Below are 57,671 nucleotides of genomic sequence, written 5' to 3' on the forward strand. Positions count from 1 at the left end.
CGACTCTATTCCTTATGGAGTTCCCTCTTCACGATAAAGAAGGAACTTAAATTAAAGTTGTTAACCGATAAAAATCGATTATTTAGCGTTACGAGCTTCGATTACAGCTTGTGCAACGTTGTTTGGTGCTTCATTGTACTTCAGGAACTCCATAGAGTATGAAGCACGACCTTGTGTCTGAGAACGCAGGTCAGTAGCATAACCGAACATTTCTGACAATGGTACTTGTGCACGAACGACTTTACCAGTAGGCAGGTCATCCATACCTTCAATCATACCACGACGACGGTTCAGGTCACCAATAACATCACCCATGTAGTCTTCTGGTGTTTCCACTTCAACTTTCATGATTGGCTCAAGCAGAACTGGTTTAGCTTTTTTGAAGCCATCTTTAAACGCGATTGAAGCCGCAAGTTTAAACGCCAATTCAGAGGAGTCAACATCATGGTAAGAACCGAAATGTAAACGAACACCCATGTTAACAACCGGGTAACCAGCTAATGGACCAGATTTCAACTGTTCTTGGATACCTTTGTCAACCGCAGGGATGTATTCAGTAGGAATTACACCACCTTTGATGTCGTTGGCAAATTCGTAATCCATTTGAACGCCGTCTTTATCGTTTTTGTTCAGTGGGAACATATCGATAACGACATGACCATACTGACCACGACCACCAGACTGTTTCGCGTGTTTACCTTCGATATCAGTCACTTTCATAGTGATTGCTTCACGGTAAGCAACTTGAGGTTTACCAACGTTCGCTTCAACTTTAAATTCGCGACGCATACGGTCAACCAGAACGTCCAAGTGCAATTCACCCATACCAGCGATGATAGTCTGATTAGTCTCTTCATCACTTGATACGCGGAATGATGGGTCTTCTTGAGCCAGACGGCCTAATGCGATACCCATTTTTTCTTGGTCAGCTTTAGTTTTTGGTTCGATTGCAACAGAGATTACTGGCTCTGGGAATTCCATACGCTCCAGGATGATTGGTGCATCAACCGCACATAAAGTATCACCTGTAGTTACGTCTTTCAGACCGATAGCCGCCGCGATGTCACCAGCGCGAACTTCTTTGATCTCTTCACGTTTGTTAGCGTGCATCTGTACGATACGGCCAAAACGTTCTTTTTTCGATTTCACTGCGTTCAGAACTGTGTCACCTGAGTTAACAACACCAGAGTAAACACGGAAGAACGTTAAGTTACCAACGAATGGGTCGGTTGCAATTTTAAATGCTAATGATGAGAATGGCTCATCATCACTTGCGTGACGCTCTGCAGGAGTGTCTTTACCGTCGTCCAGAATACCATTGATTGCAGGTACATCTGTTGGCGCAGGTAAGTAATCAACAACTGCATCCAGCATCGCCTGAACACCTTTGTTCTTAAATGCAGAACCACAGGTAACCAGAATAATTTCGCTTGCAAGAACACGTTGACGTAATGCAGATTTAATTTCTGCTTCGGTCAGTTCTTCACCGCCCAGATATTTTTCCATCAGTTCTTCTGATGCTTCTGCTGCGGTTTCGATCAGGTTGTTGTGCCACTCTTCAGCAGCTTCTTGCATGTTCGCAGGGATATCTTCGTATTCGAAGGTAACGCCCTGGTCTTCATCGCTCCACTTGATTGCTTTCATTTTCAGCAAGTCAACAACACCAGTGAACGACTCTTCTGCGCCAACTGGTAATTGCAGTGGAACTGCGTTAGCAGCTAAACGTGATTTTAATTGCTCAACAACACGTAAGAAGTTCGCACCCATACGGTCCATTTTGTTAACGAACGCGATACGTGGAACTTTATATTTGTTAGCCTGACGCCATACAGTTTCAGACTGTGGCTGAACACCACCAACCGCACAGTAAACCATTACTGCGCCATCAAGAACACGCATAGAACGTTCTACTTCGATGGTGAAGTCAACGTGTCCTGGGGTGTCGATGATATTGATACGGTGTGGCTCATACTGTTTTGCCATACCAGACCAGAATGCAGTAGTCGCTGCAGATGTGATAGTAATACCACGCTCTTGCTCCTGCTCCATCCAGTCCATTGTTGCAGAACCTTCGTGAGTTTCACCAATTTTATGGTTTACACCAGTATAGAACAGAATACGTTCAGAAGTTGTGGTTTTACCAGCGTCGATGTGTGCACTGATACCGATATTACGATAACGTGCTATGGGCGTTTGACGGGCCATTTTTTCCTCTCTCGTGGGCGTTCAATGCTTCATATAAAGGGTAGCAAATGGCTACCCTGAGATACATCACTAATGTGGGTAAGAAATAATTACCAACGGTAGTGTGCGAACGCCTTGTTAGCTTCTGCCATACGGTGAACGTCTTCACGTTTCTTAACAGCGGAACCTTTGTTCTCAGCAGCGTCTGATAATTCATTTGCCAGGCGAAGCGCCATAGATTTATCACCGCGTTTACGAGCAGCATCAACGATCCAACGCATTGCCAGGGCATTACGACGAACCGGGCGAACTTCAACTGGAACTTGGTAAGTTGAACCACCAACACGGCGGGATTTAACTTCCACAGTCGGACGCACGTTATCTAGTGCTAATTCGAATGCATCAAGTTCAGTTTTACCAGAACGCTGAGCAAGGGTTTCAAGTGCGTTATATACGATTGCTTCAGCAGTAGATTTTTTCCCGTCTACCATCAGGATATTTACAAACTTGGCCAGTAATTCTGATCCGAACTTAGGATCTGGAAGAATTTTACGTTGACCTATTACGCGACGACGTGGCATGGATATGACTCCGTTGTTAATTCAGGTTTGTCCAAAACTCTACGAGAGTATTTTGACATTAAGATTAAAATGTTTGGCCTTACTTAACGGAAATCCATTAAGCCTTAGGTTTTTTCGCGCCGTATTTAGAACGAGCTTGCTTACGGTCTTTAACACCAGAACAGTCCAGTGCGCCGCGAACGGTGTGATAACGCACACCTGGTAAGTCTTTAACACGACCACCACGGATAAGGATAACGGAGTGCTCCTGCAAGTTGTGGCCTTCACCACCGATGTAGGAAGAAACTTCGAAACCATTAGTTAAACGAACACGGCATACTTTACGTAATGCTGAGTTTGGTTTCTTAGGAGTGGTAGTATATACACGAGTACATACGCCACGTTTTTGCGGGCAAGCTTCCAGTGCTGGAACGTTGCTTTTAACAACTTTCGAGCTACGAGATTTGCGTACCAGCTGATTAATAGTTGCCATTATTAAAAAAGCTCCTGGTTTTATTGCTTCGTAAACACGGATTTTGACCTCGTTCGCCAACATGACGATACACGAGGACGCGAAATTTTATTGCTGACTGGCTCAGGTGTCAAGAAATATACAACTTTTAGTGCCTTTATATGGCAAAATGTTGTTTTTGGACTTCTGTTAGCTTCACAAAACCTTGATATGTGATTACAGAAACTGCGGTTGAGAGGGTATTTTGCAACCCGCGAGCATTGATGTCGGCATCCAAAGCGTACAACTGCGCACCTGTTTTTTGTAATGCAATAAGAAAAGGTGACTGTGCGACTGCCGCAACCACGCCATCTTGCATCAGTAAAACTACGTCTTCCGCCGTAATAAAGCCTAGCATCGCAGAAAAATCACATTTAAATGGAGATGTTGCTAATGTATACAGCATAGAAAAGATCCTACTATAGATCAAAACTTAACCCAAGCTCAAAATTCACACAACCGATCAAAAATTAAGCACCACATCACATTCAGCTATTCTCGCTCTGATCTCTTTCTTGTTGAGAATTGTTGGCGTCACGACCCATTTGGTATTTTCCCCTAACCCTCGTTCTTGTAACGAAGAGCTGCAGAGATAAATTTTTTCAATGTCATATAATGGCAATATTTTAAATGTTGCGATGTAATCCCGAGCAAGCACTTCAGCAGGGTGTTGGTTTGCCAGAAGCTGATAGACGCCATCAGAGAGAAAAAACACCTGAATGTCTTCTGTCAGTGCTGAAGTTGCTAATAATGCATCTAGCCCTTCTCGACCACTGGCATTTCCATGGGGCATGGTTGTAAAGACAAAAGCTATTTTTTTCACACGATACCTTGTATTGAGCTGTTCTTAGAATTGAATTGTTCGGTCTGTGGTTATCATCGCTTCCGCAAGGCTTCCTAACCCACTCATTATAAAGCCCTCAGCAAGGTTGGCCGTTGGAAGTGATAAACTTTGCGCTTGTTCTTGGTCAACAACCCCTCGGCGCAAAGCTGCAGAAACACAGATATGCATTTCACACCCTGATTGTTTTGCCAGTTCTTGCCAAGCTGAAACTAAATTGAATTCATCTGTTGCCGGCGAGGTAAGCTGATTCGCATTGAAAACACCTTCACGATAAAAAAATAATGTTTTCAATATATGCCCTTCTTCAAGAAGGGCTTTTGCAAATTGATACGCACTCGCTGCTTGTTGTGTACCGTAAGCGGGACCTGTCACAACTAAGCAGTAGGTTAGCGAATTTGTATTACTCATTCACCGCTCTTGAATTGACGAATATATAAGTAAACCGTGTGCTTAGAAATATTCAGGCGGTCAGCTACTTGGTTGATGGCGTCTTTAATATCAAAAATACCTTTTTCGTATAAGTTAAGAACCACTTGCTTGTTTTTTGCATTATTAGAGACATTACGATCACCACCCACTTCTTCAATCGTATATTCCAATGTTTGCGCGACAAGGTCATCAACTGAAGAGGCAAAGTTCACATCTGAAGTGACTTCTTGTTTAGTTTCTGGAACAAACGATTGAATAATTTCAGAGAACGGTACATCTAAGTTCATATTGATGCATAGTAAGCCAATCACACGTTGCTTACGGTTACGAATCGCAATAGTAACGGATTTCATTAAATCACCGCTTTTCGCTTTCGTAAAATAAGCTTTCGAGACATTCGATTCTTCGTCTGCCATATCGTGCAGCATTCTCAACGCTAGGTCTGTAATCGGTGAGCCGATTTTACGCCCAGTGTGCTGACCATTTGCGATTCTGACTGCAGAGCAGTTTAGGTCTTCTAAGGAGTGAAGAACAATTTCACAGTGCCCACCGATTAGCATTGCCAGACCATCCACAGCAGCTTCATATGATTTTAAAATCTCATGGTCTGTCTCAGAAAAGGGCTGGTTATCCAATATGTTAATATCGCTGAGGTCGTGTGATTGTATAGAATCAGACATTTCAACATCATCCTTCTAATGTAAAAACTCATCCTGTTGACTAAAAAGGCGTTCATTATTCGACTATTTGGCCTTCATTACTTTGTTCGTAGCCAACAATTGTGATGATAAAAAATAAAATAGAGTCTTCTGAAGTTAAAACTCCACGGCGTTGCCGTCAAGCGAATGAATGCAAGACAGTCTGTTTTATCACAAGTTTTAAACAATTTGAGAATTTTTTTTGATGAGAAATACAAAAAAGCCCAACGCATGAATGTGTTGGGCTTCAAAATACACTTAACTAATGCTTAGTGAATCATTATTTAGCAGCAGGTTTGATATCTAATAATTCAACATCAAAGACTAATGTTGAATTTGCAGGGATACCTGGCACGCCATTTTCACCATAAGCTAACTCAGCAGGGATCACTAACTGCATTTTGCCGCCTTTTTTCAGGTTAACTAAACCTTCAGTCCAGCCTTTAATCACTGAATTTAATGGGATAGTCAGTGGCTCGTTACGTGAATATGAGCTATCGAATTCAGTGCCATCAATCAGAGAACCTTTGTAATGAACGACTACAGTTTCGTCTGCTTTAGGTTTTGCACCTGTACCGTCTTTTTCAATTTTGTACAGCAGGCCTGATTTGGTTTTTACAACGCCTTTTTCTTTCGCGTATTTTTCGCGGTACTCAGCACCTTTTTTCTCATTGTTGGCTGATTCTTCTTTCATTTTTTTGTCGGCAGCTTCTTTGACTTGACCTTCAAACTGACGCAATGTTTCCTCAACTTCTGCATCGGTCATTTTGCTTTTGCCGTTAAATGCATCTTGGACACCAGCAAGTAATTGGGCTTTGTCCAAGTTAATACCAATTGTTTTTTGCTCTTCTAAAGAATTCTGCATGTAGCGACCTAAAGACGCACCCAGTGCATACGCATTACGCTCTTCTGCGTTTTTGAATGCGCTGCTTTGTGCTTTGGCTTCCGCTGCCATCACTTGCGGAGCAGCAAAAGTAAATGCTAGCGTAGTTGCTAAAAGGCTTGCCTTAAACAGTGATTTCATCCTAGTCTCCGATAACTTTTATTCGATTATATTCGAATAGCGAACTATTCGTTTTATGGGTAGGGCTCTTTAAGTTTAGACCCCGTTACTCCATTGAGTATTAAAAAAATATAATAACTACTGAGACCACATTAACAAAAAGTCGTTTCGTCGCCTATATCTTTAACTAAAACTTATCTATTGATTTGTAATGTTCAGTTATTATGATGGTTTAATTACGATATAAACGCTTAAGGAGAGTCGGATATGGACTCATCTGATACATTTGAACAACGCTTAGAACTTTTAGAAAGTAAAGTTGCCTTTCAAGAACTGGCGATTGAGCAACTTAACCAGGTTATTACTGACCAGCAAATGCAAATGAGCCGCCTTCAAGAGCATTTACGCATTGTGGCTGAAAGACTGAAATCATCCCAAGATTCTCACTTAGCAAGGCCAGAAGAAGAAACACCACCGCCACACTATTGATTTCAAAGATAAAATTCTTGATTTCAAATACAAAAAAGGAAGCTTTCGCTTCCTTTTTTTACAAACACTAATACAAGGTATTAGTGGCAGCCGCAGCCGCCTTGTTTGTGTCCGTGACCTTCGCCGCCACCGCAGCAACCGCCTTCTGAACCATGGCTATGACCACCACCGCCACAGCAACCACCTTCGTGATCGTGATCATGGTCGTGACCGCCTGCACCATGGACGTGGCCATGTGCAATTTCTTCTTCTGTTGCTTCACGGATAGCCATGACTTCAACATTAAATTTCAGGTTTTGGCCTGCTAACATGTGGTTACCGTCAACGATAACTTCATCACCTTCAATGCCTGTGATTTCGACAGGAACTGGGCCCATGTCAGTGTCAGCTAAGAAACGCATACCCACTTCTAGCTCATCAACACCCATAAATACATCTTTAGGAACACGTTGAACTAAGTTGTCATCGTATTGGCCATATGCATCGTCTGAAGCGACTTCAACATCGAAGTTTTCGCCCACAGAACGACCTTCTAATGCTTTTTCTAAACCTGAAATTAAAGACCCACGACCATGCAAATAGTCCATTGGTGCGCTTGCTGGTGATTCATCAACTAAAACACCGTCTTCTGTTCTTACTTGATAAGCCAAGCTGACCACCAAGTCTTTTGCTACTTTCATGACATCTCCTACTACCCGTAAGGGAAAAATTTTTTGCCAATTGTACCGAAAAACTATGATGATGTATTGAGAATTGACAAATTTCTATTATTCAGGTGTAAAAATTCCAATAACCTGCTCTTTTTGCCTAACATGACCAGTTGCTTCATCCCCTGCTTGGCGTTGTTGATCGCCGCAATTGACACACTCAACGACATCAATTTTATCTTCACGCCACATCATTAATGTGTCTTGTGACTTACACTTAGGGCAAATCGCCCCAGCAATAAAGCGTTTACGTATTGAAGCCATTTCTAACCCTTACTGTTCATTATTCCAACTATGGGGCTGACGATGCTCTCTTTGCATTTCTTTCTCAAAGAGCTCATTAAGTTCACGACGCGCCTCTTTAATGCGTGAAATTTGCCCGCTATCACTATTTTCATTTTCAGGGTAGATATCCCTGAGCATTTTCATGTCTAAACGGCGAAAATGCTGCTTGGCACGATAAGCTTTATGAGGGTGCATCCCCGTACTGACTAAAGCCTTGCTGCCAAGTTCAAGCGCACTCGAGAATGTTTCGCGGCTAAAGTCAGTCACGCCACATTGCAATAGCTCATGAGCCTCAAGACGACCTTTAGCACGAGCAATAATATGCAAGTTAGGGAAGTTTTCTTGGCAAATTTGCACAATTTCCATCACTTCTTCAGGGACATCACTGGTAATCACGATAGATTTGGCTTTATCAGCTCCTGCTGAGCGCAATAATTGCAGTTCACGTGCATCGCCGTAATATACTGTATAGCCGTAGCGGCGCATGGTACTAATCGCCGTAACATCTTGTTCTAGTACTGTAATTTTAACCTTATTGGCCATTAATAATCGGCCAACTACCTGACCCATACGACCAAAACCGACCAAAATAACATGCGGGTCATTATCCTCTACAAACGGTTTTTCACTCGAGGCCGGCTGTTGATTATAACGATAGTTCAAATAAGCATCTATCAATTGCATCACAAGTGGAGTGGTCATCATCGAAAGCGTGACAACCACCAGCAATAAATCCATTTGCCGTTCATTAATCACACTTGCACCAAAGGCGGTTGCATAGATTACAAATGCAAATTCGCCACCTTGGCTAAGCACACCAGAAAATTGCGCTCTCGCACCATTTCGAAGCCTAGCGGCTAAACTCAGTCCGTAAAGTACTAACGCTTTGACAGCGACCAATACTACAACAGCAATCAATACTTGCGGTAAATAGGCCCACAACACATCTAAATTCAATGACATACCTACTGAGATAAAAAATAGCCCCAGTAGCAGACCTTTAAACGGTTCGATATTAATTTCCAATTCATGACGGAATTCTGTTTCCGCTAACATGACCCCTGCCATAAAGGTTCCCAGAGCCATAGAAAACCCAAGGCTTTCCATAATGAGTGCAGAACCTAATACCACCAATAAGGCGGCAGCCGTAAAAATTTCATGAACGCCAGATTTAGCAGCAAGCCTGAACATCGGCCTCAATAAGTAACGGCCAACGACCCATAAGCCTGCGAACGCCACTATCTTCAAACCAATCTTTTGCCAATCACTGGTTGCTGAATCCCCTGCTAACAATGGGATCAGCGCCATAATCGGGATAACGGCCATATCTTGGAATAACAAAACAGAGAAACCGAGTTGCCCACTTTCTTTGTTGGACATCCCTTTTTCGTTCATCAATTGAAGTGCCATTGCCGTTGATGACATCGCCATACCTAATCCACCGACAATAGCCGCTTGCCAAGAGAATTTGGCTAAAAATAGCAGTGACGCCATGATAGCTGCGGTCACGACCACTTGAAGCGTGCCCACACCGAAAATAGAGCGCCTAAGTTCCCATAATTTAGAAGGTTTTAGCTCTAACCCAATAAGAAACATCAGGAACACCACCCCCATTTCGGAGAAGTGTAAAATATCATCAACATTGCGAATAAAGCCGAAAACAAATGGCCCAATCATGATCCCGGCAAGCAAATACCCAAGCACAGCACCTAAGCGGATTTTTTGTGCGATAGGTACCATAACGACCCCTGCACAAAGGAAGATGATAACGGATTCAAATAGCCCCAGTTCTGACATTAGGATAACCCTCCCGCACCTAGCGGTTGCTGCATCCATTGACGGTAGTCATCGATAAGCTGTTCAAAGCGTTCTTTAGGCTGCCGACGTGCTGCATAAATAATGGTTGGTTCTAACCACTGCATATCACACATTAATGCGGTCAATTCAAATGGGCGAAGTATTTCTGTAAGCGGGTAATGATTATACCCATCATGTTGATAAGCGTGGATAGGCTCCCCCGTCGTGATCACCGAGCGCCAATATTTGCCTTTTAATTTCTGGTACCCCACGTCGGTAGCAAAACGGCGAGTTAACACGCGATCAAACCACTCTTTTAATAAAGCAGGGCAACTATAAGTATAGAGAGGATGCTGAAAAACAATGATATCGTGCTGACACAATAATTTTTGCTCCGCGGTAACATCAATAAAATAATCTGGGTAAATTGCGTATAAATCGTGCACAGTCACATGGTCAAAATCACGTACTGCCCCCAATAACGCCTTATTAGCCATCGATTCGTCGGGGTCCGGGTGAGCGTAGACCACCAACACTTTCGGTGTATTTGACATCTTTCCCTCCTCAAAGGCGTGTCAGACGGAACATTTTCCGTTACCATGCAGCCTGCTAAATAGAGTTTACACCCTAAACATTGCAGTCTTTGTATTATTATTCGGGTGTGTAGATTTGGGTAATTTAACATATTTTTAATAGACGGTTGCTATGATTGTTTTCTCTTCACTCCAAATTCGCCGAGGTGTTCGTGTCCTACTGGACAATGCCACTGCGACTATTAACCCCGGCCAAAAAGTTGGTTTAGTGGGTAAAAACGGCTGCGGTAAATCGACGCTTCTTGCGTTATTAAAAGGCGAATTACAAGCTGAAGCAGGTTCTGCAACCTTTCCAAGCAATTGGTCTATGGCATGGGTGAACCAAGAGACTCCCGCGCTTGATGTGCCCGCTCTTGAATATGTCATTGATGGTGATCGCGAGTTCCGAGCCTTAGAACAAAAACTACAGCAAGCCAATGAAAAAAATGATGGCCATGCCATCGCAGTAGTTCATGGGCAGCTTGATGCGATTGATGCATGGACCATTCGTTCTCGCGCCTCCAGTTTGCTACATGGCTTAGGTTTCAGCCAAACACAGCTAGATTCCCCAGTAAAATCATTTTCGGGTGGATGGCGGATGCGTTTGAACCTCGCGCAGGCACTGCTTTGCCGTTCTGACCTGTTGTTACTCGATGAGCCAACCAACCACCTTGATTTAGACGCGGTCATTTGGTTAGAAAAGTGGTTAAAAAGCTACCAAGGCACCCTGATTTTGATTTCCCATGATAGGGATTTCCTCGACCCGATTATTGATAAAGTGCTGCATATCGAACAAGAAACCATGTTCGAATATACGGGTAACTACTCGTCTTTTGAGCGCCAACGTGCGACAAAACTCGCCCAGCAGCAAGCGTTGTATGAAAGCCAACAAGCTAAAGCTGCGCATTTACAAAGTTATATTGACCGCTTTAGAGTGCAAGCCACCAAAGCCAAGCAAGCACAAAGCCGCATTAAGATGCTTGAAAGAATGGAAATGGTCGCACCGGCTCATGTGGATAACCCATTCCATTTTTCATTCCGCAAACCAGAAAGCTTACCGAATCCATTATTAAAAATGGAAAAAGTCAGCGCAGGCTACGGTGAAAAGGTCATTTTGCAATCCATCAAACTGAACTTAGTCCCGGGGTCACGCATTGGTCTGCTCGGGCGTAACGGCGCAGGTAAATCAACTTTAATCAAAATGTTAGCTGGCGACTTACCTCCATTACAGGGAGAAATTTCCCTCGCAAAAGGGATTAAACTCGGTTATTTCGCCCAGCACCAATTAGAGTATTTGCACCCTGAAGAATCCCCCTTGCAGCATCTTGCTCGCCTTGCCCCTGAGCAAACTGAGCAGCAATTACGTGACTATTTAGGTGGTTTCGGTTTTAAAGGTGACCAAGTTACTGACCCAAGTGGCCGTTTTTCTGGTGGAGAAAAAGCGCGCTTAGTTCTCTCTTTAATCGTCTGGCAGCGCCCTAATTTACTGCTGCTCGATGAACCAACTAACCACTTGGACTTAGATATGCGCCAAGCGCTTACTGAAGCCTTAATGGCCTTCGAAGGCGCTTTAGTTGTCGTTTCCCATGATAGGCATTTATTGCGCACCACGACCGATGAACTGTATTTAGTCCACGGCGGTTCTGTAGAGCAGTTTGATGGTGATTTAGAAGATTACCAACAATGGCTAGCTGAGCAAAACAAGCTCGAATTACAGCAAGTGCGTGATCAACAAGAGAAAGATAAACCAGCAGCCGCTGCAACGGTGACGGCACAAGATAGAAAAGATCAAAAACGTCGTGAAGCTGAATTTCGTCAGTTAACTCAGCCTATCCGTAAAAAAATTACGGAATTGGAAAAGCAGATGGATAAACACTCTCATGCCCTGAGTGAGCTTGAAGCAAAACTTTCTGATGCAGCCATCTATGAACAAGATAAAAAAGCTGAATTGACGGAATGTTTGAAAAAACAAACTGAACACAAAGCAGCGCTTGAAGACGTGGAAGTGGAGTGGATGGAATTGCAAGAGCAGTTAGAAACCATGACTAGTGAGTTTGAATTAAATTAATTCGTTATAAAACATCACAATCCATTAAAATCACGAAAAGCTATCTTTTGATAGCTTTTCGTTTTTATCATCACTGAATCTTATTCTTTCACACACATCACATAATACTGGCCATCAATAATTTCAGTGCCTTCGGTTTCGTGTTCAAAACCAGGGAATTCGCTATCCCATGCTTGAAGACTATGTAAATAGCCGATATGTGGGCTATTTTTATCGCCAAAGCTTTCCCCCGATAACAACATTGGGATACCCGGTGGATAGGGAATAATCGAGTTAGCAGCAATACGCCCGGCGAGTTTATCTAAAGGAACCGACTCAACACGGTTAGCAACAATTTCTTGGTAGGCATCGCGCGGGCTCATCATCACTGCAGGGAGTTGTTCATAAGCCTGATTTAGTTGGCCTCCAGGGTTATTTTTTTGTAGATACACAAACATTTTATTCCCTAAATCACGTAGCCCCATCTCACTATAGATCTCAGGAGCCGCTTCAACCACTTCAGGCAATACCTTTTTCAGTGCCGTATTATTGTCATAGTGGCGCTTAAACGACAGCAGCGCATTGACCAATGTCCCCCATTTTCCTTTCGTAATTCCCATCGAAAACAAGAACATAATTTGGAAATCGGTCGTACGGGTTGGCACAATACCATAATGATTTAACCAAGCTGTGACTAAAGCAGCAGGAACTCCGCTATCCAGTAATTTACCGTCATCTCCCATCCCTGGCGACAAGATACTTACCTTAATTGGGTCAAGCATCGCCCAATTTTCAGGGATATCTTTAAAACCATGCCATTTATCTTCAGGATTCATCACCCAGCAGCTTTGCTCTTTCATCAACAGTTCAACAGGGGCATCTTCAAATGCATAGCGTTTACCTGTTGCTGGGTCTTTCACCATTTCTTGATTCCATGGTTTGAAGAACCACTCATCATCATTGATAAATTCTTTGTATAGGAAGCCCAGTGATTGACGGAAGTCGATGGCTTCACGGATGACTTCATCAGTGAGTGAACGCCCACTGTTGCCGTCCATCATATCTGCGGCAATATCATTCGAGGCACAAATTGCATATAGCGGCGAGGTGGTCGCATGCATATGATAAGCTTGGTTAAAACGATTAAAATCAATCGCATTACGGCCATTTCGGACGTGGATAAATGAAGCTTGTGAAAGTGCATTCAATAATTTATGCGTAGAGTGGGTCGCAAAAACGGTAGGTTCATCGTCTTTTCTAGGGTCATCACGCATCGCAAAGTGGTCACGGTAGATAGGGTTAAAGCGCGCGTAGCCGTACCATGCCTCATCAAAATGGATTCTATCCAATGATTCATCAAGCAAATCCTGAACTTTGCGTGCGTGATAGCATACGCCATCGTAAGTACAGTTAGTTACTACACTATATGCGGGACGTTTGCCAATTTTATCCGAAGTTAATGGGTTTTTAGCGATTTTTTCAGTAATCGCTTCCGGTGTCATCTCTTGAGGGTAAATCGGACCAATAATGCCATAACGATTACGGCTTGGCGTCATATAAACCGGTTTTGCTCCAGTTAAAATCAAACCTTGCTCAATAGATTTGTGGCAGTTACGGTCAATGACAACAACGTCATCATCCGTCATACAAGCTTGCATAATCGTTCGGTTCGAACCTGATGTTCCCACGACCACTGAATAAGATTGGTCAGCACCAAAAATACGGGCGGCATTTCTTTCACATTCACCAAATGCGCCGGTATGGTCTAACAGTGACCCCACGGCAACTCGCTCGATACCAATATCGGTACGAAACAAGTTTTCTCCAAAGAAATCATGATAAATGCGGCCCGCGGGGGTTTTGGTGAACCCAACACCGCCCTGATGACCCGGTGCTGCCCATGAATATTCATGTACATCACTGTATTTAATCAAGCTTTTCATCAAAGGGGGCAATAAATTAGCGCGGTAACGGATTATCGCGGCAAGAACTCGGCCTGCGATAAAATCAGCGGAGTCTTCTAAAATCCAAGCAAACTCATCAACTTGCTCCATCATTTTGCGGTCGAATGCCGTCAAAGCTTCTTCACGATCACTTAATAAAAAAACAGGCACATCTTCTTGTCTGCGATGAAGTTGGGTAATTAATTGATGTGCCTGAGTTTGTTCTTGCTTGTCTGACATATCTCGGCCATATAACAAGCAATCAATACTGGTATTTGATCGAATGTATGCCATCCCATCTTCAAAATTACGAATGATCACGGTTTCTACGTGCTCATCTTTAAGTTCACTAGCAAGTCTTGCTACAGCATGGCTAATCACGGAGTCGTCATCGGTTAATTCCGTATAAACTATGAGTGCTCTCATCAATAACTCCCTTTTAACTTTTTAAAATCAAAATACTGATAATATTAGTCTTAACGTAAATAAGGTTTGATTGCAAAGTTATCGATGAGGATTCAAGCCACTAATCACTCATCTAATTTATTAATCACTACTCTTGCATTCATAACTAACGACTTTGCTTTCGCTTCTCGCCGTTGCAATAACGCCATAAAAATCAGGTCAGTAAGCGTATTTTGTGCGGTTCTTGAAGAAATTGATGAACTACGCCATTCATCTTCCTCCGCGATACTTTCAAGAACGTAATCAGCAATTTGCCCCAGTGGTGAATCACAGTCACGCGTAATCGCAATGACACATGCCCCTTGCTTACGTGCAATATTCGCTGCTGTTAGCATGTCTTTACGCTTCCCTGTAAAAGAAATAACGATTTGTACATCATGAGCATTGAGAGTGAGTGCCGCAGCAATTTGCACATGATGGTCTGACTCCACGAGCGTTGTAATACCAATTTTTTGTAATTTATAACTTAAATCTTTTGCAGTTAAGCCTGACCCACCAATACCGACAATCTGTACTCTCTGTGATTGGTCTATTCGCTCAACAATGCGTTCAAACTGTCTGAAATCAATTAATTTTGTTGTTTCTGTAATTGAATGATTTTTCTCCATTGCCAATTTCTGAGCAACAACCATCAAGTTATCATCAGGTGCAATGCGGTTATGTAAAGCGGAATGAGGTGCTCCCTCTTTCAGTTGCTGGCGTCCAATAATCTCACTAAGTGCAAGTTTCAAGGCGGGATACCCCTTCACCCCGACTTTTTGACTAAACTTAACGATGGCAGATTGGCTGACATCTAAAATTTCTGCTAATTGCTGAGACGATAAATTCAGTACATTTTCGGGATTTTCAAGGATAAATTGTGCAATTTTACGTTGATTTTCTGCTAATCGCGGTAGTGAGTAAGTAATGATGTCCAATAATGTCATGGTGACCTCTAATAATAGTTGTAATAGCCAGACCTATAGATAAAAAAATAATAATAAATTATTCCTCAACCAAGTCACTGATGCCTGATAAATAATACTTACAATTCAAAGAGTCGTAACTTTAGTCCGTAAAATAAATCACAAAATATTCTTGTATATTCACAAGATAGAATAGATAGCACCGTGATATTAGTCACATATAAGGAATAAATAATTCCTTAATATTAGCCCAATAACTGATCTAGGAGCAATTTTTATGACTATCGACTTAAGCAAAATGGTAACTGAAAGCCGTAATGCAGCCAGTACTAATATCGACCAACTATCAACGGCTGAAATGCTAAAGGTCATTAATAATGAGGACAAACTCGTTCCGTTAGCGGTTGAAAAAGTGCTCCCTGAAATTGCCCAACTGGTTGATAAAGTCGCAGCAGCCTTTTTAAAAGGCGGTCGTCTGATTTACTCAGGCGCAGGAACCTCTGGCCGTTTAGGAATTCTTGATGCCAGTGAATGCCCGCCGACTTATGGAACGCCCCATGAGCAAGTTGTTGGTTTAATCGCCGGTGGTCATCAGGCTATCTTCCGTGCCGTAGAAAATGCAGAAGATAAACCTGAACTTGGCGAACAAGACCTCAAAGACATTCAATTCAATGATAATGATGTGTTAGTGGGTATCGCAGCGAGTGGCCGAACACCTTATGTATTAGGAGCTTTAGCATACGCGAATGCTATTGGTGCAACCACAGCTGCCATTAGCTGTAACCCAAATAGCCCAATTGCCAATGCCGCAGATATTGCTATCACTCCCGTTGTCGGTGCAGAAGTTGTCACAGGCTCTTCACGCATGAAAGCAGGAACTGCACAAAAATTGGTACTCAATATGATCACCACTGGGGCAATGATCCGCATCGGAAAGGTGTTTGGTAATTTAATGGTTGATGTTGAAGCGACAAACGCCAAACTCATTGAAAGACAAACAAAAATTGTGATGGAAGCGACCGACTGTGACCGAACTACTGCAGAAACCGCCCTTCAACAATGTAATCGACACTGCAAAACTGCCATTTTAATGGTGCTATCGGGCTTGAATGCCGATGATGCACGTCAACTGCTCTTAGACAACAACGGTTTTATTCGTACGGCACTCAATATGGCCTCATCCGCCTAATTTGCGGATTTTAATGGGATAAATAGTATGGCTAAAATAACAATAGAAATGATACAGCAGGTCCTACAACACGTTGGAGGACGCCGTAATATTAAATTAGCGGGTAACTGTATGACCCGTTTGCGCCTCACACTCAACGATGACCAACTAGTCGATAAAGCTGCACTCAAACAAATCGCAGGGGTGCTTGGTGTCATTGAGAGTGATGAACAGCTGCAAGTGATCCTTGGCCCGGGTAAAGCACAAACTGCCGCAGACTTAATGAACCAACTGTTGGATAGTGGTGAAGAGGATAGCCATGAGGCAACAACCCAGCCTCAGGATTTAAACGACATTGCCTCCGCAAATAAGCAGCAACTGAAAAAGAAACAAACCAGTGCCGTTCATCGGTTTTTATCCAAATTTGCCACGATATTTACACCGTTAATTCCGGGCTTTATTGCTGCCGGCCTACTATTAGGCTTTGCAACTCTAGCGAAACAAACCTATTTCCCAGCAGGGCTTCCAACAAAGCCTGAAGAGCAGACCCTACTCGTACATACTATTTTATATATGTCAGTATTTAGCAAAGGGCTGTTTAGCTTTCTAAGCATTCTCATTGGTTATAATACTCAAAAAGCCTTTGGCGGTAGCGCGGTAAATGGTGCCATCATTGCTTCATTGTTTGTTCTTGGATATAACCCTGAAATAGCCAAAGGGTTCTATTCTGACATGAATAGCTTTTTCGGGTTGGCTATCGACCCAAGAGGTAACATTATTGGGGTATTGATTGCGTGTATTTTTGGCGCATGGGTTGAAAAACAGGTACGCAAAATTATCCCAGCTAACCTTGATATGATTTTAACCTCAACAATTACCTTATTAATTGTTGGTGCTGCTGTGTTTATCTTTATCATGCCTATTGGGAGCTGGTTATTCTCTGGCATGTCATGGCTGTTTGTTCATTTAAGCAGCAACCCATTCGGAACTGCCATACTTGCTGGGCTATTCTTAATTGCAGTCATGTTTGGCGTGCACCAAGGTTTTGTTCCGGTATATATGGCACTCGTTGAAACTCAAGGTTTTAACTCACTCTTCCCTATCCTAGCGATGGCAGGTGGTGGCCAAGTTGGTGCAGCAATGGCGTTGTATGTTAAAGCCGCAAAAGATTCGGTGTTACGCAATCAGATTCGTGGGGCTATCATTCCAGGTTTCTTAGGTGTCGGTGAACCACTTATTTACGGTGTAACTCTTCCGCGGATGAAGCCATTTGTCACCGCATGTTTAGGTGGTGCCGCAGGCGGTTTCTTTGTTGGGCTAGTGGCTTGGATGGGTTTACCGGTTGGTTTGAATACCGTCTTTGGCCCTTCTGGCTTAGTCGCTATCCCAATGATGACGTCAGCTGATGGGGTGTTCCCTGGAATGTTAGTTTATGTGGGCGGGTTATTCACATCCTACTTATTCGGTTTTATTTTTACTTATTTTTTCGGAACTAAGAACGTCGATTTAGACTAATCGCCTCCCTTACATGTAAAAAGCAGCCCATGGGCTGCTTTTTGATGAGTCATATAAACTGCACTTTTATCAGAAAATCATTCCAACCAAATCAGGGGAACGCACAAAGCCGTTAAAATCCCCATTACCCAGTTAAAAATAAACCAAGCACGGCGGCTACGCAAAAATAGGCTGATTAATGAACCAAACCCCATCCAGATTAAACCCGCCACTAAGTTAACCACCACAAATGCGATACTCATCATTAAAATAGATTGAGTAAATAACTCACCGGGTAAGCTAAATCCCCCTACGGCTCCCAAACCCATCATCCATGCTTTCGGGTTTAAAAACTGCAATAAGCCACCTTGATACCAAGTCACGCTTTTCGCAACTTCGCTATTCGTCTTCAGTGGTGCATAATTTGCCGTCGCTGTTTTCCATGCGAGCCATAACAGGTAGATGCTTCCGGCGACTTTTAAGGCGATATGAATCGCAGGATAGAGCAATAAAAGTGCAGCAATACCGAATGCAGAAAGATAAAGTATGGACTGCATCCCTAACATAATACCAAGGCATAATGTAATCGTATGGCGAAAACCGTAGTTTGCTGCACTTGACGTTAGCAACATATTGTTAGGGCCGGGTGTGACTGCTGCAATGAATAAAAACGTAAAAAGAGAAAAAATCAGCCCCAGTGTCATTTATAATTTAGCCTCAAACTCAAATTTGTTTACTTGCATCACAAAAAAATAACAGTATGTTATGTGACTCACAAGAGTCTCCATTAAATAAAAATAAGGCTATGTCAGAAAACTTTCGTCCAATAAGTTGGGCTAAAAATCCACACCTCCAAACATTACTGCCAAGGATTTTCCGTAGAACACCGAAAATCAAACCTATATGGCAACGGCTTGAATTGCCTGATGGCGATTTTATCGATCTCGCTTGGAGTGAAAAACCCGAGCTAGCAGCGCATAAACCACGATTAGTGATTTTCCATGGTCTAGAAGGTAATTTTAAAAGCCCTTACGCTCACGGAATGCTAGAAACTGCCCAAAAACATGGTTGGTTGGGTGTGATTATGCATTTTCGCGGTTGTAGTGGTGAACCCAATCGCCAACAGCGAATTTACCATTCAGGTGAAACCAGTGATGCTCGCTATTTTCTCCGCTGGTTGAAACAAACCTATGGTGATGCGCCAACCGCCGCAGTTGGTTATTCTCTTGGTGGCAATATGTTAGCCTGCTATTTAGCTGAAAGCGGTCAAAATGCAGATGTCGATGCGGGTGTTGTTGTTTCAGCTCCTTTGATGTTAGAAGCCTGCTCTTTACGCATGGAAAAAGGCATCTCTCAGTTCTATCAACGTTACTTACTAAATGGCTTGAAACGCAATGCCACCCGGAAATTAGTCCGTTATCCAGGCTCATTACCCTTAAACCTCTTACAATTGAAGCAGCTTAAGCGGATCCGTGAGTTTGATGATGTGATTACTGCTCGTATTCATGGATTTGATGATGCGACAGATTATTATCAAAAATGCAGTGCATTACCCAAGTTAGCTTATATCACTAAACCAACGTTAATTATTCACGCCAAAGATGACCCATTTATGGCGCCTGAAGTTGTTCCTGATTTATCATTTTTACCCCACAATGTGGAATACCAAATGACAGAACATGGCGGGCACGTCGGCTTTGTGAGCGGTACATTCAGAAAACCGCAAATGTGGTTAGAAAGCCGTATTCCTCAATGGCTAACCCCTTATTTAGATAAGGAAATAATGTGATTATTCCTTGGCAAGAACTTGAGCCTGAAACATTGGAAAACCTGATTGAGAGCTACGTATTGCGTGAGGGAACCGACTACGGCTCCCATGAAAAAAGCCTGCAAGATAAGGTTAACGATGTGAAACGGCAGTTAGTTTCTGGCGAAATTGTGCTAGTCTGGTCTGAATTGCATGAATCGGTTAATTTCATGCCTAAGGGAAGTTTTTCTGTATGATGTTTTTATTCCATGGTTCATTTTTACGTCATCTTTTGTCATAAAAAAGTTGCGTTTTTTCCAACATAATCATGTCGTAAAACCATCAAATAAGGCTCACAACCCTAACACCCGTTAATCCGCTTCATGCACTATTGATTAAAATAGTGCTTATAAGCGCAGCACAGGGAGTCCACGATGTCCAAAAAGCACCCAATTATTGCTATCACCGGTTCGAGCGGTGCTGGCACAACGTCAACTAGCCAAGCATTTCGTAAAGTTTTTCACCAATTAAATATCCAGCCTGCAACATTAGAAGGGGATAGTTTTCACCGCTATACACGCCCTGAAATGGATATGGCTATCCGTAAAGCCAGAGAACAAGGCCGGCACATCAGTTACTTTGGCCCCGAAGCGAATGATTTTGCTTTGCTTGAACAAACCTTAGTTGACTATGCAAAAACGGGTTGTGGGCAATCCCGTAAATATCTACATACTTATGATGAAGCGGTACCTTATGGCTTGCAGCCCGGGACATTTACCCCTTGGGAACCGCTGCCAGATAAAACGGATATTTTGTTTTATGAGGGGCTACATGGCGGTGTTGTCACACCGGAACATAATGTCGCACAACATGTTGATTTACTTGTCGGTGTTGTCCCTATAGTCAACCTAGAATGGATCCAAAAATTAATCCGTGATACGACAGAGCGAGGGCACTCCCGTGAAGCCGTTATGGACTCTGTCGTGCGTTCTATGGGCGACTATATTAATTACATCACGCCACAATTTTCTCGCACTCACATCAATTTTCAACGCGTTCCGACGGTAGATACCTCCAACCCATTTTCGGCTAAAGCCATTCCATCACAAGATGAAAGCTTTATTGTGATCCGCTTTCGTGGGCTAGAGCAAATTGATTTCCCCTATTTGCTATCAATGATATCTGGCTCTTTCATTTCTGCAATGAATACAATTGTCGTCCCCGGAGGAAAACTAGGTTTAGCCATGGAATTAATTATGGCGCCAATAGTCGAAAAACTAATTAATCAAAAGGACAACAATTAAATTATTTTTTGATTAATAAATAAGATGCTTATCATTAATTAAGGTAAGCATCTTTTAATTCAAATATACCAATAAAAATTAAATTTATTTTTAGTTTTTTATTTCAAAGCTGTGTGTGACTTCAACGGTTTTCTCTAACATCAATGCGACTGAACAATATTTTTCAGCAGAAAGTTGAACGGCTCGTTCGACCGCTTTTTCCGTTAATTCATTCCCTGTTACAATAAAATGTAAATGGATTTTCACAAAATAACGAGGGGCTTCTTCGCGACGCTGTGAGGTTAATTTCACCTCACAATCCGTAATATCATAGCGGCCCTTTTGTAGAATCGAAACGACATCAATCGCGCTGCAACCACCCGCAGCCATTAGCACCATTTCCATTGGGCTTGGGGCTTTATCACCTGCATTACCGTCCATCATCACTTGGTGCCCAGACGCTGACTCCCCTAGAAAAGAAAGTCCTTCAACCCACTTAACTCTTGCTTCCATTATATTTCCCCTTGAAATGAAATCGGTTTAAAGGCTACATTGTTCCATAGATACAATGAATGTTATATCAACTTTATTTGGCTGAAGCGATACAGGGAAGACTTTCTTTATTGAATATGCTACAAACAATACTTAGTTGATAGGATTAAGATCAAAACTCAACGGTTTAATTGATCATATTATAGTGTTGATATCAATTTGCGTTACCCAAAGCAATCAAAAACGCTGAAGCAATCAGCTGTTAGATTATTTAAAGGTATATAAGGCAAATTAATATGCTAAGCTAGTGACTTTAAAGCCAGCCTTTCTAGTATGTTTTTCTGAATGGCTGCAATAACATACAGAGGATAACGCTAATGGTTCTCGGCAAGCCACAAACAGACCCTACTCTTGAATGGTTTTTGTCACACTGCCATATTCATAAATATCCATCCAAGAGCACTCTTATCCATCAGGGTGAGAAAGCAGAAACCCTTTACTATATCGTTAAAGGTTCGGTGGCTGTTTTAATTAAAGATGAAGAAGGCAAAGAAATGATCCTCTCTTACCTGAATCAGGGGGATTTCATTGGTGAGCTTGGGTTATTTGAAGAAGGGCAAGAACGTACTGCGTGGGTTAGAGCCAAAATAGCCTGCGAAGTTGCTGAAATTTCTTACAAAAAATTCCGTCAATTAATTCAGGTAAACCCTGATATTTTAATGCGCCTTTCTGCGCAAATGGCTAGTCGCTTACAAACAACATCTGAGAAAGTCGGTAACCTCGCATTCTTAGACGTTACAGGCCGTATTGCTCAAACGCTATTAAACTTAGCTAAACAACCTGATGCAATGACACACCCAGACGGTATGCAAATCAAAATTACTCGTCAGGAAATAGGCCAAATCGTGGGTTGTTCCCGTGAAACAGTCGGCCGTATTCTAAAAATGTTAGAAGACCAAAACCTGATCTCTGCACATGGTAAAACCATTGTTGTTTACGGTACTCGTTAATTAACCTTTCAGCCTCGCTCTCTTGGCGAGGCGCCCACTTTAGAATAGCGTTATACCTCCGGTATAACGCTATTTTTGCTTATCCATAGCCTATTTATATACTTTCATTAATGAGTATCGTTTCTTTATATTCTTCTAGCTAATTATCGAACTAATATAATGGGAGTTAACCATTATTAGGAGATTATTAGTCGTGACGTTAGATACTAAAGTAAATAATCAAGCCAGTATATTTATTAACATTAACAACAAAGTAATTCCATACAAAAAAACCTCAGTCATTGATAATCTAAATATTATTAAGCCATTGAGCTCAGAGAGTTATAATAAAATAAACTTTGCAATTCAGAATAGTGAATTTCACGAAAGTGCACAGCCCGTACTAAATCAACTACCCTATTCACCACCTGTTGAAAAGCTCTTATTACCTTATACCTATCATGAGGATGATTTAGTTTCCTCATTAGATATCTTCAAAAATAGCATTGAAATAAAAAATGATTCACTTATCAGTAAAAAAAAGGATACCGAGCTAATGCCACTTAATAAAATAAGCACTACAGAAACCAAAGTTTTTAAAGATTTCCGTTTAAATCGCTCAGCTGGTCGATTTTCAAATTTAATATTAGAAATAAAATCAACACATGAAAAAGGCATTCGTTATTTAAAAAATATACTTAAAAAAAATAACAATGAAGAACTATGTGTTAAGTTTGAAAGTGGAAAGGCTAAAATTATAGACAAAGCCACTATAGCCAGACAAAATTTAATGAAACAACACGAAAACATTAATGACGCCAAGGCTACGAATAACGTATTTTATACAGTACAGCAAGAAAATTCAGAATTATATAATAGCTATAAAATCCTACTCAATGAAGTTAGCTTAGTTGAATCAAAAGCCAAGGAACTTATAATTAAAGACAAAAAAACCAAAAATAATGAGCCATTTCAATATTATAAAAAGTTTAAGCAATTAAATATCATCGATATTCTAGACTTTACTAAATCACCAGCTGAAAAACACAAAAAGATCGAAAATATTTTTAATCAAATGAAATCAACCATTAGAAGGTTAGAAAATTATATAGATGAGTCTACTATAAATAAACAATTAACTTGGGATGATAATGATCTTAACTGGAATAACCCACTAAATCAGGGTGAAAAAACACAGATTGCAGAATTCGTCCAACACAATTATTCGCAAGAAATGATAGATGATACAATTCTCATAATAAATAAGTCAGGCTCTGATATTATTAGTGAAGATGCAAAAACAGTATTTAATGAATTTTTTAATGATAACCATCAGGATTCAAAAATTAATTCTTATTCGAGTAATGAAAGCATAAGCTCAAATTCATCCGGCTATTTTTCAGAGCCAACTGATGATGTAGAATATAGTTTAAAAGAATCAACAAAGAAAAAAATTATAAGCAATGACGTTACTCAAAACAATAATGACCTGAAAAATAAAGAATTAGAAAACACAGAAAAACGCCATAAAGAAACACATAATCAATTGAAAATAAAGAAAAATAAAAATAAATTTAATGGGGAAATTCCTCAAACTAAAACAACAATGTTAAGAAAAAATCATAATAGAAATAAATATCAATTTCCACTAAATGAAAACTCACAGAATAATACATTAGATAATAAAAATTCAGACACCAAGAATTTAGGTACTAAACTAAAAGGCGTAGAGGAAACCATTAATGATTTAGAGCATCTTCGAATAGAAATAAAAAAAGAAGAAGAGCATTTTGCTGAATTAAAAGGTCAACTAGAAAATTTACAACATAGCGTAAAAGCTTAATTACAATAAAGGTGCAGAGGATCATTTCTGCACCTTTGATATCGAAGTTAACCCAGCAACGCCCCAATTGCCGTTTCTAATTTCGCCATCCCACTATTAATTTCTTCCTCGGAAATAATCAGTGAAGGCGTAAAACGTAAAACATTGGTGCCGGCATTGAGCATCATCAGACCTTCTACTGCACTGGCTTGCAGGATATCTTTCGAGCGATTCAATAGTTTGCCATCTAATTCAGCGCCAATTAATAACCCCATTCCTCTGATCTCAGAGAAAATGTGATATTTATCATTCAGTTTATTTAAATGAGCGACAAATAATTCACGACGCTTTTCGACACCATTTAATACTTCCTCAGTATTAATAATATCAAACGCCGCATTACCAACTGCACACGCTAAGGGATTGCCACCATAGGTGGTACCGTGCGCACCCACTTCCATGGTTTTTGCCACTTCTTCAGTGGTGATCATTGCACTAATAGGGAAACCGCCACCCAATGCTTTTGCTGTGGTTAGAATATCGGGAGTGACATTGTAGTGCATATAAGAGAATAATTTACCTGTACGCCCCATACCGCTTTGTACTTCATCAAAAATCAACAAGGCATTATTTTCATCACACAGCTTACGAACTCCTTGCAGAAATTCCGCTGTTGCTGCGGTGACGCCACCTTCACCTTGTACTGGCTCAAGAACAACTGCGCAGGTATTTTCATCAATCACCGCTTTGACAGCATCAAGGTCATTAAATGGCACATGAATAATATCCGCAGGCTTTGGCCCAAAACCATCCGCATATTTTGCTTGCCCACCGACCGAAACAGTAAATAATGTGCGTCCGTGGAAAGCTTGTTTGAAAGCGATAATCTTAGTTTTATAGGGGCTGTATTTAGTAATAGCGTAGCGGCGTGCTAATTTAAACGCAGCTTCGTTAGCTTCTGAGCCGGAATTCACAAAAAATGCGCGGTCAGCAAATGTCGCATTCGTGAGCTTTTGTGCTAACTTTAGCGCCTGCTCGTTAGTGAAAATATTACTGACATGCCATAGCTTTTCGCTTTGTTCACGCACCGCAGCCACCAAACTAGGGTGGCAATGCCCCAAAGCAAGAACAGCGATCCCACCAGCAAAATCAATATATTCTTTACCTTGCTGATCCCAAACGCGGCTACCTTCGCCTTTAACTGGAATAAATTCCGCTGGCGAAAAAATAGGTAACATAACTTGATCAAAAGTTTGCCGATTTACTATTGGTTGCTCAGACATACCCCTCACCTGCTCTTATTTAATGCAATTATGAAAATATAAGCATTAAATATGAATAAAAAATCAAAAAAGAGCAATAGCAAAGGGCATAATATGCATAATTAATTTTTTCTGAATACGATTGCTAAATTAATATTTTAGAAAATTGTTTAGTAATTCATGGCCTTGTTCACTCAGAATACTTTCAGGATGGAACTGAACACCTTCTATAGGCAAGGTTTTGTGCCGTATTCCCATGATTTCATCAACATCGCCATTATTCAGTGACCATGCGGATACATCAAAAGAAACAGGGAGTGTCTCTGCTGCAATCACTAACGAGTGATAGCGTGTCACTGTTAAGGGACGATTTAAGCCTTTGAATACACCTTGATGATTATGGTGGATAGCAGAGGTTTTACCGTGCATAACTTCTCGTGCTTTGACGACTGATGCACCAAATGCTTGCCCAATCGCTTGATGCCCTAAGCAAATGCCTAAAATGGGCAGTTTACCTGCAAAATATTTTATCGCCTCAAGGGAGATGCCAGCCTCATCCGGTGTACATGGCCCAGGTGAAATCACAAGATGTGTAGGCGAAAGCTGTTCAATTTCTTCGATGGTAATTTCATCATTACGTTTTACTACAACTTCAGCCCCTAACTCACAAAAGTATTGGTATAAGTTGTAAGTAAATGAATCGTAATTATCAATAAGTAGAAGCATATTAGCCTATCCGACTGATTTTTATCATTATATATTATTTTCTTATGCATGTTTTTATCGTGTTGGCAATCAGAACGATGATTAAAACACCATAAAAATAATAAGGGCGGCTATCATAGCACAGCCAAAGCAGGAAAATAGCCTATTTAAGTCAATGATTGTTTTTTCTCAGAGAAAATTTCCATATAAAAATCATGGAATTATATTTACATCCCTATAACAAAGCTGTATTTCGGTTAAGAATTACTTTAAATACAATGAAATAAAAGGCTGTTAAAAAGTAGCAAGCACTGACACATTTTAACTAACATAGTTAATGAAGAAAAACTCAAAGAGGAAGGAAAAGCGTTTTTTAAGAAAAGTGGGCACGTTAAAACAACCTACCCACAGTATTCGACACGACAGCTTTTAATGACTATCGTTTTTAATCACTACGGTTTTTTAATCACTTCAGCAGAAATAATTGTAACCGGTTCAACTGGGACATTTTGATATGGCCCTACGTTTTCCGTTTTTACTTTAGAGATTTTATCTGCAACATCCATCCCTTTTACCACTTTACCAAACACAGCATAACCAAAGTCACGTTGGCCGTGGTCTAAGAAAGCGTTATCAGCAACATTAATAAAGAATTGGCTCGTTGCGCTGTCTTTATTTGCAGTACGCGCCATAGAAATAGTACCGCGTAAATTACGTAAACCGTTATCCGCTTCATTTTTGATTGGAGCGCGGGTTTGTTTTTGCTGTAAATCTTTATTAAAGCCACCACCTTGAATCATAAAACCTGGGATTACACGGTGGAAAGTGGTTCCGTTGTAATAACCTTCATTAACATACTGAACGAAATTTTCTGTCGTAACAGGGGCTTTTTTACTATTCAGTTCTAATTCGATATCACCCGCCGACGTGACTAATTTAACATAAGTCTCACCCGCAGATAATGCAAGAGAAGATGCGCTCATTGCGCAGATGGCCAAAAGTGGCACAAAAATTCGTTTTAACATGTAAGGTCCCTTTCGTTATAGCTCATTACAACTGCAATCAAGCAATTCTAGAGTGAAGCCAACAAGAATGCTGAAGATTTACCTATATTTACGCCAAAAAATAAAAACACACCAAATGCGCTAAATTCTAGACCAATTTTAGTGAAAAACGTCATTAATAATGGTTATTTTTCTATTATTACAATTTCGCAGACTACAACACACAAAAAATAATACCTGACACCAAGGGAAAAGCGGTTAAGAGGATATTTCGAGTTGTCGGGAAGCGCTAAGCAAAGCTATAATCCTCGAGCCTTTTGAGGCTAACTCAGGGAGAAAGACAAATGGCAATTAAAAATCATAACTACCAGATGGCAAAATTTGTCATCAGTGCACCCGATATCCGTCATCTACCTAAAGATACCGGAATTGAGGTGGCTTTTGCTGGCCGTTCTAATGCGGGGAAATCCAGTGCGTTAAACGCATTAACACAGCAAAAAAGCTTAGCACGCACCAGTAAAACACCAGGAAGAACTCAGCTAATCAACCTATTTGAAGTTGAGGAAGGCGTTCGCCTTGTTGACCTTCCAGGTTATGGTTATGCCGAAGTTCCTGAAGAAATGAAACGTAAGTGGCAACAAGCACTCGGGGAATATCTCCAAAAACGCGAATGCATTAAGGGGCTTGTTGTATTAATGGATATCCGTCATCCATTAAAAGACCTCGATATGCAAATGATTGAGTGGTCTGTCGCAATGAATGTGCCAGTTCTGGTTTTACTCACTAAAGCAGACAAATTGGCTTCTGGAGCAAGAAAGAAACAGTTAATAGAAGTGCGTCAAGCACTTGCTCCACTTGAAGGGGATATTGAAGTCGAATACTTTTCAGCACTGAAAAAGATTGGTGTCGATAAACTCCGCATTAAGCTAGATAGTTGGTATAACACACCGGCTTGATTTCTTTAGTAGTGAGCCAGAAATGGTTCATTACACCCTCATACCTTCTAATTCACTGAATTTTAGATAAAAAAATGCTCCAGTCAAATACTTGACTGGAGCAGCTAATATTCAGCTAAATCCGATTACGTGAAGTAAAAGGTCTGAAAGATAGAACATCTTACCTCTGTACCCTACACCTATTAATGTACTTTATTTTTCGCTCGAAAAAAAGCCTTTTTGTAATTTTTTTTCAAAGCTGTCTACGATTCAGCATGATAATACGAATGAAATAAGACAAAAAACGGATTTTAATTACATATTTATGAGATATATGTCGCATAAAAATGTTAATCATATCCTCAAATTTCATCATGAAATAATTGATTTATTACAGAATTATATTAAATTTCTAGTTAATAATTTCAAATGCATAATTATCTGTTATGTATTCGCTTAAACATAAAAAAACCCCCAATAACGTATTGGAGGTTTTGTAGATTCAATATTGTTAAAAATTAATGGGCTTCATCCCAGTTATCGCCTATCCCCACATCCACTTTTAATGGTACATCCAATTTCATGCTTTGTTCCATTAACAATTGGACCTGAGCTTGGACACGCTCTAACTCAGATTCTTTCACTTCAAAAACCAATTCATCATGAACTTGCATTAGCATATCTGCATGTGGCTTTTCGGTTTGCAACCAATTATCAACAGCAATCATGGCTTTTTTAATGATATCCGCTGCAGTTCCTTGCATTGGTGCGTTGATCGCTTCGCGTTCCGCGGCTTTACGGCGCATCCCATTACTGGACTTAATATCTGCCAGATATAAACGGCGACCTTCGAGGGTCTCTACATAACCTTGCTCAGACGCCTGCAAGCGTGTGTTTTCCATATAACGTAATACACCAGGGTAACGTTCAAAGTAAAGATCCATATAGCGCTGCGCCTCACCACGAGGGATCCCTAATTGACGCGCTAAACCAAACGCACTCATGCCATAGATAAGCCCGAAGTTAATCGCTTTGGCACTACGGCGTTGGTCACTAGTGACTTGTTCCAGTGGTACACCAAAGACTTCAGCGGCTGTTGCTTTATGGATATCTTTCCCTTCCGCAAACGCAGTTAATAGGCCTTTATCTTGGGATAAATGCGCCATAATACGCAATTCAATTTGCGAGTAATCCGCCGCCATCACTTTATAGCCATCACGAGCAATAAAGGCTTGGCGGATCCGGCGCCCCTCTTCAGTTCTAACAGGGATATTTTGTAAGTTAGGATCTCGAGAAGACAAACGCCCTGTTGCTGTGACGGCTTGGTGGTAAGAAGTATGAACGCGCTGAGTACGCGGGTTAATCATTAGCGGCAGTTTATCCGTATACGTGGATTTTAATTTGGCTAAACTACGGTGCTCGAGCAACAATTTTGGCAATGCATGATTCAGCGCCAATTCCTCAAGCACTTCTTCATTAGTCGACGCTGCCCCACTTGGTGTTTTCTTTATCACCGGCAATTGCAATTTTTCGAATAAGATAGTTTGCAATTGTTTTGGCGAAGCGAGGTTAAACTCTTCCCCTGCAAGCTCGAAAGCCTCTTTTTCCAGCTCAGCTAAACGAGCGGTAATCACCTTTGACTGCGCTGCAAGTACGTTTGCGTCAATTAAAACACCTTTGCGTTCCATGCGGACTAACACAGGCACAAGTGGCATTTCAATATTTTGGAAAATATGATTAAGCGTTGGCTCAGCTTCTAATTGTGGGTATAACGCTTGGTGCAGTAATAACGTGACATCCGCATCTTCCGCGGCATAATTAGCTGCTTCTTCTAAGGCGATTTGATTAAATGTCAGCTGTTTTTTACCTTTACCCGCGATTTCTTCAAAGCTCACAGTTTTGTGGTTCAAATGGCGATCGGCCAAGCTGTCCATATCATGGCGCCCCATTCCCGCAACACTATTTAACACATACGATTCCAGCATGGTGTCATAGCCAATACCTTTTAATTCAATGCCGTAGTTTTCAAGAACTTCTGCATCATATTTCAAGTTCTGGCCAATTTTGAGAATTTTTTCACTCTCAAGCAAAGGTTTCATAACTTCCAAAACCTCTTCCAGAGGGAGTTGTACTGGCGCATCAAGGTAATCGTGACCTAATGGCAAATAAGCGGCATGCCCTGGCTCAATTGCAAATGACATGCCCACTAAACGGGCTTCTTGGGTATCTAAGCTATCGGTTTCAGTATCAAAAGCAAATAACGATGCCTTGCTCAGTTTTTCAACCCAGCGCTCTAAATCCGCTTTTTCTAAAATCGTTTGGTAATTTTCAGCACTCAATGTTGGTGCTGTTGGGATTGATGGCTTGGCAGCTGACGTTGCTGGCGTTGGGCTCACTTTTGTACTTGTGCCTTTCCCCTCCATCCAAGTCCCATTTTCAACATCCGTTAACCAACGTTTAAATTCATAACGGCTGAATAATTGATGTAGTTTATCCACATCTGGCTGAACAACTTGTAATTCTTCACAGGTTTTTTCCAGCTCAACATCCGTTTTAATTGTCGCTAATTGATATGATAAAAAAGCAACATCACGGTTTTCAGCCATTTTAGGGGCTAAGGTTTTAGAGCCTCTAAAACCTAATGGAGCGATAGCTTCAAGGTCATTATAAATTGCTTCTAAGCTACCAATGCCTTGCAGTAAGGCTAGTGCTGTTTTTTCACCAACACCAGGCACGCCAGGAATGTTATCTGACGAATCCCCCATTAAGGCTAAAAAGTCGATAATAAGCTCAGGAGGCACACCGTATTTTTCTTTGACTTCATCAGGCCCTAGAATAGTATTATTCATGGTATTGATGAGCGTAATATTAGGCTCAACTAATTGCGCCATATCTTTATCGCCCGTACTGATTAACACTGGCATACCTTTTCGGCTTGCTTCACAAGCTAATGTCCCGATGACGTCATCGGCTTCCACCCCTGAAACAACAAGTAAAGGTAACCCCATCGCTTCCACCATTTCATGCAATGGAGCGATTTGAGCGCGCAAGTCATCAGGCATAGGTGGGCGATGAGACTTATAGCTTTCGAACAATTCATCACGAAATGTTTTTCCCTTCGCATCAAAGACAACCGCTACATGGCTAGGTTTATACTGCATAATTAAACTGCGTAGCATATTAAGCACGCCATACATTGCCCCTGTAGGCTCACCAGCACTATTGGTCAGTGGAGGGAATGCATGATAAGCACGGTATAGGTAAGAGGAACCATCAACCAAAATAAGTGGGTTTTCTGCAATCTGAGCCATAATCTGTCATCATCTTTTAGTCAGGAACGAATACTAATAGGATGCCATAATGTCGCCTCAGATACATCCCAAGTTTTATATTCCGCTTAATCGCATTGTTAAAAGCACATCAAATCATTCACGATTTCAAATACATTATTTATTACGATTAGTTAAAATTATTATTTACAATTAAATTAATCACACCAATGTACTAAATACCTGATTAACATCCTGTGGATAACCTTGTGTGTAAATTTGTGTTACTCAGTAAATTCAATAAGTAATATGAAGATTAACAGTATAAACAGGAAAGTAAAATCAAAGAGTTAGCACAAGATTGAGTAGATTTAATACACCAGAGAGAACGTCTTAGAATTGTGGATATTGATAGGAGAAAAAAGACGATGGTAAATTTACCACCGTCTATTTACGATTATTTTTTACTGACTAAGAAGTTCACAACGTTAGAGAACTCTTTGCCATAATCAGCGGCATTATCAACTGAGATACCGTTATTACGAACTTGGTATTTACCATCAACAAATAATGCAGGAACACCACGCAATTTTAAGTCTTGCGCTGCATTTTGCTGTTTCGCAACGATAGATTTTACAACGAAGCTATTTAAAGCTGCATCATACTCATCACCAGAAATACCCGCTTTGATAAAGGCATTACGAATATCTGCTTTGCTGTTGATAGTTTGCGTTTTTTGGATACCTTCAAACAGAATAGGCGTCACTTTGTCTTCTGCTTTCAGGACAATCGCAACGGCCCAAGCTTGGGTTAAATCAGCACCTAAAGGACCAAGAAAATCAACGTGATAACGTTCCATTTTCACGCCTTCTGGCAAGTTTTTCTCTACGGTTTGAGGCACTTTATACACACTCTCAAATTGATAGCAGTGTGGGCAATAAAATGAGAAGAACTCCAGAACTTGCGGTAAATTTGGTACAGCTTTAACATCAGTATACTCTTTACCTTCCGTGTAGTTTGCCGCTGCAGCACTAAAAGACATGGCAATACCAAGCAAAGCCAACATAATTTTTTTCATAGACTACATTCTCCAAAAACAAAAACTTAAAAGTTAAAACTGAGGGGTTAACTGCAAAGGGGCGTCTTGCAACCGTTCAATCTGTTGATTAAATTCGAGCGATTGTTTTTGCCAAAAATCATCAGCTTGTAGCCAAGAAAATGCTCGAGGAAATGCAGGGTCTTGCCAACGGCGGATAATCCACCCGAGATAATGTACCATGCGCATTGCTCTAAGAGGTTCAATAAGCTTCAGCTGTTTTACATCAAAATCACAAAACTCATTATACGTTTCTAATAACGTATCCAATTGAATGACTTGTTCTTGGCGAGAGCCATTAAGTAGCATCCAAAGGTCTTGGATTGCAGGCCCGTTTCGGGCGTCATCAAAATCCACCAGACAAGCTTCATCGCGCCATAGAATATTGCCTGGGTGGCAATCACCTTGTAGACGAATAGATGAAATTGAGCTAGGCCACTGCAATTTTACTTGTGCAATCAATGCATCTAAAGACGTTATAAATTGGGACTTATAACGTTCTGCAATTAAAGGGCTCGATGCTATCACTTGTCGAGGTTGTGCCAAATATTCATCAAGGCCTATTGTCGGACGAAATGCAAAATTTTTACGCTGACCAATTTGGTGTATACGCCCTAATAAGTGGCCGACACTTTCTAATTGAAACAAGTTATCTGTTTCATATTGTCTGCCACCGACACTCGGAAAAATTGCAAATATAAACCCACCAAATTCCAATACCGTTTGCCCTGCAAATTCAAGAGGTGCAGCTACAGATAACCCTTCATCTCGTAGCTCTAAAGTGAAATCATGTTCTTCTTGAATTTGCGAACGATTCCAACGCTCGGGACGATAAAATTTAACCACAAAGCGTTGCCGATTTTCGTCTTGGAACTGATAAACTCGATTTTCGTAGCTATTTAATTCAAGCAGCCCAGATTCGGGATAAACCCCAACTTCCATTAAGGCGTCTAAAATTAAGTCGGGGGAAATTCCACTAAAATGGAAATTCGAATGTTCTATTTGATCCATCACGTTTTAATCTTTAATAATGCCACGGGCACGCAAAATAGCGGTTTTAAAGTCATCTTCATAATCTTTTTTTAAACCAGGGATCGCTTCATTGCTGTCCGAGCCACGCATTTTTAAATGATAAATCAGCACATCATCTGTTAACTCAGATAAACTGCCTTTAAAACCCGCTTCGTCAGCCAGTTTTTGCAATAATTCTACTAAGTTTAAATCTGAATTATCTTTCCAGACAGGGTGCAGAAGCTCAATAACTTCATTTAAGCGATGGCATTTCATGTTTATTCCTTTATCACGAATATTCGATACAAGTTACCAATAATCATACAAGAGAAAAAGCGAACTGTTGTCAATCTACGTAAAGTTTAACTGCAATACGCGGGAATATTCATTGATTTTATAGCAAAATAGAATAAATTTTAGTAATTACTATACTCGAAAGTGTTTTCTACGAATGTTGAAACATTTTCTTGAAGATATTCAAGGATATTGAACATGTCATTTCGTCAGTCAATAACCGGTGTCATACTTGCAGGCGGCCGAGGAAGCAGGATGGGTGGGCAAGATAAAGGCTTAGTTCCTTTACTCAGTAAACCACTCTACCAGTATATTTTAGCGCGTTTAAGCCCCCAAGTGGGCCAAGTCATTATCAATGCAAACCGCAATCAAGCGCGTTATCGAGAAAGCCAGTTGACCGTTATTTCTGATTTAAATAGTGATTTTTCTGGTCCACTCGCTGGAATGCAAGCTGCACTACACTATGCTAAGACAGAGTGGTTGCTATTTGTACCTTGTGACGTTCCTGATTTTCCACTTAATTTAGCTAAAAAAATGTTTAGTGAGAAAGGCACTCACCTTGCCTGCTATGCACAAGATAATGAGCGAGAGCATCCAACATTCGCTTTACTACACAACTCGCTTAAAACTCGCCTTGATGATTACCTTGCAAGAGGCGATCGCAAACTGATGCTATTTATGCGTGAAATCGACGCAAAAGGTATCATTTTCACGTCAGAGTCTGACACGTTTATTAATTTAAATACTCCGGAAGATAGCCGTCTATGGGAGCGGCAACGAAAATAGCCATGAATCAGAATACTCTACCTCTACTTGGCATTACCGCTTATAGCGGCACTGGCAAAACAACATTATTAAAAAAAGTGATCCCGTTACTTCGCAAACGTAATGTTCGCGTTGGTTTAATTAAACATACCCACCATGATATGGAAGTGGATAAACCGGGCAAAGACAGCTTTGAATTACGTAAGGCAGGTGCAGACCAAACGCTCGTTGCTAGTGAAAAACGTTGGGCGTTAATGACCGAAACCCCCGACGCTAATGAAATGGATCTACGCTATTTAGCCAGCCGTTTCGATCCAGCTTCGTTGGACTTGATCCTCGTTGAAGGGTTTAAACATGAGCCGATCGATAAAATCGCATTATTTCGTGCTGAAGTTGGCAAACCCCTCAATGAGTTAATCGATAACTATGTCGTTGCCATTGCCAGTAATGAAATCATTGAGACTCATGTGCCGCAATTAGATATCAATAACCCAGAGCAAATCGCTGATTACATTGTGTCTTGGTGGCAAAAAAGCCAATAACATCGTCATATTGCGTCTATTTTATAGCTCAAATAGGCGCAATTGACCTTCAACCTAAAGAATTTACATACGCGAATGACCCGTACCCAACGTTTACTGACTTTATTACAGATACTCAAAGAGAATCGCTATCCTATTACCGCTGAAGCACTTTCATCACAACTGCAAGTCAGCGTGCGTTCTATCTATCGAGATATTGAATCCCTACGAGACCAAGGTGCTGAAATTGTCGGGGAAGCCGGTATTGGCTACCAATTAAAAACGGGTCTATTACTACCGCCTTTAGCTTTCGATGAAAATGAACTTGAAGCCTTAATATTAGGTTTACGTTGGGTAAAAAGTAATGCAGATAGTGAACTAAAAAACTCCGCAATACGGGCGATAAGTAAGATTAACTCCGTGGTGGCAGGTCATTCACAGAAAATTCTAAATCAAAATACCTTATTTGCTCCTACCACACATTTCTATGAAATTAACGATATCATCGTTAAAGACTTACGTTTAAGTTTACGAGAAGAATGCAAAGCCAAAATGACTTATCTTGATGGACAAAACCAGCCTAGTGAACGAATTATTTGGCCAATTGCAATTGGTTATATGAAAGATTCACAAGTACTGGCTGCTTGGTGTGAATTACGGAAAAGTTATCGCCATTTTCGTTTAGACCGCATTCAATCTTATTGTGCTCTTACTGACAAACTCCCTTATCCAAAAAACTACCTGCTAGAACGCTGGCAAAAAGAAGTATTGTGCGTCTCTCCTGACAATTTCTGACACTCAACTCCCTTATAGTAAGTGCTCAACTTCATATAAGGAAATCACCATGAGCGAACTGGTTCTTTTTACTAATTCAATGTCACGTGGCAACACGGTCGACCTACTATTAAAAATTTTAGATGTTCCTTACAAGCGTATTGAATTAGGTTATGGTGCAGATATGCATACGGCTGAATATCTTGCAATTAATCCGATGGCGAAAGTTCCCGCACTTGTTGATGGTGATGCGATTGTGACGGAAACGGCGGCGATTTGTCTCTATCTAGCCGATAAATTTATTGAAAAAGGCTTAGCGCCTGCATTGAATGACCCTAAACGTGCAGATTATTATCGCTGGTTCCTATTTACTGCAGGGCCCATTGAATCTGCATTCACTATCAATAACTTAGGTATTCGATTAGATGAAGAGCAGCAAAAATCTTCTGGTTTTGGTTCTGTCGAACGCACCATGGCTTGCTTAGAAATCGGCTTAAATAACGCTAAACCGTTTATTTGTGGTGAGCAATTTACCGCAGTGGATGTGTATGTCGGGGCGTTTGTCATGTTTTTAGTCAAATACCAAATCATGGAAACGACTCCTGCGATGAAAAAATACCTTGATAGCTTAGCAGTCATTCCTGCGATTGCAGAGCTGTTGGCAAAATAATACAAAAAAAGCTAAGTTCAGATGAACTTAGCTTTTAATTTTAGATAACCAATGCTTAACGCATTGTCACAAATTCTTCTGCCGCTGTTGGGTGAATAGCCACCGTATTATCAAAGTCTTTTTTGGTTGCACCCATTTTTAATGCAACCGCAAAACCTTGTAGGATTTCATCCATTCCGAAACCAATACCATGGATGCCAACGATTTTTTCATCTTCACCAACACAAACTAATTTCATACGGCAAGGTTGACGGTGTGAAGTGACGGCGGTATACATTGCAGTGAAAGATGATTTATAACATTTCACTTTATCAGCACCATATTTTTCAATCGCTTCAGGTTCAGTTAAACCAACAGTGCCAATTGGTGGGTGCGAGAATACCACCGTTGGGATATTACTGTAATCTAAGTGTTCATCCGGTTTATTATTAAATAAACGTTCAGATAAACGACGACCAGCCGCAACCGCTACAGGAGTTAACTCAACCGCGCCAGTGTTATCACCAACCGCATAAACACCCGGCACATTGGTGTTCTGGTATTTATCAACCTTGATATAGCCTTTTTCATTCAGTGCGACGCCTGTTGCTTCAATATTCAGGTTATCTGTCATTGGTTCACGACCAATAGCCCAAATTAATGCATCGACCGTTTGTTCTTGGCCATTTTCCAGTTTTAATGTTAGTGAGCCATCTGCATTTTTCACGACTTCTTTTGGAATTGATTCCGTATGCAGTTTAGGGCCTTCGGTATTCATGACTTCCACTAATGTTTCGACAATCAGCGGGTCAAATGAGCGCAGCGGGGCGTGTTTGCGCACAAATAAATGCGCCTCTGCACCTAAACCATTTAATACACCGGCGAGTTCAACGGCAATATAACCGGCACCCACAACCGCAACACGTTTTGGTAATGCTTCAAGTTCAAAGAAACCGTCAGAAGTCATACCATATTCTGCACCTGGGATAGCAGGGATCACTGGGCGGCCACCCGTCGCAATCAAAATATGGTCTGCGGTGTAAGTTTCACCATTTACTTCAACAGTGTGTGCATCAATAAAACGCGCAAAACCATTGATGACATCAACTTTATTATTACCTAAGACACGGTCATAAGACTGGTGAATGCGGTCAATATAAGCAGTACGACTATCAATAAGTGTTTTCCAATCAAAACGATTAATTGTCGCATCAAAACCATAATCAGGACCATAATTGCGAATAGCTTCTGAGATTTGTGCTGCATGCCACATCACCTTTTTCGGTACGCAGCCCACGTTAACACAAGTCCCACCTAATGCTTTCGCCTCAATTAAGGCACATTTTTGCCCATACATTGCTGCACGGTTCATCGACGCAATACCACCGCTTCCGCCACCAATTGCGATATAGTCGTAATGTTTGCTCATAATTTGGTTATTCCCATTGATTGAATGATTTATGAATGCATTTTCTCGCATCATGCTATTGATTGTCATGGCATAAATAGCGCTTTACGATAGATAACACCTGTTAATTTAATCGGTATTACCTATCAAAAATACAGTTTACTCTGGAACAATCCACTCAACTAACGTATGTCCAGTCCCTTCAGGGACGAGTGTTTTGTGTAACCACGGCAGCACATTCTTCATTTGCTGCTCAAGTTTCCAAGGTGGGTTGATAACAATCATACCGGATGCCGTCATTCCACGTTGATCGCTATCAGGACGTACCGCCAATTCAATTTGTAGTATTTTTCGAATGCCTGTTGCTTCTAATTGATTGACCATACGCTTAATTTGTTGACGCAATACAACAGGATACCAAATTGCATATGTTCCTGTTGCAAAGCGTTTATAGCCTTCCACCACCCCTTTCACGACCGCTTCATAATCCGTCTTCATCTCATAAGGTGGGTCCATTAGCGCAAAGCCACGTCGACTCTGTGGGGGTAATTTAGATTTCAGTTGTTGATAACCATCTTCTCTGAAAACCTGCGCGCGGTTATCCCGTGAAAATTCCGTACGTAATAATGGATAATCGCTCGAATGTAATTCAGTTAATACCAGCTTATCGTGTTCACGTAATAAATATTTTGCCAATAATGGTGAACCTGGATAATAGCGTAAACGCCCATTATCATTCAGCTGGCGCACAATATTCATATACGGCAATAATTCCTCAGGTAAATCCGGTTGCTCCCAAATACGCGCAATCCCTTCAAGATATTCACCTGTTTTTTCCGCATGTTCCCCCGTTAATTGATAACGGCCCGCACCTGAGTGCGTATCTATATACAGAAATGGTTTTTCTTTCTCTTTCAGAGATTCAATGATCAAGCTCTGTACCGTGTGTTTTAGCACATCGGCATGGTTGCCTGCGTGAAAGCTGTGACGATAACTTAACATGTAACGTTTATTTCCTGAGGAAATTTAATATTAGCCACTAAGATGACTATTATTAAATAGGTTCTTTAAAGATAGCCTTTTTGAACAAAAAATAGACCGGATTTATTCTTCCGCCTCATTATAGCTAAATTTAGCAACAAATGTCATAACCATAGTCATGCTAAAATTCACATGACCAGAATGAAAGAAAACGCTATCCTAAACACAAATTTAAAAATAAACAGAGGTAAATTATGAATAAGTTACTTATCACCACCAGCGCTTGTGTTTTATTTTTTGCTAGCTCATCGGCAATGGCAGCAAAAACACAAAACGGCTGCGAAATAAAAAAACAACGCATCGAAGAACAAATCAATTACGCTAAGCAACATGGAAATCAGCATCGAGTAAGAGGCTTAGAAGAAGCATTAGATAATGTGAATCGTTATTGTACGCCGGAATCTTTATACCGTGATAGCCAAAAAGAGGTAGCAGAGAAAACAGAAAAAGTGCAAGAACGTGAAGCTGAATTACAAGAAGAAAAACTAGAGGGTAATGACCGTAGCAAAATTGAAAAGCGCGAGAGAAAATTAGCAGAAGCACAAGCTGAATTAAAAGAGGCCCAAGCTGAGCTGAAAGTTTATAAAGATGCGCTTTAGCCTATCGCCCCTTTTCCTCTGATTAATTAATTAGTTACTTTAACTTTAAACAAACATCCCAATGACTATTTATCTCATAACACAGTCATTGGGATGAATTTATTGGCCAATTTAAGCTATAGTATTGTGCATATCATTCATTTATAGGCATTAAATAGGTCGAAAAGTCAGACAATTTTAGTTGCGGGAAAAGGGGATTAAATGTCGAATACGCAGGAAGAAGAACAAAAAGATACCAATAAACTGAAAGCGACACTGAATAAAAGTATTGATGGCAGTAAAAAAGCATTGACCTTCTCAATGCGAGTTGTGAACTTTATTTGTGCGATTCCTTTTATTGCTCATATCATTCGTACTGCACAACGTTTTAACGACCGAATGGGAAACCAGTTTGGGGCTGCAATTACCTATTTTTCCTTTCTCTCTTTAATTCCTGTTTTAATGTTTTCATTCGCCGCTGCCGGTTTTGTATTAGCCAGCAATCCTGAATTACTTGAAAAATTAGTTCGTGGAATTTCTGCAAATATTACTGACCCTACGCTCGCAAATACATTAGAAAGAACAATCGATACGGCAATACGTCAACGTACGACAGTTGGATTAACCGGGTTAGCTTTAGCCGTATACTCCGGAGTTAATTGGGTTAATAACTTACGCTTGGCTATTTTGGCTCAATCACGTTCTGTATGGGAACGTAATGAAGATGAACATGAAAATATTATTTTCCGCTACATTCGCGACTTCTTTGCTTTAATTGGTCTACTTATTGCCTTAATTGTGACAATTACCCTGACTTCTGTTGCTGGCTCTGCACAGGCGACGATTGTCAGTACGCTTGGGCTAGACGGTATAGAATGGCTAAAACCTGCTTGGACACTGATTGGTTTAACCATATCCATTACAGCCAACTTCCTATTATTTTTATGGATTTTTTGGATCCTACCGCGCATGCAACATCGCCGCAGATCACTATTTAAAGGAACATTGCTGGCGGCCATTGGGTTTGAAATCATAAAATCCATTATGACTTGGATTTTACCTAACCTTGCTTCATCGCCTTCTGGAGCCGCATTTGGTTCAGTCCTTGGGCTAATGGCCTTCTTCTACTTCTTTGCGCGTTTAACTTTATTTTGTGCAGCTTGGATAGCCACTGATGAGCCAAAAGGTTCATTGGATAACGAAATGGTTGAATAGCAGCTTATTGAGGGCGGTGATGTAACCCGCCCTACCACGCTTAAAACTAGCGTTTCATTTCTTCTGCTAACGTTTTAACCAATAAAGACGCTGGCATCTCGCGAGCTTTCGCCACACTCTGCCCCGCCCAATATGCCGCAAACTCATCGCTACCTGACTTCATTGCCGCCGCATTAAGTTGCTTACCAATATCATAAACTAATGGGTAATCAGGTAATTTACTTGTCTCGTAGCCGTTGCCTACTTGAATAAATTGATTAATAATCCCTCTCGCTGGACGCCCTGAAATTGCAGAAGTGAGTTGAGTGTGATCCCCAGTTTGCTGCTTGATCTTAGCTCGGTATCCTGCATTCGCAGCAGATTCAGGACAAAGCAAAAATGCCGTTCCTAATTGCGCGGCGGCAGCACCGCACTCTAAAGCCATATTGATAGCTTGTCCATCCATCATGCCACCAGCTGCAATCACTGGTAAATCAATATGTTGAGAGATTAACGTCACTAATTCATAAGTGGTGAGTTCTTCATCTAAAGCTTGCAAATCAAACATGCCTCGATGCCCTCCCGCTTCAATACCTTGTGCAACAACGGCGTCAATTCCAACCAATTCAATTTGTTGTGCTTCGTGCAAATTAGTAGCCGTCGCCATGGTATAGATACCGTGTTGCTTGAATTGCTGTATCACCTCGGTGGATGGAATATTAAAATGAAAACTCACTACTGCAGGTTTTGTTTCGAGTAACATCGATAACATTTCTGAGTTATCTAAAAAAGTTTGATAAATTTCACTGAGATAAGTAGGGGAAGTCTCATTAAATTGGGCGAAATAAGGTGCTAAATACTGGATCCATCCCTGCTCATTAGCGGGATAACGTTTAGCCGGTAAATGGCAGAATAAATTGACATTGAATGCTTTACTTGTCAGTGCTTGCGTTTGAGTAATCAATTGGCGAGCTTGTTCCACTGAATTTGCGCCTAAGCCTAGCGAGCCAAGCCCACCAGCCTCTGAGACCGCAGCGGCTAGTGTTGGAGTAGAAACACCCGCCATCGGCGCTTGTATGATGGGATAACGCAAACCTAACCGTTGTAGAAATATATTCGAGTTGTTCATGTTCTTTCCTTTACTTCAATATCCGGGTACATTTTATGTTCTTATATTGAAGATAAACATAGCACCAAATTTATATAAAAAGAAAAAACACTTGCCATCATATGGTCGCCAACTTGTTTCTTTAAGCGCATTTAAAGCGTACATTGAATTGTATAAATATGATTAAGATGGCATGCATCTTCATCTTAATCATTTAATAATGAGATTATTATGCCCCTCCCTATTCAACAGCTCGAAAATTTAACTTGTGGTGTCGTCCTTTACTACCATAATCAAACCAAAAATAGCGTGAATACCTTCTGTGCTAGAGGGGCGGATATTGAAGGTATGCCTCTTACTGTTGATACACCGCTGCGAATTGCCAGTAATACAAAGACATTTACCGCCGCTGCCATTTTACGCCTTACTGAAATGGGAAAACTCAGTATTGATGATGCAATACCTAAATATATTGACCCGCAGTATAATGCACTACTCAGTAGCCAATATAACACTCAAGCTATCACTATCCGCCATTTACTGGAGCACAGTAGTGGTCTACTAGACCATGCAGATGGTGACTACCTCAAAGCCGTTCTTAAACAACCTAATTATGTTTGGAGCCGAACCGAACAAATCGAAATGTACATGCGTAAACAGTTTCCAACATTTTCGCCTGCTGAATCCTTTATCTATTCAGATACTGGATATATTTTGCTCGGTGATATTATTGAACGGATTACAGGTAAATCCCTTGGCCTAGCTGTTAGAGAGCTTTTGCATTTCGACACTATTGGTCTTGAAAGTGCCTATTGGGAATCATTAGAACAACCATCCCAAGACTCAGCCCCAAGAGCACGTCAATATTTAGGGAAATGGGATGGAACTCATATTCACGCCTCCATGGATGCCTATGGTGGCGGTGGCTTAGTTATGTCATCGAAACAAATGGCGATATTTTTAGAAGCACTGTTTGAGGGGAATATTTTTTCATCACCGAATACACTAGAGACGATGCTAAGTATGGGGTCTCACGAAGGTGCAGAACACTATCGATTGGGCATTATGGTGAATGTTGTCAATGGCATCACCTTGTATTCCCATTTGGGTTTTTGGGGGTCTGTCGCCTATTACGCACCTGAAGCAAAAACCAGTGCAGCAGGGTTTGTTGATGACAAAGAATCACGAGAAACGCTAATTTGTGTGATTGAATCGCTATTAAGCCAACAACATTAAATTAAAAGATAGCCACTGAATCATTCAATAGCTATCTTCCATATTTCTATTTTTGCCCACTTATTGTGCGGCTGGCTTTTCTGCAACAGGCTTAACAGGAGCCACTTCTGTTGATGCTGGCGCGGCAATTTGCGGCCATAACACCTTGGTAAATTTCTGACGAATTCGTTCTGCATCCATCATTTGCTTATCTTTTGGCTGCGCTAATACAAAAGCGGCTTCTTGAGATAACAACCGACGGGCTTCCATATTTACCTGTTCAAGGCTTTGTGAAGCCAAGAAAGTTTGCCTTAACCGCTGGTACTGTTCAGGGGCGATGTCAACGACCCCATTTTGTTGGGAAATCAGACGTTGACTAATCAAAACATCGGTACTTGTACGCGCGTAGGCGGCAAATAATTGCGATAACTGCACCTGTTTTTCTTTGAGCATGTCGTCAAATAACTCAGCAGCAATACCATTTTGGTTAATCGATGCAAGTTCACTCGCGACGATATCTGTCACCGCTTCCATTTTTTCAGGCGCTGCCGTCACCGTTAATGTGCAACTGGCTTTTTGATATTGCACGCGGCAATCTAGCCCTGGAACAACTTCCCCTTGATTAAATTTCTGATTGAACGCTTTTTGCAGAGAACGATAAACTGCCTCACGCGCTAAGTCACTCGACCAATAACGCAGTAAAACGTTTGAATCTTTAATGGGTAGCCAATCAATGTCCCAAATTAATGAAAGCGTATCCTGCGCAGGTTGTTCCTGCAAAATATCAATAGATTGCGGTTTTACTGCTGATAATACCGCAACAGAAACAGGCTCAGAGCGCTTACCTTCCAATGAAGAGAACGTTTGTGAGATTGAATCAGATAACATTCGAGAATCTACATGGCCCGCAACATACAATGTCATCACATCCGGTGTGTACCATTTTTGATAAAACGAGTTCACACTATCAAGAGCGACAGTACCATTCGGTTTTTGGCCAGGGTCATACCCCATCATCGTTGAACCCTTTAAACGCGCTCGCCAAACAGGATCGTTGGCATTTAAAGGTAGTGTTGCAACTGGGACATTTTGTGCCGTCAAGCCGTTATGCAATGTCGTTTCTGTATACTCAGCACCTGCAACAGAAGTCGCTAGCCAGCTTAGGGCTTGCTTAATTAAGTCAGGGCGATTATTTGGTAAGCTTAAGCTATAAATAGTGTAGTCATAGGAAACAACCGCGGGTGGAATTGGCATATCAGGGTCTGCGGCCTGGCGCCAGAATTCTTGCAATGTTGTTGTTGGAAATGCTTCAGTTTGATGAAACAACGCCATTTTAGGTATAAGGTAACTGTATCCTTTCTCGCTCGCTTTTTCTGTTAATGAGCCTGTTTTAATTGCTAACCTGAGCTGGATACGGTCATTTGGACGTTGTGGTGTTTGTAATAATTGCCAGCTAAAGCCATTTTCTAGCTTCCCTTGCTGCCATGCTGGATCAGGTTGTAAAGGCTCAGCGCCGGCTAAATGCGCGACTGAGAATAATACAACACCAATGATATACCGAACTTTCAAGCCCTGCATGTAAACCCCTATGTGTTTTATATCTTTATATTTAACCGCAAATAACGACAGATAAATTAACGAAAAACGCGAACTTATCGGGTTAAACGATATAGTTTGGCTTTATTCCATTTTTCATTGTCACCACTATAACGATATTAGACCATAAAGCTGAGTCCATGTTCATGGCTTAGTCTGATTTTTGCTGTTTTCTTTGACGATTATACCCTTTTGCTAGCAAACCTAGCTCATCGTCACGATGATATTCAGACACAGCAATTTGATTAACTTCAGAATTTGTCTGTAACTCAATTGCGATTTTACGCAGTGGCCTTATTATCATACGACTGACACACCACGTCATTCCAATAGCAATAATGAGCACCAACAACAAATAAGTTGTCGTCATCAAAGCAAGGGTGTTGAGCGCAAACCGATAAACACGGTTCGGGTCAACTTGTAATGTCAAATACCCTTGAGGCTTAGCCTGCAACACAACATTCCCGTATGCATACAGTGGCACGGTCATTTCGACAGGGATACCCACAAAATGAGTCACCCAATTAGGTATCGGCTTAGGCGTTGCAAAGCTTAGATTCATTACCGTTGTACCATCAACAGTAATAATCGCATTTCCCATAATGCCTGATGTCTTTAAACTTATCAGTAGCCGTTTAACTTCGTTGAGGTCAGAGCTTAACAATGAATCTGTTAATGGTTTTTGAATTTGTACTACAGCGTTACTGAGTTGGTCTAAATAATCTTGCTTACGTTGCTCAACTAAGTAACTGAATTGAATAGCTAAAAAAAGCGCAAGTGATAGCAACGTAATCATAAAGAATACGACCATACTTTTTAATGTTAGTGAGCGTTGGACTCGGGTATTCATTTGGCCACAACCTTTCTAATCAAGCAGCTTTTTAAAGAAAATGGAAACATCAGCCAGTATACTTGATTTTATCTGCAAAAGAGTAGTTTAAAAAGAAAGATTGGGTATTTAGGACAAACAGCATGTTAACGCCATTTAAAGGCACGATGAAATAAAAAACGGCAGAAAGTTAACCTTTCTACCGTTTCACATATCAGCTCACCGTTATCGTCTGTTTTTCATCTTCATCAACTGCAAAACACGCAACCAACTGTTGGTCATATTCCTTCAATGTTGGCTGGAATTGCGTACATTGGCCAAATGCTCTACGGCACCGCGCTGCAAATGCACATCCCGGTGGTGGGTTTAAAGGGCTTGGTAACTCTCCCGTTAACTTAATACGTTCACGCCGAGCATCTGGATTCAGCCTTGGTGTTGCTGATAATAACGCTTGGGTATAAGGGTGAAGAGGGTTATTAAAAATCTGCTCTTTTGTCCCTTTCTCCACACAGCGCCCTAAATACATCACCATAACTTCATCAGCAATATGCTCTACCACCGATAAATCATGTGAAATAAAGACATAAGACAAACCTAGATCTTGCTGTAAATCCATCATCAGATTTAATACTTGAGCACGAACAGAAACATCCAGCGCGGAAACCGGTTCATCAGCAACCACGATGTCAGGGTCAAGCATTAAACCCCGTGCTATCGCGATACGTTGACGCTGCCCGCCAGAAAACATGTGAGGATACCGGCTATAGTGTTCTGTTTTTAAACCCACTTTTGCCATCATAGATAATACTTTTTCTTTGCGCTGCTCTTTCGACAATGAAGTATTAATCAATAACGGCTCTTCCAAAATTTGCCCCACCTTTTTACGAGGGTTCAAAGAGCCATAAGGGTTTTGAAACACAATTTGGATTTTTTGACGACGCAGTTTCTCTGCAGACTTATCTTTTACTAACAAGTTTTGCTCTTGGTAATACAACTCGCCCTCAGAGGGTTGCTCAATCATGGTTAATAAACGACCTAATGTCGATTTACCACAACCCGATTCTCCAACTACTGCCAATGTTTTGCCTCTTTCTAGCTCAAAAGAAACGCCATCCAATGCTTTCAAGGTTTTTTCCGCAGCAAAAACCCCTCTTTTGACAGAGTAATATTTTTTCAAATCCACCGCTTTGAGCAATGGAGCATGTTGTTTGTCACTCATAATGTTGGCCTCCCCATATCATCCAGCGGCATATGGCATTTGACTTGGCGATCACCAACGGTTTGTAACATTGGCTCTTCTTGACGGCATTTCTCCGTTGCATACGGACAACGTGGATTCAATAAACAACCCACAGGCCTATCATATTTTCCGGGCACTACACCCGGGAGTGAGGCTAAACGTGATTTATTCGTCGCAAATTCAGGCAAAGCACGTAGTAGCGCTTGTGTATAAGGATGACGAGGATGCTTAAAAATATCGTTCGCTTTGGCTGACTCAACCACCTGCCCCGCATACATCACAATAATATGATGTGCAGCTTCTGCCACTAAAGCGAGGTCATGAGTGATAAGTACCAACGCCATATTTTCTTGTTGCTGTAATTCCAACAGCAATTCAATAATTTGCGCTTGAATAGTGACATCTAACGCTGTTGTCGGTTCATCCGCAATCAATAACTTAGGACGACATGCAATTGCCATTGCTATCATTACACGCTGGCTCATTCCACCGGACAACTGGTGGGGATACACATCTAAACGTGATTGTGGATCAGGGATCCCTACCATATCTAAGAGGTCAATAGCCCGCTGTTTACGTGTACTTTTGCTTCCTCCTTGGTGAACTTTCAACGCTTCCATGATTTGATAACCCACAGTAAAACATGGGTTTAAACTGGTCATCGGGTCTTGGAAAATCATTGCTACATCGGCACCAACAATCTGCCTGCGTTCTTTTTCAGGGATCGACAGTAAATCACGCCCATCAAATTTTAAAGAATCAGCCATTACTTTCCCGGGGTAATCAATTAACCCCATAATCGCGAGTGAGCTAACGGATTTACCTGAACCCGATTCACCAACGATACCAACGACTTGGCCTTTATCAACGCTATAACTGATGCGGTCAACGGCGCGAAACGGTGCTTTTTCGTCTCCGAAATGTACCGAAAGTTGTTCTACATTTAACAATGCCATTTGGTTACCTCATCACTGCTTGAGTTTTGGATCAAATGCATCACGTAACCCATCACCCATCAGGTTAAACGCAAGCACCGTCAATAAAATTGCCAGTCCAGGGAAAGTCACAACCCACCATGCGCTTTGTGCAAATTGCAGCACATCAGACAGCATCGTTCCCCACTCAGGAGTCGGTGGCTGTGCGCCCATTCCAAGGAAACCCAAAGCAGCCATATCTAAAATGGCATTCGAAAAACCTAAAGAGGCCTGCACAATCAATGGAGCCAAGCAGTTAGGCAAGATGTTCACAAACATTTGGCGTACTGCCCCGGCCCCCGCAACACGAGAAGCCGTCACATAGTCACGGTTTACTTCCACTAAAACCGCTGCTCGTGTTAATCGAATATAGTGAGGTAATGCAACAAACGTCAAAGCAATCGAGGCATTAACAATAGAAGGACCAAAAATGGCGACCAGCACCAAGGCTAATAATAAACTTGGTAATGCCAGCATGATATCGACAACACGCATAATTAATGCGTCAACGACACCACCAAAATAGCCAGCGATCACACCAATAGTAACCCCCATGATTAATGATAGAACAACCACTAAACAGCCAACTAGCAGTGACAGGCGGGCGCCATACATTAAACGAGAGAGTAAATCGCGCCCAACATCATCAGTCCCTAAAATAAACTGCCAACTTCCCCCATCTTCCCAAACGGGTGGAGCAAGTAAGAAATCACGGAATTGTTCGTCTGGGGCATGTGGGGCTAATACCCCCGCAAAAATCGCAATCAGTACCATCAGGATAATGTAGAACATCCCGACAACTGCCCCTTTGTTACGTTTAAAATAGTGCCAAAATTCTTGTAATGGGGTCATCGGCTGCGGGGCGCTGACAACGGTTGGCTCAGTAGATTGAGACATTTAGCGCTCCTTATTTTTTATGACGAATACGTGGGTTTACAATGCCATACAGCACGTCGACCACTAAGTTTACGAAGATAATCAATGTCGCAACCAGCAGAACTCCCCCCTGGACAACAGGGTAGTCTCGACGCTGTAGCCCTTCGATTAACCAGCGTCCTAACCCGGGCCATGAGAAAATAGTTTCTGTCAAAATAGCCCCTGCTAACATCACCCCCACCTGCAAGCCAATTACCGTGACCACAGGCAATAATGCATTGCGTAATGCATGAATTAATATTACGCGCGCGCGGCCAAGACCTTTGGCACGAGCAGTACGAATATAATCTTCTCCCAGCACTTCTAGCATTGATGAGCGAGTCATACGTACAATGACGGCTAATGGGATCGTTCCCAAAACAATGGAAGGCAATATTAAGTGCTCTACAGCATCAATAAAATCGCCATCTTCACCCCAAATTAGGGTATCAATTAACATAAAACCGGTTAGAGGCTGAGAATCATCAAGAAAAACGGTATCACTGACTCGCCCTGCAACCGGGGTGAGGTCTAACTGTACCGACACTAACATGATGAGCATGATCCCCCACCAGAAGATAGGCATTGAGTAACCCGTTAAAGAAAGGCCAATTGCGGTATGGTCAAAAATTGACCCACGTTTTACTGCGGCTAACACCCCAACTGGGATCCCAACAGAAATCGCAAAAATCATAGCGCAAGTTGCCAATTCGACTGTTGCTAAAAAACGAGGTAAAAACTCTTCCCATACCCCGATGCGACTTTTTAGGGAAATCCCCAAATCACCATGAAATATCCCATTGATATAATGGAGATATTGTTTCCAAAGTGGCTGATCAAGCCCTAGTTCAGCCATTAAATAAGCATGCCTTTCAGGGGATAACCCCCTTTCACCAGCCATGATCATCACCGGGTCACCCGGGATCATGTGGACAAAAGCAAAAGTCAATAATGTAATACCGATAAACGTGGGGATCACAAGCCCCAATCGTCGGAGGATAAATTGCAACATATCCTGAATCTCTTTAATAATGCCGTTGACGGCTCTTAGTCCGTTTGGCTACTCAGAAAATCGCTTTTCCGGGTGCTCACAAACAACTCAACTTCTCTGCTTCTTCTAGAGAAGAAAACGCCCTCCGCTCTAAACCAGCAACGAAGGGCATAGACAGATTAGATACGATTACTTCTCAATATCGACGTTTTCGAAGTGGTGTTTACCTAGTGGGTCAACCACATAGCCTTTGACTTCTTTACGTACTGGTTCAAACACTGTGGAGTGCGCAATAATGAGGGCTGGAGCCTGCTCATTCATCACAACTTGCGCTTGTTTGTACAGCTCGACTCGTTTGTCGTGATCTGCTGTTTGACGTGCTGGTTGGATCAAGTTTTCGAAACTTTGATTACACCATTTTGAGTAGTTAGAACCTTGTTCTTTTGCTGCACAGCTAAACAAGGTTGCAAAGAAGTTATCAGGGTCCCCATTGTCACCCGTCCAACCCATCATTACCGTTTGTGGCTCGCCATCTTTCGCTCGCTTGAGGTATTCACCCCACTCATAGCTGACAACCTTTGATTTAACGCCAACTTTTGCCCAGTCCGCTTGGATCATTTCCGCCATGCGACGGGCATTTGGGTTATATGGTCGTTGAACAGGCATAGCCCATAGGTCAATTTCAAAGCCATTCGGGAAGCCCGCTTCTGCTAATAATGCTTTTGCTTTTTCAGGATTATATTCGTAATCGTTCACCGCATCGTTATAGCCCCACATTGTTGGTGGGATAAGGTTTTTCGCTTTTTGGCCTGCACCTTGATAAACCGCTTCGATAATTGCATCTTTGTTCACCGCCATAGACAGTGCTTGGCGAACCTTTTGATTATCCAGTGGTTTTTTCTCAACGTTATAAGAGAGATAACCAACGTTCAGCCCTGGTTGCTCCATTAACGTAATGTCTTTATCTTGCTTCATGCGCTCTAAATCAGCCGGGTTTGGATATGGCATAACTTGGCATTCATTTTTTTGCAATTTTGCATAACGAACGGAAGCATCTGGTGTGATAGAGAAGACTAAGCGGTCAAGTTTAGGTTTCGTGCCCCAGTATTGATCATTGGCTTTATAAAGAATACGAGAGTCTTTTTGATACTGTTGCAGAACAAATGGGCCCGTTCCAATTGGGTTTAAGTCTACTTTTTCTGGCGTGCCCGCTTTCAGCATCTGGTCTGCATATTCAGCAGAAAGAATTGATGCGAAGTCCATTGCCATATCAGCTAAGAATGGAGATTCAGGGCGAGTTAAGGTAATTTTTACCGTATTATCATCAACTTTCTCTACTTTATCGATGATTTTATCCATATCCATTCCCATAAAGTATTCATAGCTACCGCCTGAAACTTTATGATATGGGTGGTTAGCATCTTTTTGACGCATAAATGTATAGATTACATCGTCTGCGTTCAAATCACGGCTTGGTTTAAATTCTTTATTCGAGTGCCATTTGACACCTTTACGCAGATGGAAAGTGTACTCTTTACCATCATCGCTCACTTCCCAGCTTTCAGCCAAACCGGGTTCAATTTCAGTTGTTCCTAATTTGAACTCAACTAAACGGTTATACAGTGGGATAGAGCTTGCATCATAAGTCGTTCCTGATGTGAACAACTGTGGGTTAAAGCCCTCAGGGGAGCCCTCTGAACAATAAACTAATGTTTTTGCCTGTACTGATGCGGATACCGCTAATGCTGCCAATGTAAGCCCTACTGTCAGTAGGCCGGTCTTTTTAATAGAGCGCATCTGTATGCTCCTATGGTGTTCATGTTGTTTTGCTTGATGTCTAAATCCGTCATAAAAGCGACAGATGTAGTATCTGTATTTTTTGTTATTCATTGTGCAATTAATCAACTGTCACTCGCTTCGTCAATAGCCACATTTACGACCCACCTTCAATTCATGTAACATATTAGAAACAATTATCACTGCAATTTAGCTTAAAATTTCATAATAAAGAATGAGACGCAGGCGTTATAACCATATAATTAGTAATGAATAGGGTTTTATATCGAGGTTATTTATTTTTATATTTGTGATTAAGTGCTGAATTACTGAACGAATATAGTGCTTTTATTGGTGCGATACGAAATAAAACACTAAAGAGAATCGATGTGGAAATTATTTTAGTATGTAATTATTTAGTTTGTTTTTTATGCAAATAAAAAACATTCAACTGCCTATGCTAAACATAATTTTAACCATTTGATAACTTAAAGAATAAAATAATACTCGCCGTATTATTTCAGTCGATTTATTGGCGTACAGAAAATGCTCTAATACATACGATAAAAACTACAATTAGCTAATTTGTATAAAAAACACCACTTAGATGACGCGACAAACAATACAATCTACTGATTTTATTAATAATAATATGCAACATGAAGGCCCGAACTGACATCATGCATAACAGGTTGGTTTCCTTGCCAAAAAGGCATTTCCGCAAATAAGTGATATGACAAACGCCCTAATTGGCCTTTTGCTCCTATCCTTCCACCTAGTAAAACGTTTTCCTTCCAAAATGTTGCTTTATCATTTGCCGTTGCTCCTATACCCAATGAAGTATATAGAGCCACTTGCTGCCAAGGAGTATTCCATAACAGTTCATTTTCCAACCTTAAGCTATTATCCCCCATATCAGTATATTGCGGTCCGCCAGTAAAACCGCTAATACCACCAGCTCCAACTAATGATTCTTGGTCTAGTAACACATCTAACTTGTCACGGCTCAGCTGCACCTCAAATTGGCCTTGATATTGAAAAGGAAGCACTTCTCTATACGTTGAAAGTGATATTTTCAAAATTTGAGGCTTACGCAATCCCGTTATTTGCTGTGCATTAGCACCAAACCAGTCAGTTCCTTGCTTATATTTTAATTTTAGTAAGGTATTGCCTTGTGAAAAATTAGTCTGATGAGAAAATTCACCAATAATGTAATTAGCATAGCGCTGTTGTGTTTGTAAGTATAAATCAGACAAAAAAGTGTCACTTTTTTGGGTTTGAGACCCTATGCTTATTGAGGTAACCGAATGTTCAGTTCGCTTTAATAAGTATTCTGCATTTAGTAAGAGGAACCAGTGGTACTGTTGTAGTGGTAAAGCCATATCATAGCCGGTAAGAACGGATTTATTTTCCTGATACCCACCAGATACAGAAAAAAGCCAATAATGATATGGAAGGGAATAGAACAATGCTGCTGATGTTATTTCAGTGTCTTCCGAACCGCTTAGCTGACGACTGACTTCCGAATATAAAAAATCACTGCGTAGCAAAGGATTAGCGGCTATAAAAGTATGGCTGACTGTATTACCTACCTGCCGAGCAATTGAGCGTGACTCAAAAGATAGAATCCCTTGAAATTCACGTCGGTGTTGACCAATCACCAATATTTGCGTGCCGTTTTCATTGGTTTCATCTGGAATTAATTTAATTTGAAAGGGAAGCAAAGAAGTGTTTTGTAAATTGTATAAGCCTTGCTCAAGATGCCAAAGGTTAAGCGCTTCCCCTGGCTTAAAAGGAAATACATGTGGCAGTAAGTTGTCTTCTCTCGGTTCATTTTGATAAACCACCGAAGAAACGGTTCCTACTATTATTTTTGCTTGCAGGATACCAAACAGAAAAGTTTGCTCTGGATAATATAAATAAGAGGTCAGGTAGCCAGCTTTAATAAGCTCAGCCCTAATATAGTCTGCATAGTCGAGCAAACCTTGCTCGCTAATACACTTACCTTCTAGCTTTTTTCGCCATCCATCAATATGCCTAGATGAAATTTCAGTTAGCTGCTGAGCATCGATTAAATAAACTTGGTTAATTATGATACATGTAGGTAATGTTTGAGTAATGGCAGTAACAGGCGTTATAGCATGGCTATAAGCTTTATTGGGCATGAACGCCCAAAAAAAGAAATAAAGGTATATTGATAAAACGTTGTTGGCTTTCATTAACAAGTCCTTGTAATGTAAAAGCTTTTTTACTGGAAACAACATAAAAATGAATAATGATATTCATAAATAATGAGCTATCTGCGAACAATAAATAACTCATCAGTTCAACCATGAACTGGTTATATATCAACAGAAATAGGCTATGGAGAGCAAGGCAAGTTAGTCTGAAATTATAGATAGAAAAAGGAAGATAAAAACGAAAAAACCCACCTCAATGAGGTGGGTCTTAGAATTTGGTCGGCGAGAGAGGATTCGAACCTCCGACCCACTGGTCCCAAACCAGTTGCGCTACCAAGCTGCGCTACTCGCCGAAAACGGTGTGAATAATACTGCCAAGAACGGAGATCGTCAACCCATTTTTCGCCAATTCGGTTCGTTTGCTGATAAAACCACCAAAATGGTAAGGTTTATAAGCTAATCACCTTATTTAAAGTAAAAAATAAGCACTAGAGTATTTTAGTGCTTATTTATCAAACAGGTTAGCATTTATAAAAATAGCGTTAACAATAAGCTAAAAACCTAATTTAAAACCTATTGCAGCAAAGAAATATCTGCTACTTTCAAGAACAACTCACGTAACTGGCTTAATAGCGTCAAACGGTTAATACGCACCGCTTGGTCTTCATCCATTACCATAACATTTGCAAAGAATTCATCCACGATATCGCGTAAAGAAGCTAATTCAACTAAAGCCTCTTGATAATTTCTTTCTGCAAACATTGGCGCAAGCTTATCTTGTAGCACCACAACATGAGTCGCTAACTTGACTTCTTCAGGCGTTTTTAAAACAGATGCTAAAACGTTGTCAGCCAGTTTTTCTTCTGATTTACTCAGAATATTGGAAACACGTTTATTTGCCGCTGCAAGTGCCTGTGCTTCTTCTAATGAACGGAAGTGAGTAACTGCTTTCACTCGTGCATCAAAGTCAGCAGGTTGTGTTGGACGACGAGCTAATACCGCTTGAATGGTATCAATGCTATAGCCTAATTCTTGATACCAAGAACGGAAACGACCAAGCATAAACTCTACAACGTCATTAACTACATTTTCATTGGTTAATTTATCGCCATATAAACGAGCCGCTTCTTCTGTCATTTCAACGAGATCAAGCTGGTAGCCTTTTTCAACGATAATGCGTAGGACGCCTAGTGCAGCACGGCGCAGAGCGAATGGATCTTTATCACCTTTAGGATGTTGGCCGATACCAAAAATACCAGCAAGCGTATCCATTTTTTCAGCCAATGCTAATGCAGCTGACACATCTGTCGATGGAAGTGCATCTCCTGAAAAACGTGGCTGATACTGCTCTTTTAAAGCTAATGCAACGTCTTCTGACTCACCGTCATGGCGTGCGTAGTGCATTCCCATAACACCTTGAGTGTCTGTAAACTCAAACACCATGTTAGTCATTAAGTCACATTTGGCTAATAAGCCAGCTCGTGTTGCATGATTGACATCTGCACCAATTTTACTCGCAATCCAGCCCGCTAGGGCTTCTAAACGATCTGTTTTATCACGCAGCGTACCTAATTGTTTTTGGAACAATACAGTTTCTAAACGTGGTAAGTTATCTTCCAAACGTTGTTTACGGTCAGTTTTAAAGAAAAATTCGGCATCAGCTAAACGCGGACGTACAACTTTTTCGTTACCTGAAATGATTTGTTGAGGATCAGAAGACTCAATATTTGCCACAAAGATAAAGTTAGGCATTAACTTGCCAGCCTTATCATAAACTGGGAAATATTTTTGGTCCCCTTTCATGGTGTAAACTAGCGCTTCGGAAGGAACATCTAAGAATTTCTCTTCAAATTTAGCCGTTAAAACGACCGGCCATTCAACCAATGAAGTCACTTCTTCAAGTAAGCTATCCGTTAAGTCAGCTTGGCCACCAAGAGCCTGAGCCGCTTTTTCCGCATCCGCTTTAATAACCGCTTTACGTTCTGCGTAATCCGCCATGACTTTACCGCGTTCACGTAAAATGGCTGGATATTGTTCAGCGTTATCAATAGTAAATTCAGCTTCACCCATAAAACGGTGACCACGAATTGTGCGCCCGCTCTTAATACCTAAAATTTCACCCTCGATAACATCACTACCTAACAGTAATGTGACCGTATGAACAGGGCGCACGAATTGAGTGTCTTTATCTGCCCAGCGCATTAATTTAGGGATTGGTAATTTTGCTAGCGCACGGCTAGTCATATCAACCAATAATTCGCTAACAGCCTGCCCTTTCATTTGGGCACGGTATAGTAACCATTCGCCTTTATCTGTAGTTAAACGCTCAGCTTGGTCAACGGTAATACCACAACCACGAGCCCAGCCTTCAGCAGCTTTAGTTGGTTGGCCATCCGGACCAAATGCCTGAGAGATAGCAGGACCGCGTTTTTCAACTTCACGGTCTGGCTGTGAAGCCGCTAAATCAGCTACTTTAAGTGCTAAACGACGAGGGGCAGCAAACCACGTTACTGCACCATGGGCAATATCAGCGCCATCAAGTTCAGCCGTAAAATTTGCAGCAAATGATTCAGCTAATGAACGAAGAGCCTTCGGCGGTAACTCTTCGGTGCCGATTTCCACAAGGAAAGTCTGTTGAGTCATGACAGCCTCTTAGTTCTTATGACACATAGGGAATCCAAGCGCTTCACGAGAAGCATAATACGCTTCTGCAACCCCTTTAGTTAGGGTACGAATACGTAAAATATAGCGTTGGCGTTCAGTAACAGAAATGGCTTTACGTGCATCTAGTAGGTTGAAAGTGTGAGCCGCTTTCAAGATACGTTCGTATGCAGGTAGTGGAAGTGGCGTTTCCAAAGCCAGCAAGTGTTGAGCTTCTTTTTCATACTCTTCAAAACATTTGAAAAGAAAATCAACATTTGCGTATTCGAAGTTATAGGTTGACTGCTCCACTTCGTTTTGATGATAAATATCACCATAAGTGGTTTTACCCAATGGGCCATCACACCAGACAAGGTCATACACGCTGTCCACGCCTTGAATATACATCGCTAAGCGTTCTAGGCCGTATGTAATTTCACCTGTTACGGGTTTACATTCAAGACCACCGACCTGCTGGAAGTAAGTAAACTGAGTCACTTCCATCCCGTTAAGCCACACTTCCCAGCCTAATCCCCAAGCACCCAATGTTGGGTTTTCCCAGTTATCTTCAACAAAACGAATGTCGTGAACTGTTGGGTCAATACCTAATTCTTTTAAAGAACCCAGATATAATTCTTGGATGTTGTCTGGTGATGGTTTGATGATCACCTGAAACTGATAATAATGTTGTAGACGGTTTGGGTTCTCACCATAGCGACCATCAGTTGGTCGGCGAGATGGTTGAACATAAGCCGCAGCAATAGGCTCAGGGCCTAATGCACGCAAACACGTCATTGGGTGAGAGGTTCCTGCGCCGACTTCCATGTCCAATGGTTGAACAATGGTACAGCCTTGACGCGCCCAGTAGTCCTGTAATGTCAGGATAAGACCTTGGAAGGTTTTGGTATCAAACTTTTGCATGTTAGATCCGCACGCGATACGTAAAATTTAATGAAAGTACGCCAGTATACCCTTTGACCGCAAGATATACAGCATTGAATATGCCTGTATTTATTCTAAAAATAAAAAAAAATACTTTCACCCCTTTAAAGCTGGTTATTTATACAGTATAAATGGTTTGTTTTTTGAAACAAGGTTATCGAAACTGTAAAAAGGATGAAAAATGGATACTCCCCTGACACGCTGCCATTGGGTCAATCAAGATCCTGAATATATCGCTTATCACGACCATGAATGGGGTAAACCCACTTATGACAACTTAGCATTATTTGAAATGATCTGTCTTGAAGGCCAACAAGCCGGGCTC

At 41.2% G+C, this 57,671-nt stretch carries 55 protein-coding genes and 1 tRNA gene (1 of these 56 running past the window's edge); 18 read left to right on the forward strand and 38 right to left on the reverse strand.

Annotation, left to right across the window (positions count from 1 at the left end):
• Window positions 1-78 precede the first annotated feature (78 nt).
• The 8 genes from fusA to fkpA form a co-directional block, all read right to left on the reverse strand.
• On the reverse strand, window positions 79-2,205 hold the full coding sequence (fusA, locus tag PR683_RS13395) for an elongation factor G (protein WP_109912909.1): 2,127 nt from the start codon (window positions 2,203-2,205) through the stop codon (window positions 79-81).
• A gap of 89 nt (window positions 2,206-2,294) precedes the next feature.
• Entirely contained in the window at window positions 2,295-2,765 is a 471-nt protein-coding gene (rpsG, locus tag PR683_RS13400) for a 30S ribosomal protein S7 (protein ID WP_004262486.1), read from the reverse strand.
• A gap of 97 nt (window positions 2,766-2,862) precedes the next feature.
• Entirely contained in the window at window positions 2,863-3,237 is a 375-nt protein-coding gene (gene rpsL, locus PR683_RS13405) for a 30S ribosomal protein S12 (protein ID WP_004265905.1), read from the reverse strand.
• Window positions 3,238-3,373: 136 nt separating this feature from the next.
• Window positions 3,374-3,661 carry a sulfurtransferase complex subunit TusB gene (gene tusB / locus PR683_RS13410; protein WP_004265906.1) on the reverse strand — a complete coding sequence of 96 codons (288 nt, stop codon included), beginning with the start codon at window positions 3,659-3,661 and terminating at the stop codon, window positions 3,374-3,376.
• A gap of 57 nt (window positions 3,662-3,718) precedes the next feature.
• The gene (tusC, locus tag PR683_RS13415; RefSeq protein ID WP_109912908.1) at window positions 3,719-4,078 is read right to left on the reverse strand and encodes a sulfurtransferase complex subunit TusC; all 360 of its coding nucleotides are present in this window, start codon (window positions 4,076-4,078) and stop codon (window positions 3,719-3,721) included.
• A gap of 24 nt (window positions 4,079-4,102) precedes the next feature.
• On the reverse strand, window positions 4,103-4,507 hold the full coding sequence (gene tusD, locus PR683_RS13420; RefSeq protein WP_115166426.1) for a sulfurtransferase complex subunit TusD: 405 nt from the start codon (window positions 4,505-4,507) through the stop codon (window positions 4,103-4,105).
• Entirely contained in the window at window positions 4,504-5,208 is a 705-nt protein-coding gene (locus PR683_RS13425) for a helix-turn-helix transcriptional regulator (protein WP_004262503.1), read from the reverse strand. The genes tusD and PR683_RS13425 overlap by 4 nt, the downstream gene beginning before the upstream one ends.
• A 298-nt stretch (window positions 5,209-5,506) precedes the next feature.
• Window positions 5,507-6,250, reverse strand: coding sequence for an FKBP-type peptidyl-prolyl cis-trans isomerase (gene fkpA / locus PR683_RS13430; protein ID WP_004262506.1), 744 nt, complete (start codon window positions 6,248-6,250; stop codon window positions 5,507-5,509).
• A 246-nt stretch (window positions 6,251-6,496) separates the two neighbouring features.
• On the opposite strand from fkpA, the gene PR683_RS13435 reads away from it, so the two are divergent.
• Window positions 6,497-6,718 (forward strand): SlyX family protein, encoded by a 222-nt coding sequence (locus PR683_RS13435; RefSeq protein WP_004262507.1) that lies wholly within the window; start codon window positions 6,497-6,499, stop codon window positions 6,716-6,718.
• 80 nt (window positions 6,719-6,798) lie between these two features.
• On the opposite strand, the gene slyD is transcribed toward PR683_RS13435, so the two are convergent.
• The 4 genes from slyD to kefG all read right to left on the reverse strand — a co-directional run bounded on the left by slyD (window position 6,799) and on the right by kefG (window position 10,061).
• The gene (gene slyD / locus PR683_RS13440; RefSeq protein WP_004265922.1) at window positions 6,799-7,398 is read right to left on the reverse strand and encodes a peptidylprolyl isomerase; all 600 of its coding nucleotides are present in this window, start codon (window positions 7,396-7,398) and stop codon (window positions 6,799-6,801) included.
• A gap of 87 nt (window positions 7,399-7,485) precedes the next feature.
• Complete coding sequence (locus PR683_RS13445) at window positions 7,486-7,689, reverse strand: YheV family putative zinc ribbon protein (RefSeq protein WP_004265924.1); 204 nt, start codon at window positions 7,687-7,689, stop codon at window positions 7,486-7,488.
• A gap of 9 nt (window positions 7,690-7,698) precedes the next feature.
• The gene (gene kefB, locus PR683_RS13450) at window positions 7,699-9,507 is read right to left on the reverse strand and encodes a glutathione-regulated potassium-efflux system protein KefB (protein ID WP_004265926.1); all 1,809 of its coding nucleotides are present in this window, start codon (window positions 9,505-9,507) and stop codon (window positions 7,699-7,701) included.
• Window positions 9,507-10,061: a glutathione-regulated potassium-efflux system ancillary protein KefG gene (gene kefG / locus PR683_RS13455; protein ID WP_004265928.1), complete on the reverse strand. Its 555-nt coding sequence runs from the start codon at window positions 10,059-10,061 to the stop codon at window positions 9,507-9,509. Before kefG ends, kefB begins: the two co-directional genes overlap by 1 nt.
• Before the next feature lie 151 nt (window positions 10,062-10,212).
• On the opposite strand from kefG, the gene PR683_RS13460 reads away from it, so the two are divergent.
• Window positions 10,213-12,147 (forward strand): ABC transporter ATP-binding protein, encoded by a 1,935-nt coding sequence (locus PR683_RS13460; protein ID WP_164528299.1) that lies wholly within the window; start codon window positions 10,213-10,215, stop codon window positions 12,145-12,147.
• An 80-nt stretch (window positions 12,148-12,227) separates the two neighbouring features.
• Here PR683_RS13460 and adiA read toward each other — a convergent pair whose 3' ends face one another.
• Window positions 12,228-14,495, reverse strand: coding sequence for an arginine decarboxylase (gene adiA / locus PR683_RS13465; RefSeq protein ID WP_042851454.1), 2,268 nt, complete (start codon window positions 14,493-14,495; stop codon window positions 12,228-12,230).
• A 104-nt stretch (window positions 14,496-14,599) separates the two neighbouring features.
• On the reverse strand, window positions 14,600-15,460 hold the full coding sequence (locus tag PR683_RS13470) for a MurR/RpiR family transcriptional regulator (protein WP_004265935.1): 861 nt from the start codon (window positions 15,458-15,460) through the stop codon (window positions 14,600-14,602).
• Window positions 15,461-15,716: 256 nt separating this feature from the next.
• Between PR683_RS13470 and murQ the strand changes: the two genes are divergently transcribed.
• Both murQ and murP read left to right on the forward strand, forming a co-directional pair.
• On the forward strand, window positions 15,717-16,628 hold the full coding sequence (murQ, locus tag PR683_RS13475; RefSeq protein ID WP_110731454.1) for an N-acetylmuramic acid 6-phosphate etherase: 912 nt from the start codon (window positions 15,717-15,719) through the stop codon (window positions 16,626-16,628).
• 27 nt (window positions 16,629-16,655) lie between these two features.
• The gene (gene murP, locus PR683_RS13480; protein WP_109912903.1) at window positions 16,656-18,122 is read left to right on the forward strand and encodes a PTS N-acetylmuramic acid transporter subunit IIBC; all 1,467 of its coding nucleotides are present in this window, start codon (window positions 16,656-16,658) and stop codon (window positions 18,120-18,122) included.
• A 77-nt stretch (window positions 18,123-18,199) separates the two neighbouring features.
• On the opposite strand, the gene PR683_RS13485 is transcribed toward murP, so the two are convergent.
• Complete coding sequence (locus PR683_RS13485) at window positions 18,200-18,805, reverse strand: LysE family translocator (protein ID WP_004265943.1); 606 nt, start codon at window positions 18,803-18,805, stop codon at window positions 18,200-18,202.
• A gap of 101 nt (window positions 18,806-18,906) precedes the next feature.
• Here PR683_RS13485 and PR683_RS13490 point away from each other — a divergent pair, with 101 nt between their 5' ends.
• From PR683_RS13490 to PR683_RS13500, 3 genes are all read left to right on the forward strand, one after another.
• Complete coding sequence (locus PR683_RS13490) at window positions 18,907-19,890, forward strand: hydrolase (RefSeq protein ID WP_004265945.1); 984 nt, start codon at window positions 18,907-18,909, stop codon at window positions 19,888-19,890.
• On the forward strand, window positions 19,887-20,105 hold the full coding sequence (locus PR683_RS13495) for a YheU family protein (protein WP_004262551.1): 219 nt from the start codon (window positions 19,887-19,889) through the stop codon (window positions 20,103-20,105). The genes PR683_RS13490 and PR683_RS13495 overlap by 4 nt, the downstream gene beginning before the upstream one ends.
• A 177-nt stretch (window positions 20,106-20,282) precedes the next feature.
• Window positions 20,283-21,152 carry a phosphoribulokinase gene (locus PR683_RS13500; RefSeq protein ID WP_110731455.1) on the forward strand — a complete coding sequence of 290 codons (870 nt, stop codon included), beginning with the start codon at window positions 20,283-20,285 and terminating at the stop codon, window positions 21,150-21,152.
• 90 nt (window positions 21,153-21,242) lie between these two features.
• On the opposite strand, the gene PR683_RS13505 is transcribed toward PR683_RS13500, so the two are convergent.
• A complete protein-coding gene (locus tag PR683_RS13505) occupies window positions 21,243-21,644 on the reverse strand; it encodes an OsmC family protein (protein ID WP_004262554.1) in 402 nt (133 codons plus the stop codon).
• Between the two features lie 356 nt (window positions 21,645-22,000).
• On the opposite strand from PR683_RS13505, the gene crp reads away from it, so the two are divergent.
• Together crp and PR683_RS13515 are read left to right on the forward strand one after the other, a co-directional pair.
• On the forward strand, window positions 22,001-22,633 hold the full coding sequence (gene crp / locus PR683_RS13510; protein ID WP_004262556.1) for a cAMP-activated global transcriptional regulator CRP: 633 nt from the start codon (window positions 22,001-22,003) through the stop codon (window positions 22,631-22,633).
• A 193-nt stretch (window positions 22,634-22,826) separates the two neighbouring features.
• Window positions 22,827-24,455 (forward strand): hypothetical protein, encoded by a 1,629-nt coding sequence (locus PR683_RS13515; protein WP_272571606.1) that lies wholly within the window; start codon window positions 22,827-22,829, stop codon window positions 24,453-24,455.
• 47 nt (window positions 24,456-24,502) lie between these two features.
• Here the strand turns inward: PR683_RS13515 and PR683_RS13520 are convergent, their stop codons facing one another.
• The 3 genes from PR683_RS13520 to ppiA all read right to left on the reverse strand — a co-directional run bounded on the left by PR683_RS13520 (window position 24,503) and on the right by ppiA (window position 27,426).
• Window positions 24,503-25,717 carry an aspartate aminotransferase family protein gene (locus tag PR683_RS13520; protein WP_272571607.1) on the reverse strand — a complete coding sequence of 405 codons (1,215 nt, stop codon included), beginning with the start codon at window positions 25,715-25,717 and terminating at the stop codon, window positions 24,503-24,505.
• A gap of 129 nt (window positions 25,718-25,846) precedes the next feature.
• Window positions 25,847-26,422, reverse strand: coding sequence for an aminodeoxychorismate synthase component II (locus tag PR683_RS13525; RefSeq protein WP_004265957.1), 576 nt, complete (start codon window positions 26,420-26,422; stop codon window positions 25,847-25,849).
• Between the two features lie 431 nt (window positions 26,423-26,853).
• On the reverse strand, window positions 26,854-27,426 hold the full coding sequence (gene ppiA, locus PR683_RS13530) for a peptidylprolyl isomerase A (RefSeq protein WP_004265959.1): 573 nt from the start codon (window positions 27,424-27,426) through the stop codon (window positions 26,854-26,856).
• Between the two features lie 323 nt (window positions 27,427-27,749).
• On the opposite strand from ppiA, the gene yihA reads away from it, so the two are divergent.
• A complete protein-coding gene (yihA, locus tag PR683_RS13535) occupies window positions 27,750-28,361 on the forward strand; it encodes a ribosome biogenesis GTP-binding protein YihA/YsxC (RefSeq protein ID WP_004265967.1) in 612 nt (203 codons plus the stop codon).
• A 111-nt stretch (window positions 28,362-28,472) separates the two neighbouring features.
• Here the strand turns inward: yihA and PR683_RS20420 are convergent, their stop codons facing one another.
• From PR683_RS20420 to PR683_RS13555, 5 genes are all read right to left on the reverse strand, one after another.
• Complete coding sequence (locus tag PR683_RS20420) at window positions 28,473-28,520, reverse strand: hypothetical protein (protein ID WP_438361642.1); 48 nt, start codon at window positions 28,518-28,520, stop codon at window positions 28,473-28,475.
• Between the two features lie 338 nt (window positions 28,521-28,858).
• Window positions 28,859-31,651, reverse strand: coding sequence for a DNA polymerase I (polA, locus tag PR683_RS13540; protein ID WP_004265970.1), 2,793 nt, complete (start codon window positions 31,649-31,651; stop codon window positions 28,859-28,861).
• A 415-nt stretch (window positions 31,652-32,066) separates the two neighbouring features.
• A complete protein-coding gene (dsbA, locus tag PR683_RS13545; protein ID WP_004265973.1) occupies window positions 32,067-32,687 on the reverse strand; it encodes a thiol:disulfide interchange protein DsbA in 621 nt (206 codons plus the stop codon).
• Window positions 32,688-32,720: 33 nt separating this feature from the next.
• A complete protein-coding gene (locus PR683_RS13550; protein WP_247602668.1) occupies window positions 32,721-33,716 on the reverse strand; it encodes a serine/threonine protein kinase in 996 nt (331 codons plus the stop codon).
• A 6-nt stretch (window positions 33,717-33,722) separates the two neighbouring features.
• Entirely contained in the window at window positions 33,723-33,992 is a 270-nt protein-coding gene (locus PR683_RS13555; RefSeq protein ID WP_004262581.1) for a YihD family protein, read from the reverse strand.
• Between the two features lie 216 nt (window positions 33,993-34,208).
• On the opposite strand from PR683_RS13555, the gene mobA reads away from it, so the two are divergent.
• The 4 genes from mobA (at window position 34,209) to PR683_RS13575 (ending at window position 36,740) form a co-directional block, all read left to right on the forward strand.
• On the forward strand, window positions 34,209-34,796 hold the full coding sequence (gene mobA, locus PR683_RS13560; RefSeq protein ID WP_004265977.1) for a molybdenum cofactor guanylyltransferase MobA: 588 nt from the start codon (window positions 34,209-34,211) through the stop codon (window positions 34,794-34,796).
• Between the two features lie 2 nt (window positions 34,797-34,798).
• Window positions 34,799-35,317 (forward strand): molybdopterin-guanine dinucleotide biosynthesis protein MobB, encoded by a 519-nt coding sequence (gene mobB / locus PR683_RS13565; protein ID WP_209102382.1) that lies wholly within the window; start codon window positions 34,799-34,801, stop codon window positions 35,315-35,317.
• A 75-nt stretch (window positions 35,318-35,392) separates the two neighbouring features.
• Window positions 35,393-36,091, forward strand: coding sequence for a helix-turn-helix transcriptional regulator (locus PR683_RS13570; RefSeq protein ID WP_109912894.1), 699 nt, complete (start codon window positions 35,393-35,395; stop codon window positions 36,089-36,091).
• Between the two features lie 49 nt (window positions 36,092-36,140).
• Window positions 36,141-36,740, forward strand: a complete 600-nt coding sequence (locus PR683_RS13575; RefSeq protein ID WP_110731460.1) for a glutathione S-transferase family protein — start codon at window positions 36,141-36,143, stop codon at window positions 36,738-36,740.
• Between the two features lie 55 nt (window positions 36,741-36,795).
• Here the strand turns inward: PR683_RS13575 and gorA are convergent, their stop codons facing one another.
• Together gorA and PR683_RS13585 are read right to left on the reverse strand one after the other, a co-directional pair.
• Window positions 36,796-38,148 carry a glutathione-disulfide reductase gene (gene gorA / locus PR683_RS13580; protein ID WP_004266020.1) on the reverse strand — a complete coding sequence of 451 codons (1,353 nt, stop codon included), beginning with the start codon at window positions 38,146-38,148 and terminating at the stop codon, window positions 36,796-36,798.
• Window positions 38,149-38,286: 138 nt separating this feature from the next.
• Window positions 38,287-39,129, reverse strand: a complete 843-nt coding sequence (locus PR683_RS13585; protein WP_004266023.1) for a 23S rRNA (adenine(2030)-N(6))-methyltransferase RlmJ — start codon at window positions 39,127-39,129, stop codon at window positions 38,287-38,289.
• Between the two features lie 233 nt (window positions 39,130-39,362).
• Here PR683_RS13585 and PR683_RS13590 point away from each other — a divergent pair, with 233 nt between their 5' ends.
• Both PR683_RS13590 and yhjD read left to right on the forward strand, forming a co-directional pair.
• Window positions 39,363-39,767: a DUF1090 domain-containing protein gene (locus tag PR683_RS13590; protein ID WP_004266026.1), complete on the forward strand. Its 405-nt coding sequence runs from the start codon at window positions 39,363-39,365 to the stop codon at window positions 39,765-39,767.
• A 201-nt stretch (window positions 39,768-39,968) separates the two neighbouring features.
• Entirely contained in the window at window positions 39,969-40,961 is a 993-nt protein-coding gene (yhjD, locus tag PR683_RS13595) for an inner membrane protein YhjD (protein ID WP_004266030.1), read from the forward strand.
• Window positions 40,962-41,007: 46 nt separating this feature from the next.
• On the opposite strand, the gene PR683_RS13600 is transcribed toward yhjD, so the two are convergent.
• Window positions 41,008-42,069, reverse strand: coding sequence for an NAD(P)H-dependent flavin oxidoreductase (locus PR683_RS13600; protein WP_272581819.1), 1,062 nt, complete (start codon window positions 42,067-42,069; stop codon window positions 41,008-41,010).
• Window positions 42,070-42,279: 210 nt separating this feature from the next.
• Between PR683_RS13600 and PR683_RS13605 the strand changes: the two genes are divergently transcribed.
• On the forward strand, window positions 42,280-43,284 hold the full coding sequence (locus tag PR683_RS13605; RefSeq protein WP_117162948.1) for a serine hydrolase domain-containing protein: 1,005 nt from the start codon (window positions 42,280-42,282) through the stop codon (window positions 43,282-43,284).
• Window positions 43,285-43,344: 60 nt separating this feature from the next.
• Here the strand turns inward: PR683_RS13605 and PR683_RS13610 are convergent, their stop codons facing one another.
• From PR683_RS13610 to glyQ, 11 genes are all read right to left on the reverse strand, one after another.
• On the reverse strand, window positions 43,345-44,841 hold the full coding sequence (locus PR683_RS13610; protein ID WP_117162947.1) for a M16 family metallopeptidase: 1,497 nt from the start codon (window positions 44,839-44,841) through the stop codon (window positions 43,345-43,347).
• A gap of 169 nt (window positions 44,842-45,010) precedes the next feature.
• Complete coding sequence (locus tag PR683_RS13615) at window positions 45,011-45,709, reverse strand: HAMP domain-containing protein (RefSeq protein WP_004266042.1); 699 nt, start codon at window positions 45,707-45,709, stop codon at window positions 45,011-45,013.
• 193 nt (window positions 45,710-45,902) lie between these two features.
• Complete coding sequence (gene dppF, locus PR683_RS13620) at window positions 45,903-46,907, reverse strand: dipeptide ABC transporter ATP-binding subunit DppF (protein ID WP_004266044.1); 1,005 nt, start codon at window positions 46,905-46,907, stop codon at window positions 45,903-45,905.
• Entirely contained in the window at window positions 46,904-47,884 is a 981-nt protein-coding gene (gene dppD / locus PR683_RS13625) for a dipeptide ABC transporter ATP-binding protein (protein ID WP_004266046.1), read from the reverse strand. Before dppD ends, dppF begins: the two co-directional genes overlap by 4 nt.
• Before the next feature lie 12 nt (window positions 47,885-47,896).
• Entirely contained in the window at window positions 47,897-48,799 is a 903-nt protein-coding gene (gene dppC / locus PR683_RS13630) for a dipeptide ABC transporter permease DppC (protein ID WP_109912889.1), read from the reverse strand.
• Window positions 48,800-48,809: 10 nt separating this feature from the next.
• Entirely contained in the window at window positions 48,810-49,829 is a 1,020-nt protein-coding gene (gene dppB, locus PR683_RS13635; RefSeq protein ID WP_004262635.1) for a dipeptide ABC transporter permease DppB, read from the reverse strand.
• Between the two features lie 168 nt (window positions 49,830-49,997).
• On the reverse strand, window positions 49,998-51,605 hold the full coding sequence (dppA, locus tag PR683_RS13640) for a dipeptide ABC transporter periplasmic-binding protein DppA (RefSeq protein WP_109912888.1): 1,608 nt from the start codon (window positions 51,603-51,605) through the stop codon (window positions 49,998-50,000).
• 620 nt (window positions 51,606-52,225) lie between these two features.
• Window positions 52,226-53,749, reverse strand: coding sequence for a ShlB/FhaC/HecB family hemolysin secretion/activation protein (locus PR683_RS13645; protein ID WP_162617351.1), 1,524 nt, complete (start codon window positions 53,747-53,749; stop codon window positions 52,226-52,228).
• 291 nt (window positions 53,750-54,040) lie between these two features.
• Window positions 54,041-54,117 (reverse strand) — tRNA-Pro (locus PR683_RS13650).
• A 220-nt stretch (window positions 54,118-54,337) separates the two neighbouring features.
• Entirely contained in the window at window positions 54,338-56,407 is a 2,070-nt protein-coding gene (gene glyS / locus PR683_RS13655) for a glycine--tRNA ligase subunit beta (protein ID WP_109912886.1), read from the reverse strand.
• A 9-nt stretch (window positions 56,408-56,416) separates the two neighbouring features.
• Window positions 56,417-57,325 (reverse strand): glycine--tRNA ligase subunit alpha, encoded by a 909-nt coding sequence (gene glyQ, locus PR683_RS13660; protein WP_109912885.1) that lies wholly within the window; start codon window positions 57,323-57,325, stop codon window positions 56,417-56,419.
• 202 nt (window positions 57,326-57,527) lie between these two features.
• Here glyQ and PR683_RS13665 point away from each other — a divergent pair, with 202 nt between their 5' ends.
• A protein-coding gene (locus PR683_RS13665) for a DNA-3-methyladenine glycosylase I (protein WP_004266059.1) crosses the window boundary here: on the forward strand, window positions 57,528-57,671 show its start. It continues 420 nt past the right edge of the window; 144 of the gene's 564 nt are visible here — the first part of the coding sequence; its start codon is at window positions 57,528-57,530; its stop codon lies beyond the right edge, outside the window.

Source organism: Providencia sp. PROV269 (assembly GCF_028477785.1).
GTDB classification, from domain to species: domain Bacteria; phylum Pseudomonadota; class Gammaproteobacteria; order Enterobacterales; family Enterobacteriaceae; genus Providencia; species Providencia rettgeri.

What these genes read in the sequence shown, in the direction of transcription:
- dsbA (WP_004265973.1), bottom strand. Translation starts at nt 32,687, where the DNA reads ATGAAAAAAATTATGTTGGCTTTGCTTGGTATTGCCATGTCTTTTAGT.
- tusB (WP_004265906.1), bottom strand. Translation starts at nt 3,661, where the DNA reads ATGCTGTATACATTAGCAACATCTCCATTTAAATGTGATTTTTCTGCG.
- glyS (WP_109912886.1), bottom strand. Translation starts at nt 56,407, where the DNA reads ATGACTCAACAGACTTTCCTTGTGGAAATCGGCACCGAAGAGTTACCG.
- PR683_RS13460 (WP_164528299.1), top strand. Translation starts at nt 10,213, where the DNA reads ATGATTGTTTTCTCTTCACTCCAAATTCGCCGAGGTGTTCGTGTCCTA.
- PR683_RS13525 (WP_004265957.1), bottom strand. Translation starts at nt 26,422, where the DNA reads ATGCTTCTACTTATTGATAATTACGATTCATTTACTTACAACTTATAC.
- kefG (WP_004265928.1), bottom strand. Translation starts at nt 10,061, where the DNA reads ATGTCAAATACACCGAAAGTGTTGGTGGTCTACGCTCACCCGGACCCC.
- PR683_RS13555 (WP_004262581.1), bottom strand. Translation starts at nt 33,992, where the DNA reads ATGAAATGCCATCGCTTAAATGAAGTTATTGAGCTTCTGCACCCTGTC.
- PR683_RS13575 (WP_110731460.1), top strand. Translation starts at nt 36,141, where the DNA reads ATGAGCGAACTGGTTCTTTTTACTAATTCAATGTCACGTGGCAACACG.
- polA (WP_004265970.1), bottom strand. Translation starts at nt 31,651, where the DNA reads ATGGCTCAGATTGCAGAAAACCCACTTATTTTGGTTGATGGTTCCTCT.
- dppA (WP_109912888.1), bottom strand. Translation starts at nt 51,605, where the DNA reads ATGCGCTCTATTAAAAAGACCGGCCTACTGACAGTAGGGCTTACATTG.
- PR683_RS13520 (WP_272571607.1), bottom strand. Translation starts at nt 25,717, where the DNA reads ATGTCTGAGCAACCAATAGTAAATCGGCAAACTTTTGATCAAGTTATG.
- PR683_RS13470 (WP_004265935.1), bottom strand. Translation starts at nt 15,460, where the DNA reads ATGACATTATTGGACATCATTACTTACTCACTACCGCGATTAGCAGAA.
- rpsG (WP_004262486.1), bottom strand. Translation starts at nt 2,765, where the DNA reads ATGCCACGTCGTCGCGTAATAGGTCAACGTAAAATTCTTCCAGATCCT.
- mobA (WP_004265977.1), top strand. Translation starts at nt 34,209, where the DNA reads ATGTCATTTCGTCAGTCAATAACCGGTGTCATACTTGCAGGCGGCCGA.
- tusD (WP_115166426.1), bottom strand. Translation starts at nt 4,507, where the DNA reads ATGAGTAATACAAATTCGCTAACCTACTGCTTAGTTGTGACAGGTCCC.
- PR683_RS13435 (WP_004262507.1), top strand. Translation starts at nt 6,497, where the DNA reads ATGGACTCATCTGATACATTTGAACAACGCTTAGAACTTTTAGAAAGT.
- dppD (WP_004266046.1), bottom strand. Translation starts at nt 47,884, where the DNA reads ATGGCATTGTTAAATGTAGAACAACTTTCGGTACATTTCGGAGACGAA.
- fkpA (WP_004262506.1), bottom strand. Translation starts at nt 6,250, where the DNA reads ATGAAATCACTGTTTAAGGCAAGCCTTTTAGCAACTACGCTAGCATTT.
- dppF (WP_004266044.1), bottom strand. Translation starts at nt 46,907, where the DNA reads ATGAGTGACAAACAACATGCTCCATTGCTCAAAGCGGTGGATTTGAAA.
- PR683_RS13585 (WP_004266023.1), bottom strand. Translation starts at nt 39,129, where the DNA reads ATGTTAAGTTATCGTCACAGCTTTCACGCAGGCAACCATGCCGATGTG.
- slyD (WP_004265922.1), bottom strand. Translation starts at nt 7,398, where the DNA reads ATGAAAGTAGCAAAAGACTTGGTGGTCAGCTTGGCTTATCAAGTAAGA.
- fusA (WP_109912909.1), bottom strand. Translation starts at nt 2,205, where the DNA reads ATGGCCCGTCAAACGCCCATAGCACGTTATCGTAATATCGGTATCAGT.
- gorA (WP_004266020.1), bottom strand. Translation starts at nt 38,148, where the DNA reads ATGAGCAAACATTACGACTATATCGCAATTGGTGGCGGAAGCGGTGGT.
- dppB (WP_004262635.1), bottom strand. Translation starts at nt 49,829, where the DNA reads ATGTTGCAATTTATCCTCCGACGATTGGGGCTTGTGATCCCCACGTTT.
- PR683_RS13610 (WP_117162947.1), bottom strand. Translation starts at nt 44,841, where the DNA reads ATGCAGGGCTTGAAAGTTCGGTATATCATTGGTGTTGTATTATTCTCA.
- adiA (WP_042851454.1), bottom strand. Translation starts at nt 14,495, where the DNA reads ATGAGAGCACTCATAGTTTATACGGAATTAACCGATGACGACTCCGTG.
- murQ (WP_110731454.1), top strand. Translation starts at nt 15,717, where the DNA reads ATGACTATCGACTTAAGCAAAATGGTAACTGAAAGCCGTAATGCAGCC.
- PR683_RS13505 (WP_004262554.1), bottom strand. Translation starts at nt 21,644, where the DNA reads ATGGAAGCAAGAGTTAAGTGGGTTGAAGGACTTTCTTTTCTAGGGGAG.
- PR683_RS13425 (WP_004262503.1), bottom strand. Translation starts at nt 5,208, where the DNA reads ATGTCTGATTCTATACAATCACACGACCTCAGCGATATTAACATATTG.
- kefB (WP_004265926.1), bottom strand. Translation starts at nt 9,507, where the DNA reads ATGTCAGAACTGGGGCTATTTGAATCCGTTATCATCTTCCTTTGTGCA.
- crp (WP_004262556.1), top strand. Translation starts at nt 22,001, where the DNA reads ATGGTTCTCGGCAAGCCACAAACAGACCCTACTCTTGAATGGTTTTTG.
- PR683_RS13600 (WP_272581819.1), bottom strand. Translation starts at nt 42,069, where the DNA reads ATGAACAACTCGAATATATTTCTACAACGGTTAGGTTTGCGTTATCCC.
- glyQ (WP_109912885.1), bottom strand. Translation starts at nt 57,325, where the DNA reads ATGCAAAAGTTTGATACCAAAACCTTCCAAGGTCTTATCCTGACATTA.
- PR683_RS13590 (WP_004266026.1), top strand. Translation starts at nt 39,363, where the DNA reads ATGAATAAGTTACTTATCACCACCAGCGCTTGTGTTTTATTTTTTGCT.
- PR683_RS13485 (WP_004265943.1), bottom strand. Translation starts at nt 18,805, where the DNA reads ATGACACTGGGGCTGATTTTTTCTCTTTTTACGTTTTTATTCATTGCA.
- murP (WP_109912903.1), top strand. Translation starts at nt 16,656, where the DNA reads ATGGCTAAAATAACAATAGAAATGATACAGCAGGTCCTACAACACGTT.
- ppiA (WP_004265959.1), bottom strand. Translation starts at nt 27,426, where the DNA reads ATGTTAAAACGAATTTTTGTGCCACTTTTGGCCATCTGCGCAATGAGC.
- dppC (WP_109912889.1), bottom strand. Translation starts at nt 48,799, where the DNA reads ATGTCTCAATCTACTGAGCCAACCGTTGTCAGCGCCCCGCAGCCGATG.
- PR683_RS13500 (WP_110731455.1), top strand. Translation starts at nt 20,283, where the DNA reads ATGTCCAAAAAGCACCCAATTATTGCTATCACCGGTTCGAGCGGTGCT.
- yihA (WP_004265967.1), top strand. Translation starts at nt 27,750, where the DNA reads ATGGCAATTAAAAATCATAACTACCAGATGGCAAAATTTGTCATCAGT.
- yhjD (WP_004266030.1), top strand. Translation starts at nt 39,969, where the DNA reads ATGTCGAATACGCAGGAAGAAGAACAAAAAGATACCAATAAACTGAAA.
- PR683_RS13570 (WP_109912894.1), top strand. Translation starts at nt 35,393, where the DNA reads ATGACCCGTACCCAACGTTTACTGACTTTATTACAGATACTCAAAGAG.
- PR683_RS13615 (WP_004266042.1), bottom strand. Translation starts at nt 45,709, where the DNA reads ATGAATACCCGAGTCCAACGCTCACTAACATTAAAAAGTATGGTCGTA.
- mobB (WP_209102382.1), top strand. Translation starts at nt 34,799, where the DNA reads ATGAATCAGAATACTCTACCTCTACTTGGCATTACCGCTTATAGCGGC.
- PR683_RS13490 (WP_004265945.1), top strand. Translation starts at nt 18,907, where the DNA reads ATGTCAGAAAACTTTCGTCCAATAAGTTGGGCTAAAAATCCACACCTC.
- PR683_RS13445 (WP_004265924.1), bottom strand. Translation starts at nt 7,689, where the DNA reads ATGGCTTCAATACGTAAACGCTTTATTGCTGGGGCGATTTGCCCTAAG.
- PR683_RS13645 (WP_162617351.1), bottom strand. Translation starts at nt 53,749, where the DNA reads ATGCCCAATAAAGCTTATAGCCATGCTATAACGCCTGTTACTGCCATT.
- PR683_RS13550 (WP_247602668.1), bottom strand. Translation starts at nt 33,716, where the DNA reads ATGGATCAAATAGAACATTCGAATTTCCATTTTAGTGGAATTTCCCCC.
- PR683_RS13605 (WP_117162948.1), top strand. Translation starts at nt 42,280, where the DNA reads ATGCCCCTCCCTATTCAACAGCTCGAAAATTTAACTTGTGGTGTCGTC.
- rpsL (WP_004265905.1), bottom strand. Translation starts at nt 3,237, where the DNA reads ATGGCAACTATTAATCAGCTGGTACGCAAATCTCGTAGCTCGAAAGTT.